The organism is Rhizobium sp. YTUHZ045, from assembly GCF_051124255.1.
GTDB lineage: Bacteria > Pseudomonadota > Alphaproteobacteria > Rhizobiales > Rhizobiaceae > Rhizobium.
The window spans coordinates 4,152,316-4,202,500 of record NZ_CP101432.1 but is presented as its reverse complement, the minus strand read 5'-3'; the positions used below and the strand labels follow the sequence as shown (position 1 = coordinate 4,202,500).

Genomic DNA, 50,185 nt, shown 5'->3' with positions numbered 1-50,185 from the left:
CGACCTCTCCGGCCTGGTGCTCGATCTCGCGCATTGGGGGGTCCAGGATCCCGCGTCCCTTGCCTTCGTCGATCAGCCGCCGGAAACGACGCTTAAGGAAGCGCGGGCGCTGCTCGGTCAGCTCGGAGCGCTCGACAAGGATGGCGCGTTGACTGCCCGTGGCAAGATGATGCGCGATCTCGCTTTGCCGCCGCGACTTGCCGCCATGGTCGTCTCATCAGGCGAATCGGGCCATGCCCGGGAGGCGGCGATGATTGCCGTGCTCCTGACCGAACAGGGGCTTGGCGGATCAAGCATCGACATTGAGGACCGGCTGCGGCGATTCAAAGCCGAGCGCGGTGACAGAGCCGACGCCTCGCGGCGGCTGGCTGGACGACTGGCCGCCGGTCTCGAGCCCGTCACAACAGCCGCACCCGTATTGGCGGGTCAGCTGCTGCTGCACGCATTCCCAGATCGGATCGCGCTTCAGCGCGGGGGGCGCGGGCGATTCGTCATGGCGAACGGGCGGGGAGCGGAACTGCCGGAGACCGAGCGGCTCGCCGGCAGCCAGATGCTCGTCATCGCCGATCTCACCGGGCGCGCGGTGCAGGGGCGGATTCTGGCGGCAGCGGAAGTGACACGTGCGGATATCGAAGCCGAACTGCCTGGCGAGATCAGAACCGATGACCAGATATTCTTCGACCGGCAAAGCCGGCAGGTGCGGGCGCGGCGGGCAACTCGGCTTGGCGGAATCGTCTTCGAAGAGACGCCCTTGCCGCGTCCTTCCGGAGCCGCCGTCACTCAGGCGCTGATGGAGGGCGTGCGCGAATTGGGGCTTGATCAGCTCGCCTTCTCGAAGGAGGCCATGCAGCTCCGCGAACGGATCGGTTTTCTTCATCGGACGATCGGTGATCCCTGGCCCGATGTCAGCGACGATGCTTTGCTTTCTCGGCTGGAGGATTGGTTCGCTCCCTTCCAGGAGGACGCCCGTAGCCTTTCCGAGGTCTCTGCGGCAGGGCTTTCGAACGGCCTGATGTCGTTGGTACCACACGAGCTGCAGCGCGATCTTAGCCGGCTTGCTCCGACGCATTTCGAGGCGCCGACCGGTCAAAAACATCCCATCCAATATGAGGGCGAGGAGCCGGTCCTGACGATCCGCGTGCAGGAGCTGTTCGGGCTCAAGCAGCATCCGGCGGTCGCCGGAGGGCGCCTGCCGCTACTCCTGGAGCTGACGTCACCGGCGCACCGGCCGATCCAGACGACACGCGACCTGCCCGGCTTCTGGGTGGGCTCATGGAAGGACGTGCGCGCCGAGATGCGTGGACGCTATCCCCGCCACCCCTGGCCGGAGCGGCCGGAAGAGGCGTTGCCGACGACACGGGCAAAACCACGTGGTACATGAGAGCCATCAAGGAGCCCCGGCATGATCGACAAGCCCGGTGTCATCGACAAGACCGAAAGCCATACGCTGGAAGACCGGCACAGCAGCCGCAGGCTGCGGCTACAGACGCTGGTGCGGCTTCGCTGGCTTGCAGTCGGCGGCCAGGCGCTGACGGTGTTCATCGTCGCTTTCTGGCTGAAATTTCCCTTGCCGCTGATCGCCAGCTCTTTGCTGATCGCCGCCCTTGCCTGGGTGAATTTCTACCTGACAATCCGCTATCCGCCGACGCATCGGCTGGAGCCGCCGGCCGCCTTCGCTTTGCTCGGCTTCGATCTTCTGCAGCTTTGTGCGCTGCTCTTCATCACGGGCGGCCTCGCCAATCCGTTCGCCGCACTCGTCTGCGTGCCCGTCATCATCTCTTTCGCCTCACAGCCAATCCGCTACAGCACGGCACTGATCGGCTTTGCCATGGTCTGCATTACAGTGCTTGCCTTTTCGCCTTTCCCGCTCCCCTGGTTCGACGGGGTCGAGATCAATGTCCATAATGTCATGCAGTTCGGCGTCTGGTGCTCGATCGCCTCGACCATGGCCTTTGCCGCCTTCTATGCCTATCGCGTCTCGATGGAAGCGAGCCAGCTTGCCGATGCGCTCGCCGCGACCGAACTGGTGCTGCAGCGGGAAAAGCATCTTTCGCAGCTGGACGGTCTGGCTGCGGCCGCCGCTCATGAACTCGGCACGCCGCTTGCCACGATCAGCGTCGTCGCCAAGGAAATGGAGCGCGAGCTCAAGGATGATGATCGCTTCCGCGAGGATGTCATGCTGCTGCGAAGCCAGAGCGAACGCTGCCGTGACATTCTGCGGCGGCTGACGACGCTCTCCTCCGAAGGCGAGGCGCATATGCGCCGGCTGCCGCTTTCCTCCATGATCGAAGAAGTCGTCGCACCGCACCGGGAATTCGGCATCACGCTCGAGCTCATCGAGAAGAGCCCGCGCAAGAGCGAGCCGGTCACCGATCGCAATGCCGGCATCATGTACGGGCTCGGAAACCTCATCGAAAATGCCGTCGATTATGCCAGGGAGAAAGTGACCGTCACCGTCGAGCACGATCAAGACAAAGTATTGATCGTCATCGAAGACGACGGCAATGGTTATTCGCCTGACATCCTGACGCGCATCGGCGAGCCCTATGTGACCAAGCGGCAGAAGGAAGATACGGCCGGCGGCCTCGGGCTCGGACTTTTCATCGCCAAGACACTGCTGGAGCGCTCGGGCGCATCGCTGGTTTTCGAGAACCGAGAGCCGGAAAGAGCCGGCGCGCGCATCCGCATCGAATGGCCGCGAATGCTGATCGACGCAAATTCGACAAAATGAGTTTGTGGGCATAAGTAGAATGAGAAACGGTTGACCAGGATCAGGCGCAACCGCCGGGACCCGAGACGATGACAGAACAGAATCATGGAAATTTCGCCACATCGGATGAAGACCATATCGGGCCCGACGCCAGCCTGCTGATCGTTGACGACGACGGGCCCTTCCTGCGCCGTCTCGCACGGGCGATGGAGACCCGCGGTTTCGACGTGGAGACGGCCGAATCAGTGGCGGAAGGCGTTGCGAAATCGAAAGGCAGGCCGCCGAAATATGCGGTGGTCGACCTTCGCCTCGGCGACGGCAACGGCCTCGACGTCATCGAAGCGATCCGGCAGCGGCGCGACGATACCCGGATCATCGTGCTGACCGGCTACGGCAATATCGCAACAGCGGTGACGGCCGTAAAACTCGGAGCCGTCGATTATCTGGCCAAGCCCGCGGACGCCGACGAGGTCTTTTCAGCGCTGACGCAACGGCCGGGCGAAAAGGCTGAGCTGCCGGAGAATCCGATGTCGGCCGATCGGGTGCGCTGGGAGCACATCCAGCGGGTCTACGAGATGTGCGAGCGCAATGTCTCGGAAACAGCACGTCGGCTCAACATGCACCGGCGAACGCTGCAGCGCATCCTTGCCAAACGCGCGCCGAAATAGACGAAACCTTCGTCAGACATCATCCGCAGTGAATGGTTTTCCGTTCGCCCATTCGGCCATCATCAGCCTTTGCGCAGCGGCGCGCGAGAAACTGAGCGTGACGGATTTGCGCGTGGCCGGTGCCATGCGGTGTTCCGGCGCCTCGCGGATCATATGGGCGCCATAGCCATCCGAGAGGAAGAGCCCGCATTCCTCGGGAAAAATGTCAAGCGGCACACCTTCATGAGTCGCAAAGAACAGGCGGTCGCAATGCAGCCTGTATTCCGGCCATTTGCGATCCACTCGGAAATCCTCGATCGATGTCTTGATTTCGATGATCCAAACTTCGCCCTTTTCCGAAAGCGTGATCAGATCGGCGCGTCGGCCGCTGGCGAGCGGCAGTTCCGGCAGCACCGCATGGCGCATTTCGTGCAGCAATATCTGCGTTCCGCGCCGCACCATCATGGCCCTGTCCGATTGCCGGCCATCGATTAACGGATTGTTATTGTAAACGCTCAAAATCGTCATGGATAACCATCGCCGAGCCGGGTGTGTTGTTGCAAAAAAACCATGCGCTTTTAATTTGCGCGGCAGACGGATTCCTCGCGCCGAAGCAGTCTTGCAAAGCGCAAGTTAATCGAAAATAAACCATAATCAACGATGGTCGAAAGACTGTTCTCCTCGCCCGAAAACTTCAAGAGTTATCTATGCGCATCCGCAACGCATTCCCTGTATTTGGCCTGCTGACGACACTCGCACTGGCCGGCTGCTCCACCAATTCCGAAAGCGCATCCGTCGACGACAAGGGCGCAGGCCCGACGGTACAGACAGCTCAAATCTTCAACGACGCCTATGGCGTGACGAAGGATGCCGGATACTCCCTGCCGGCGATCCCGATCGACAGGGTCAAGCCGCAGTTCCGCCGCCAGGTCGTCAGCTACCAGACCACCGAGCGTCCAGGCACCATCATCGTCAACACGCGCGAGCGCTTCCTCTATTACATCCTGCCGAACGGCAAGGCGATGCGCTACGGCATCGGCGTCGGCAAGCAGGGCTTCGCATGGGCCGGCACTGCCTATGTCGCCTGGAAACAGGAATGGCCGACCTGGCACCCGCCGAAGGAAATGGCTGAACGCCGCCCCGACGTCGCCAAATACGTCGAGGAGGGCATGGGCCCCGGTCTCAGCAATCCGCTCGGCGCGCGCGCCATGTATCTCTTCAACGACGACGGCAAGGACACCCTGTTCCGCCTGCACGGCACGCCGGAATGGGCTTCGATCGGCACCGCCGCTTCCTCGGGCTGCATTCGCCTGATGAACCAGGACGTCATCGACCTCTACAGCCGCGTCCGCCCCGGCAAGGGGACCTCCAAGGTCATCGTCATCCAGTAGGCTAGATATCGAATTCGGTATAAAAAAGGCCGCCGGACTATCGTCCCGGCGGCCTTTTTGTATTCTCGGTTACACCGATTGTTTCGCCTTGAGCTCGAGGCGGCGGCGGTGAAGCACCGGTTCGGTATAGCCGTTCGGTTGCTCCCTGCCCTTAAGGACGAGATCGAGCGCGGCCTGGAAGGCGATCGAATCATCGAAATTGCCGGCCATCGGCCGGTAGGCTGGATCGGATTGGTTCTGTCGGTCGACGACGGCAGCCATGCGTTTCATCGTTTCGACGATCTGAGCTTCGGTGACGACTTGGTGATGCAGCCAATTCGCCATGTGCTGGGCCGAAATGCGCAAGGTGGCGCGATCCTCCATCAGGCCGATATTGTTGATATCAGGCACTTTCGAGCAGCCGACGCCCTGATCGATCCAGCGCACGACATAACCAAGGATACCCTGGGCATTGTTGTCGAGTTCCCGCTGGATTTCCTCGGGAGTCCAGTTCGGCCGCACCGCAACCGGCACGGAGAGAATGTCGGAAAGCTTGGCGCGAGCCCGGTCCTTCAGCCCCTGCTGAACCCGAGCGACGTTGACGCGGTGATAATGGGTGGCATGCAGGGTTGCGGCCGTCGGTGACGGCACCCAGGCGGTGTTGGCGCCGGCCTTCGGATGGGCGATCTTCTGTTCCAGCATCGCCGCCATCAGATCCGGCATCGCCCACATGCCTTTGCCGATCTGGGCGTGGCCGGAAAGGCCGCATTCCAGACCGATGTCAACGTTCCAGTTCTCATAGGCCGATATCCACGCTGCCTGGCGCATATCGCCCTTGCGAATCATCGGACCGGCTTCCATCGAAGTATGGATCTCGTCGCCGGTGCGGTCGAGGAAACCGGTGTTGATGAAGACGACGCGCTCGCGGGCGGCACGAATGCACTCCTTGAGATTGACCGTCGTGCGCCGCTCCTCGTCCATGATGCCCATCTTGATGGTGTTGCGCGCCATGCCGAGCGCGTCTTCGACCCGGGAGAAAATCTCGACGGCGAAGGCGACCTCTTCTGGCCCATGCATCTTCGGCTTCACCACATACATGGAGCCGGTGCGGGAATTCTTCTTCCGGCCGGCGGGACCGATATCGTAAAGCGCGATCAGAGCAGTGATGATGGCATCCATGATGCCCTCGGGCACTTCGTTGCCGTCCTTGTCGAGGATCGCGGGATTGGTCATCAGGTGGCCAACATTGCGCACCAGCATCAACGAACGGCGATGCACCTCGAACGAAGCGCCGTCCGGGCCGGTATAGTCCAGATCCGGGTTGAGCTTGCGGATGAAGGTCGTTCCGCCCTTTGCCACCTCTTCCTGCAGATCGCCCTTCATCAAGCCGAGCCAGTTGCGATAGACGATCACCTTGTCTTCGGCGTCGACGGCTGCAATCGAATCCTCGCAGTCCATGATCGTGGTGATCGCCGATTCCAGCCAGACATCGGAAATATGGGCCGGATCGGCCTTACCGATCGCCGTCGTCGGGTCGATGACGATATCGATATGAATGCCGTTGTTCTTCAGGAGAATATGGCTCGGCGTGGTGGCATCGCCGCGATAGCCGGCAAAATGCCGGCCGTCTCTGAGCATTGTCTGCTCGCCGTCCACCGATCTGACGACGAGCATTCCGTCCTTGACGGCGAAGCTGCCGACATCCTTCCAGCTGCCGTCCTGCAGCGGCGTCGCCGTATCGAGGAAATCTCGCACCCAGGCGATGACCTTTTCGCCGCGCTTCGGATTATACCCCTTACCCTTCTCGGCGCCGTCGCTCTCGGGAATGGCGTCGGTGCCATAAAGCGCATCATAGAGCGAGCCCCAGCGAGCGTTGGCGGCGTTCAAAGCGTAGCGGGCATTCATCACGGGAACGACGAGCTGCGGACCGGCGATCGAGGCGATCTCGGGATCGACGTTTTCGGTCGAGACCTGGAAGTCCGATCCTTCCGGCAGGAGGTAGCCGATGCTGCGTAGAAAGGATTGATAGTCGTCCATATCCGACGGGGCGCCATGCTGGCGATACCAGTCATCAATCTTCGTCTGCAGCTCGTCGCGTTTGGCCAGCAGTGCGCGATTGCGCGGGGCGAGATCGTGAACGATCGCCGAAAAATCGGCAAAGAACCTGTCCACATCGATCGCCAGACCCGGCAGAACCTCCTGCGTCAGGAAATCGTGGAGGACGGTTTCGATGGCAAGACCGTTCTTATCAATGCGGCTCATGCGATATTCTCCCTGGCAGCGCCTGTGAATGCTGCCACTTTGCCCGGCTTTCATTCACAGTCAATTCCGCAATAGTTCGAAAGATTTATGCCGTTCCGGAAATTATGCGCGACGTCACGCGCATGGGAAGCCCGTTCTGCGGCTGAGTCGTCAGCTTCTGCACCGGCCAAGGATTGGTGGTTGCCGTCTGATCGAAACGGAAACGGCGCATCATCACGGCCAGTGCGATCACCGCCTCCTGCAACGCGAAGGTCGCGCCGATGCAGACGCGCGGGCCGGCGCCGAACGGCAGAAACTGAAACCGGCCGATGCTGCCGCGGTTTTCCGGCAGGAAGCGCTCCGGCATATAGGCGCGCGGCTTTTCCCAATAAAGTTCGTGGCGATGCAGCGTCCACGGCATGATCAGCACGGTAATATCCGCTGGTATTTCGACCTTTTCGCCCTTGGCATTCATCCAGACGTCATCGGCTATGGCGGCGCGATTGATCGAAGGAGCCGGCGGGTAAAGTCTGAGGGCCTCTTCGAAGGCCGCGCGCGTCACCGGCATCAGATCCAGCCATTCTACTGGTTCGGCTCCAGTCGCCAAGACGACATCGATCTCCGTCTCCATCGCTTCACGAATATGCGGGCTGTTGGCCACACAATAAAGTGTCCAGGCAAGCGCACGCGCCGTCGTCTCGTGGCCGGCTCCAATGAAAGTCAGGATATTGTCCTCGATCTCCCCCTTGGTCAGGCCATCCGGACCTGCCTGTTCCAGGAGCAGCGTCAGAAAATCCTCCGGTGCGGCGGCGCGATCGGCCTTCATCTTCGCCAGACGCACATCCATGGTATCGCGGACGATAGCCCTGAATTTTTCCAGCACCTTCTGACCGCCGATACGGGTCAGGCGTGGCACCCAGGAGGGCGCGCGCAGCAGGTCCATCGGGTCGACGCGGCCCATCCGGTGGAGAAGCTGGTTGACGTCGTCGGCGAAATGGCCGCTCGACGAGATGATTTCGCCGGAGAAGAGCGTTTCGGCAAGGATAGCAAAGGTCAAATCGGTCATGTCGGTGGCAATGTCGAAAATTTGACCAGCCGCCTCGCCGTTCTCGTATTTGCGGACGAAATCTTCCGATTGCCGCAGCATCTGCCCGGCAAAGCCCTTGGCGTGGCGCGGCGTGAAAACTGGCGCGACCGCCTTTCGAGATCGCTTCCAGACCTGGCCTTCCGCCGTCAACAACCCGTCACGCAAGATTGGCCGCAGCACCAGCTGGCGAATGTCGGACATGCGGTAATTGGCGGCATTGTCGACCAGCACGTGCTTGATCAAGCCGGGATCGTTGACGATGAGGGTGTGTTGCCCAAAGAAACTCGTCTTGATCCAGGGTAGCGTATAGGAGGGCTCGCCCCAGAGTTCGAGCGGGTTGCGCAGGATGATTCGGATGATATCCAGCCGGCTCGGCGGCACAGTGCGCGGCAGCGGTGCCGGCGGAACGAAGGGATCCGGACGCATGTCCATCGTCAAAGCCTTTCGGGGAAGAGCGACGCCTTCCCGGCAAGCTTGAAGCTAGAGCAGGCCCTTGAGTTCGTCCAGCTTGTCGTTAATCAGCCAGCCGTAATAATTCTCTTCAGGCCAAACGGTCGCACCGGAAGAGCGGTTTTTCGCCGCAAGGGCTGTGGCACGCTGGCGGGAATTGCCGACATTATACAGCGTCGCCGTCAGGCCGGGATTGCCCGAGATATCCATGCCGGCAATCTCCTTGTAGTCGTCGATCGACCGGCGGATCGAGGCCGCGACGAAGGCGAGCGAGATATCTGGATCCATGATCGCCTTATAGACGTCGCCGGCATTCTTCTCGTTCAGCTTCGGATAGCCGGAGACGCGGCTGACGAGATCGGAGAGCATCAACGCCGTCAGCGGATTGACCTGACCGAGGCCGAAGGTCTGGCCGGCATAGAAAGGCTGAAAGAAGACCGCACTGAAGCGGTTGTTGGGGAAGCTCTCGCCACCCACGGTCTTGCCGCGGAAATCGCTTTCCCAGACATCTTCCCGGCAGGACCAGAGCGTGTAGGAATCACTCTTGCCCTTGCACTGCGCAAATTGCGGCCGCGCCACGAAATCGTCGACGTTTTCGCCGTCATAGGCGAAGCGGAAACTTTCCCCGGCATAGGAAGCGGCTTTGACATAATAGGCCTGCAGCCTGTCGTAAGCGTCGACATTATAGGTATGTTCGCCAACGATCGCGCCGACGACATGGATGGGATTGATGCCGTAAGCGCTGGAGACCTTGCGGATCTTGGCCATCAGCTCGCGATCGGTCGCAAGAAGCTCATGGACCTTCTCATACTTCAGATCGAAGCTGCTCTTGGTGCCCTTGGTGCGGCGGACGGACGCGCCGGGAATATCGGGCTGCTCAGCGTGGCGATTGCCGGCCGGCACCGTCTGCATGGCGAAGGCCGGCGCCGAATTCACCAGGGCAACGGCAATCAAAAGGCTTGTCAAAAGGCGTCGCACGATCCGCTATCCCGTCCGTTCATCGTCCTGTTCGCGATGCGGCTGACTGGACCAGAATCTTGGCCGAATAAAGCCGTAGCGGAAAACAAAACGGGCCTTCACTAAAAAGGAAAAGGCCCGCTGTCGATAGTCGAAGTCAACAGAATGCGGCATTCACATCGGTAAAGCCACGAGCCGGTGCGCCGATATCACAGAATGAAGCGTGACAGGTCGGTATTCTGCGCGAGATCGCCGACATGTTCGCGCACATAGGCTGCATCGATCGTGATGGCTGCCCCTGCCCGATCCGGCGCATTGTAGGAAATATCGTCCAGAACCCGCTCCATCACCGTCTGCAGACGGCGCGCACCGATATTCTCGACCGAGGAGTTCAAATGCACGGCGACATCGGCCAGCGCGTCGATCGCGTCCTCGGTGAAATCAAGGTTCAGATTTTCGGTTTCCATCAGCGCCCGGTACTGGCGGATGAGGCTCGCTTCGGTCTCTGTCAGGATGCGGCGGAAATCCTCCTTGTTCAGCGGGCGCAGCTCGACGCGGATCGGCAGGCGGCCCTGCAGCTCCGGCAAAAGATCCGACGGTTTGGAGACATGGAAGGCGCCAGAGGCGATGAAGAGGATATGGTCCGTCTTCACAGGCCCGTATTTGGTCGAGACCGTCGTGCCTTCGACGAGCGGCAGCAGGTCGCGCTGGACACCTTCGCGTGAAACGCCGGCGCCCATGCCGCCGTCGCGGGCGGCGATCTTGTCAATCTCGTCGAGGAAGACGATGCCGTCATTTTCGGTAGAGCGGACGGCCTCGCGCTGGATCACCTCGTTGTCGATCAGCTTGTCGGATTCATCGCGAATCAGATCCGTATAGGAAGCCTTGACCGTCGTGCGCACCTTCTTAGTGCGTCCGCCCATTGCCTTGCCGAACATTTCCGACAGGTTGAGCACGCCGATATTGGCGCCCGGCATGCCGGGTATTTCGAAGCCGCCCATGCCGGAGCCGGCATCGGCCACCTCGATATCGATTTCCTTGTCGTCGAGCTCACCGTCTCTGAGCTTCTTGCGGAAACTTTCGCGGGTGGCGGGCGAAGCGGTGGTGCCGACCAGCGCATCGAGCACCCGCTCCTCGGCGCTGACATGCGCCTTGGCCTGCACCTCGGCCCGCTTCTTCTCGCGCACCAGGCCGATACCGACCTCGACCAGATCGCGGATGATCTGCTCGACATCACGGCCGACATAGCCGACTTCGGTGAACTTCGTGGCTTCGACCTTGATGAAGGGCGCGCCGGCGAGTTTTGCCAGGCGGCGGGAAATCTCCGTTTTACCGACACCGGTCGGACCGATCATCAGGATGTTTTTCGGCATGACTTCGTCGCGCAGGCTCGGGTCGAGCTGCTGGCGACGCCAGCGGTTGCGCAGCGCAATCGCGACGGCGCGTTTGGCATCATGCTGGCCGATGATGTAGCGATCGAGTTCGGAAACGATCTCGCGGGGGGAAAAGGTCGTCATTGCGTATCATTCTCCTGGCGGTCCGGAGCCATCAACGCCCGGCCGAAATTCATCGTTGTCGCGCCGCGACGGGTCAGCCGCGGCAGCAGCCGGAAGGCCGGAATTCAGCTTTCGACGTCCAGCAATTCGACCACGATATTGTGGTTGGTGTAGACGCAGATGTCGGCGGCGATATCGAGGGCGCGCCGGGCGATCTCTTCGGCCGATTTGTCGGTATCCATCAGCGCTCGGGCGGCGGCGAAGGCAAAATTGCCGCCAGAACCGATCGCCGTCGTGCCATGTTCGGGCTCCAGAACATCGCCATTGCCGGTGATTGCCAAGGTGATCGACTTGTCGGCGACGAGCATCATGGCTTCGAGATTACGCAGGTATTTGTCGGTGCGCCAGTCCTTGGCGAGCTCGACGGCGGCGCGCATCAGCTGACCGGGATATTGTTCCAGCTTCTTTTCAAGCCTTTCGAGCAGGGTGAAGGCGTCGGCCGTGGCGCCGGCGAAACCGGCGATGACCTCGCCCTTGCCGATGCGCCGGACCTTGCGGGCATTGCCCTTCATCACGGTCTGGCCGAGGCTCACCTGGCCATCGCCCGCCATCACCACCTTGCCGCCTTTTCGAACTGTAATGATTGTTGTCATAAAACACCTGTCTGCCCATGAGCCGGGCCTTTACATGAGACCGCAAACCGGTCCTTGTTGAACCCTATGTAAGCCGGCCGGAGCCGATTGCAAATGGGCGAGCTTTTCTCCTGCCCGGCTTCTGGATATTTGCCGATGCGCCTGATAAGGAACGGCCTTATTCCGATGGAGGGCCAGATGGCCGAGACCGCAGCAAGCCGTACCGGAAGCGTTGCCCGCAAGACCAACGAGACGTCGATTTCAGTTTCCGTTAATCTCGACGGCACCGGCAAATCGAAGATTTCGACCGGCGTCGGCTTCTTCGACCATATGCTCGATCAACTTTCGCGGCATTCGCTCATCGACATGGAAATCGAAGCCAAGGGTGACCTGCATATCGATGATCATCACACGGTCGAGGATACCGGTATTGCGATCGGCCAGGCGATCTCGAAGGCGCTCGGCGACCGCCGGGGCATCACACGCTACGCTTCGATCGATCTCGCTATGGACGAGACGATGACCAAGGCGGCGGTCGATCTTTCCGGCCGGCCCTTCCTCGTCTGGAATGTCGCCTTCAGCGCGCCGAAGATCGGCACCTTCGACACGGAACTCGTGCGCGAATTCTTCCAGGCGCTCGCCCAGAACGCCGGCATCACCTTGCATATTCTCAATCATTATGGCGCCAACAACCACCATATTGCCGAGACATGCTTCAAGGCGGTCGCGCGCGCATTGCGCACGGCGACAGAGATCGATGCGAGACAGGCGGGCCGTGTTCCCTCGACGAAGGGCACGCTCGTCTGAGCCCCTCAGGGAGCGGCGACAATGACCTCCAGCTATATTTTCCTGACACCGCCCGGCGCGAACCCAGCGACCGATGAGGTGCGCACTATTCGCGACGGCTTCACCTGGCTCGGCTTCCTGTTTCCATGGGTTTGGCTGCTGGTGCACCGGCTATGGCTGCATGCGGCCGCGGCGTTTCTCCTGCAGGGAATCGGCGGCGCACTGATGGACGAACCCGGTCTGGGGCCGGCGGGCGCGGCGATCATGCTGGGCGTGAATATAGTGGTCGGTCTCGAAGGCCAGAACTTTCGCATCCGCCATCTTGCCGCCAAGGGCTGGAACGAGGACGCCCTCATTGCAGCCGACAAGCTCGATATTGCCGAGCAGGTCTATTTTGCGGACAAGACAGTCCCTGCGAGCAGTGACGATACGGTCGCACCGGACTGGCAGAACAAGCCCGGTGCAAACAGCCTGCGCGGCCAAGCGACATCGCTTGATCTCTTTGGTTTTGATGGAGGACGCTGACGATGCGCGTCGCGATTATCGACTATGGCTCCGGCAACCTTCGTTCGGCCACCAAGGCTTTCGAACGTGCCGCGCGCGAGGCGGGCATCAATGCCCATATCGATCTCACCGATAAGGCGGAGGACGTTGCTGCGGCCGATCGCATCGTGCTGCCCGGCGTCGGCGCATACGCCGATTGCCGGCGCGGACTGGAAGCCGTGCCCGGCATGAACGAAGTGCTGATCGAGGCTGTCGAGAACAAGGCGCGGCCTTTCCTCGGCATCTGCGTCGGCATGCAACTGATGTCCTCGCGCGGTCTGGAGAAGACCGTGACACACGGCTTCGGCTGGATTCCAGGCGACGTCATCGAGATGACGCCTGACGATCCCGCCTTGAAGATTCCGCAGATCGGCTGGAACACGCTCGACCTGAAGCGCGAGCATCCGCTCTTCGACGGCATTCCCACCGGGCCGCAGGGGCTGCATGCCTATTTCGTCCATTCCTACCATCTTGCCGCCGAAAATGCCGAGGATGTCATTGCGACCGTCGATTATGGCAGGCCGATGACCGCCCTCGTCGGGCGCGACAACATGGTGGGGGCCCAGTTTCACCCGGAAAAGAGCCAGAAGCTTGGCCTCGCCCTGATCGCCAATTTCCTGCGCTGGAACCCGTAATACCTCCGCCTTATTTCCTCTTTATGAAAAGAGCGGAACAGGAGTGCGCTCGATGCCGGCTTCGCGGAAATCAGGCAAGGTGTTCTACATGCTGAGACCCTCCAGAGAGGGTCTGCCTCCCTTCTCGGACATCCGGCTTCCCGACGGGACGATCATTCGCCGTGTCGACGAAGCCCTCCATAGAAAAGCGCTTTCCAATGCGGCCAAGGCATTGAAAGAAAGGCCGGACCGATGATCCATGAATTTCTTGCCGGCAACGAGAATTCGCAGCTGCGCGCCAATGGGATCAATGCCGGCGATATCACCGAAGCCGTGCTGGAATTCTATATCGAAGGCGAAGACGATCTGATCGGCCTGCTTGCCTACGCCCTTTACGAGCGGCAGAAGCGCGATTTCGTCGTCAGCTATCGAAAGCGGAATGCCGGCCGTTCGCCCAATGAGGCCGAGCTTGCCGCAGTTTCCAGCAATTATCTCTCCACTGACCTGCGCAATACGCTGCGCGATCGCGCCTCGCAGATTCTTTCGAGCTATGCCGAGACCTATGTGGAAGCGATGGAGCCTGAGATCCGGCTCGCCGCCGTCAACAGCGACGCCCTGCGGCGGGTGCGGGAGATCGAGAAATCGGTGAAGAAGCGCCTCGGTTTCTGGCGCCAGGTGCGTGCGGGCTTCATCGCCATCCTTCTGCTTCTGCTGCTTTTGAGCGCGGCCGCCATTGCCGCTGTCTTTTTCCGCTCGGATATCGTAGATGCGTGGAATGCGCTGATGGCAGCGATCACTCTACGGACGTAAGACGACATGATCCTTTTTCCCGCGATCGATCTGAAGGGCGGCCAATGCGTTCGCCTGAAGCTCGGCGACATGCAACAGGCGACGGTTTACAACACCGATCCCGCCGCCCAGGCGAAGTCCTTCGAAGACCAGGGTTTCGAATGGCTGCACGTGGTCGATCTCGATGGCGCCTTCGCGGGACATTCGGCCAATGGCGACGCCATCGAGGCGATCCTGAAGGCGACAAAAAATCCGGTGCAGCTCGGCGGCGGCATCCGCACCCTCGACCACATCGAAGCCTGGCTGTCGCGCGGCTTGCGGCGGGTCATCCTCGGTACTATCGCGGTCAGAAATCCGGCTCTGGTGATCGAGGCTTGCCGCAAGTTTCCGGGCCGCGTCGCTGTCGGCATCGATGCCAAGGGCGGCAAGGTGGCCGTCGAGGGTTGGGCTGAAGCTTCCGAACTCGGCATCATCGAGCTCGCCCGGAAATTCGAGGGCGCCGGCGTTGCGGCGATCATCTACACCGATATCGACCGCGACGGCATTCTGACCGGCATCAACTGGAGCTCGACACTGGAACTCGCCGATGCCGTCTCCATTCCTGTTATCGCTTCGGGCGGCCTTGCCTCTATCGAAGATATCAAGCGCATGCTGCAGCCCGACGCGCAGAAGCTGGAAGGGGCGATTTCAGGCCGGGCGCTTTACGACGGCCGCATCGACCCCCAGGAAGCGCTGGCGCTGATCAAGGCCAACAAGGCCAAGGAGACTGCCTAATGACCCTCAAGGCTCGTGTCATTCCCTGCCTCGACGTCAAGGACGGCCGTGTCGTCAAGGGCGTCAATTTTCTCAATCTGGTCGATGCCGGCGATCCGGTCGAAGCGGCGAAGGCCTATGACGCGGCCGGCGCCGACGAGCTCTGCTTCCTCGACATCACCGCATCCTCGGACAATCGCGAGACGATTTTCGATGTCGTGGCGCGCACGGCCGAGCAATGTTTCATGCCGTTGACCGTCGGCGGCGGGGTCAGAACCATTGCCGACATCCGCAAGCTCCTGCTGTGCGGCGCCGACAAGGTGTCGATCAACTCGGCAGCTGTCAGCAATCCTGATTTCGTCGCCGAGGCGGCCGATAAGTTCGGCGACCAGTGCATCGTCGTCTCGATCGACGCCAAGCGCAGGCGCACGCAAGCGGTCGGCGGCGACAATCTCAGCGCCTGGGAAATCTATACGCATGGCGGCCGCAACGCGACCGGCATCGATGCCATCGAATTCGCGCAGAAGATGGTGGCGCGCGGGGCCGGCGAACTGCTGGTCACCTCCATGGACCGTGACGGCACCAAGGTCGGCTACGACCTGGAGCTGACGCGGACGATCGCCGATGCGGTGCGTGTGCCGGTCATCGCATCCGGCGGCGTCGGCGACCTCGACGATCTCGTCGCCGGGGTGAAGGAGGGCCATGCCAATGCCGTGCTGGCCGCATCGATCTTCCACTTCGGCACCTATACCGTTGGCGAGGCAAAACACTATATGTCGAAGTGCGGCATCGACATGCGTCTCGACTGAAGCCTGAGAACGAACAATGAGCAGATTTTCCCTTTCCGACCTCGAACGCATCGTCGAAGAGCGATCGAAAGCCTCACCGGAGCAGTCCTGGACAGCCAAACTCGTGGCCGCCGGCCAGCCTAAAGCGGCGAAGAAGCTCGGCGAAGAGGCAATCGAAGCGGTGATGGCGGCGGTGACGGGCGATCGCGACAATCTGACCTATGAGGCGGCCGATGTGCTCTATCACTTATTGGTCGTATTGAAGATTGCTGAAATACCGCTAGAGAATGTCATGGCCGAACTCGAGCGCAGAACCGCGCAGTCCGGTCTCAAGGAAAAGGCCAGCCGGCAGAGTTCATGAGTATCGCGACTGAGATTATCGGGGTGCCGGAGATATTGGATCACTTCCAGTCTGAATCCTATTCGCCCTACCATTTCTTCTCTTCCGAGCAATGGGCGAAATTCCGCGCCGACACGCCGCTGACGCTCACCGGTGACGAGGTCAAGCGGCTGCGCTCAATGGGCGACCCGATCGATCTCGACGAGGTCCGGCGCATCTACCTCTCGCTGTCGCGCCTGCTCTCGTCGCATGTCGAATCTTCGCAGATGCTGTTCGACCAACGCAACCGCTTCCTCAGCATGTCGGATGTAACGAAGACGCCTTTCGTCATTGGCATCGCCGGCTCGGTCGCTGTGGGAAAATCGACCACAGCCCGTATCCTGAAGGAGCTCCTGGGCCGCTGGCCTTCCAGCCCGAAGGTCGATCTCATCACGACAGACGGCTTCCTCCACCCGAATGCGGTGCTGCAGCGGGAAAAGCTGATGCAACGCAAGGGTTTCCCGGAAAGCTACGATACTGGCGCGATCCTGCGCTTCCTCTCGGCGATCAAGGCCGGGCGGCCCGATGTGAAGGCGCCGTGTTATTCGCATCTCGTCTATGACGTGCTGCCGGACGAATACAAGATCGTCGACCGGCCCGACATTCTGATCTTCGAAGGCATCAACGTGCTGCAATCGCGCAACCTGCCAGCCGACGGCAAGATCGTGCCGATGGTGTCCGACTTCTTCGACTTCTCGATCTATATCGATGCCGCGGAAGACCAGATCCACAACTGGTACGTGACGCGCTTCATGCGGCTGCGGGAAACCGCCTTCCGCGATCCGAACTCCTATTTCCATCGCTACGCCTCGATCACCGATGGGGAAGCGCTCGAAATCGCCGAAGATCTCTGGGCGAACATCAACCTGAAGAACCTGCGCCAGAACATCCTGCCGACGCGGCCGCGAGCCGATCTCATCCTGAAAAAGGGCAAGGATCATCTGATCGAACAGGTCGCGCTCAGAAAACTATAGCAGACGATCAAATTTCACGGACGAACGCGGCGCAGCGTCAGATTGATGCGGCCGCCGTTTCTCAACAGCGTCGATGTCGCGGGGTAGATGCGGTCGACGCCATGATAACAAAGCCTCCCCTCGCCGCCCAGCACGACCAAATCACCGCTCGCAAGCTTGAAGGACAGCGTGCGATCATTGCGGTTGAGGCCGCCGATGCGGAAGAGGCAGCTGTTGCCGAGCGAGATCGAGACGACCGGCGCCTGCAGATCCTGCTCGTCCTTGTCCTGATGCAGGCCCATGCGGGCGTCGTCGGAATAGAAATTGACGAGGCAGGCCTCCGGTGGCTTCTCACAGCCGGAAACCTCATTCCAGATATCGAGCAAAGGCGCCGGCATCTCAGGCCAGGGCCGGCCGGTTGCCGGGTGCGTCGGCTGATAGCGATAGCCGCGCTCCTTGTCCGTCACCCATCCGAGCGGCCCGCAATTGGTCATCCTGACCGACATCGGTTTGCCGGTGCCGGGCATGACGGGCACATAGAGCGGCGCTTCGGCGACGACGGCACGGATCACCTCGACCAATTCCGCCTGGCGCGCCCGGTCGAGATAGCCGGGCAGATGGCGGATGCCGTTCAGAAGCTCGGGCATGTCATTCGCCGCCGCCGGGGCGGCCCCGCATTTTCTTGACTTCCGAGCGGCCGGATTTTTCCTTCAGGCGGCGTTCGACCGAACCCTTGGTCGGCTTGGTCTTCTTGCGCGGCGGCGGCGGCGGCTTGGCCGCCTCCAGAATCAGTTCCTTCAGCCGCTCGCGCGCATCCTCGCGGTTGCGGTCCTGGCTGCGAAAGCGGCTCGCCTCGATCATCAGCACGCCCTCCTTCGACATGCGTCGGCCGGCGAGCTTGATCGCATTGGCTTTGACGCGATCATTGAGGGAAGGCGAATTCGCGATGTTGAAGAACAGCTGGACCGCGGTCGAAACCTTGTTGACGTTCTGCCCGCCGGGACCGCCCGCGAGGACGAACTGTTCAGTCAGTTCCCATCCCGCGATGGTGATCCTGTCGTCGATATAGAGTGCGTCGCTGGCCATGCGGCGTTCTATCTCATATCGGCCGCCAATTGAAAATATCGGCCGTTAAAGAGAAAACCCGGCAATCCTGCGATGCCGGGTTTCACGTGAATCAGAGATTCTGTTTAGCGCAATTCCCGGCAAAAGCGCTTCGCGCTTTGCCTGGCAAAACCGCTGCACACTTTTGCTGGAATTGCTTGCGCTTCTTATTCGGCTGCGACCTTCACGCCGGGAGCCGCATCGCGGACGCCGCCATCGACGTGGTTCTCGAACTTCGCGAAGTTGGCGATGAACATCGAGACCAGCTTTTCGGCCTGCGCGTCATAGGCCGCCTTATCGGCCCAGGTCGAGCGGGGATCGAGAATGCCGCCGTCGACGCCATCGACGGAAACCGGCACGGCAAAGCCGAAATTCGCGTCCGTGCGGAATTCGACCTTTCCGAGTTTGCCGCTGAGCGCGGCAGCGAGAAGAGCGCGCGTCGCCTTGATCGGCATGCGCTTGCCGGTGCCGTAGGCGCCGCCTGTCCAGCCGGTGTTAACGAGCCAGCACTCGACGCCGTGGCGGCTGATCAGCTCCTTGAGCAGGTTGCCGTATTCGGCCGGATGACGCGGCATGAAGGGCGCGCCGAAACAGGTGGAGAAGGTCGCTTCCGGCTCGACGACACCTTTTTCGGTGCCGGCCACCTTGGCGGTGTAGCCGGAGAGGAAGTGATACATCGCCTGATCGGGCGTCAGCCGCGCGATCGGCGGCATGACGCCGAAGGCATCGGCGGTCAGCATGATGATCGTCTTCGGATGCCCGGCCCGGCCGGTTTCCGAGGCATTCGGAATGAAATGCATCGGGTAGGCGCAACGGGTGTTTTCAGTCAGCGAACCGTCATCGAAATCGGGCTCGCGATTTTCGTTGAGGACGACGTTTTCGAGCACGGTGCCGAAACGCTGCGTCGTTGCGTAGATTTCCGGCTCGGCCTCGGCCGAGAGGCGGATGGTCTTGGCGTAGCAGCCGCCTTCGAAGTTGAAGATGCCGTTTTCGCTCCAGCCATGTTCGTCGTCACCGATCAGCGTGCGGGCCGGATCGGCCGAAAGCGTCGTTTTGCCGGTGCCGGAAAGACCGAAGAAGACCGCCGCGTCACCGTCCGGGCCGACGTTGGCCGAGCAGTGCATCGGCATGACACCCTTGGCCGGCAGCAGGTAGTTGAGCACGGTGAAGACCGACTTCTTCATTTCGCCGGCATAGGAGGTGCCGCCGATGAGAACGAGACCGTTGGTGAGATCGCAGGCGATCACCGTTTCCGAACGGCAGCCGTGGCGGGCCGGATCGGCCTTGAAGCTCGGCAGATCGATGATCGTCAGCTTGGGCACGAAGGTCGGCAGCGCCGCCGCCTCGGGGCGGATCAGCAGATTGCGGATGAACAGCGAATGCCAGGCGAATTCGGTGATGACACGGGTCGGCAGGGCATGGCCTTCCTCGGCACCGCCAACAAGATCCTGAGCGAACAGCTCCTTGCCGGCTGCATGCGCCAGCATGTCGTCGCGCAGCAGGGCAAAATGCTCCGGCGAGAGCGGCTTGTTGTTGTCCCACCAGATTTGACCATCGGTATTGGCGTCGCAAACGATGAATTTGTCGCGCGGCGAACGGCCCGTATGCTGACCGGTGAGGGCCCGAAGCGCGCCCTGAGCGGTCAGTTCGGCTTCACCCCGGCGGATCGCTTCTTCATAGAGCGCTGCGGCGGAAAAGTTATAGCGGACGCTGGCTGCGCCGCCCAATCCAACCGTTGCAAGCTCCGTTGCCGGGTTATGAACTCCGAACTTTTCCATGGCTAGTTCCCTTTGCTCAGGCTCGTTGCCGTTAAAACTAACCGGGAAAATACGGGGAGACATTTTAAAAGACAAGAGACAAAAATCAAGAAAATATAGTAATATCAATTAATTAATCGATTTAAATTTGTTTCAGTCTTTTTAAATCGTTTGAAGAGACAACGTTGAAAGATTTCCGGCCACAACTTACGAGTGCCGCCGATTTTAGCGACAATCTTCCCCTTTATCTTTGCCACAATTTGTTCCACCTTTATCCTCCATAAGCGCATCCGGTCATTGAGACCGCCTGGGGACGACCAAAATCCGGGAGATTGCGCACTGATGACGGAGACCAACACCATGCCGACAATCGCGCTCGTTGACGACGACCGCAACATCCTCACCTCGGTGTCGATCGCACTGGAGGCCGAAGGATATAAGGTCGAGACCTATACGGACGGTGCTTCGGCGCTCGACGGCCTTCTGGCGCGACCGCCGCAGCTGGCGATCTTCGACATCAAGATGCCGCGAATGGACGGCATGGAGCTGCTGCGCCGCCTGCGGCAGAAATCGGATATTCCGGTCATCTTCCTCACCTCCAAGGATGAGGAGATCGACGAGTTGTTCGGCCTGAAGATGGGCGCGGACGATTTCATCACCAAGCCGTTTTCGCAGCGCCTGCTGGTGGAGCGCGTCCGCGCCGTCCTGCGTCGCGCCTCCAGCCGCGAAGCCGCGGCCGCCGGCGGCACAAGCCCCGGCGCTGCGCCGAAAGCCGGAGCGGTGCAGCAGGCCCGCTCGCTCGAGCGCGGACAGCTGGTCATGGACCAGGAGCGCCATACCTGCACCTGGAAGGGCGAGGCCGTGACACTGACGGTGACGGAGTTCCTGATCCTGCATTCGCTGGCGCAGCGCCCCGGTGTCGTGAAAAGCCGCGACGCGCTGATGGATGCGGCCTATGATGAACAGGTCTATGTCGACGACCGGACGATCGACAGCCACATCAAGCGGCTGCGCAAGAAATTCAAGATGGTCGACACCGACTTTGATATGATTGAAACGCTCTACGGAGTGGGATACCGCTTCCGCGAAGCAGCTTGAGCCCGAGCGGCACAGCTGGAAATATTGAAGGTTGCCGGCCAGTTTATCGGGCCCAACCTTTCGAAAGGGCCTATCATTGGCACAGTTGGTGCAGGAAAGGGATTTGGACGACGCGGAGGGCGTGAGCACCCGTCGCGTCCGAGGCCGCCGTTGGTCGCATCCCTTTACGCTGATCCGCCGCATCTTCGGCAATGCGGTGTTTTCGAGCCTGACGCGGCGCATCCTGTTCTTCAATCTCGTCGCGCTGGTGGTGCTCGTCGGCGGCATTCTCTATCTCAACCAGTTTCGCGAAGGCTTGATCGACGCCCGCGCCGAAAGCCTGTTGACGCAGGGTGAAATCATCGCCGGCGCCGTTTCGGCTTCCGCGTCGGTCGATACGAACTCGATCACCATCGATCCGCAAAAGCTGCTCGAACTACAGGCCGGCCAGAGCATCACCCCAGTGCCGAACGACGAGGACCTGGAATTTCCGATCGACCCCGAGAAGGTCGCTCCCGTCTTGCGTCGGCTGATCTCGCCTACGCGCACACGCGCGCGCATCTTCGATGCCGACGCCAATCTGCTGCTCGATTCGCGTCACCTCTATTCGCGCGGTCAGGTGCTGCGCTTCGACCTGCCGCCGGTCGAGGAAGAGAAGCAGACCTGGAGCGATTGGTTCGCGACGCTGTTCAACAAGGCGCTGCAGCCGGGCAATCTGCCGCTCTACAAAGAAGCCCCGGGCGGCGACGGCTCGATCTATCCGGAGGTCATGAACGCGCTGACCGGTGTGCGCGGCGCGGTCGTGCGCACCACCGAGAAAGGCGAACTCATCGTTTCCGTCGCCGTTCCGATCCAGCGCTTCCGCGCCGTGCTCGGCGTGCTGCTGTTGTCGACGCAGGCCGGTGACATCGACAATATCGTCCATGCCGAACGACTGGCCATCATGCGCGTCTTCGGCGTGGCCACGCTCGTCAACGTACTGCTGTCGCTGGTGCTCTCATCGACGATCGCCAATCCGCTGCGTCGTCTTTCGGCAGCCGCCATCCGCGTTCGCCGCGGCGCCAAGACACGTGAGCAAATTCCCGACTTTTCCGCTCGCCAGGACGAAATCGGCAACCTCTCCATCGCATTACGCGAGATGACGACAGCGCTTTATGACCGCATCGACGCCATCGAGAGCTTTGCCGCCGATGTCAGCCACGAGCTCAAGAACCCGCTGACCTCGCTGCGCAGCGCCGTCGAAACGCTGCCGCTCGCCAAGTCGGAGGATTCCAAGAAACGGCTGCTTGACGTCATTCAGCACGATGTCCGCCGCCTCGATCGCCTGATCAGCGACATTTCCGACGCCTCGCGGCTCGATGCCGAACTCGCACGCGTCGACGCCGCCTCCATCGACATGGAGGTGCTGCTGCGCGACCTGATCGACGTGTCGCGCCAGATCAGGGGCAGCAAAAAGCAAGTGCAGATCGACTATGTCGTCGAGCGCAAGCCGAACATCAAGACGCGCTTCGTCGTCAACGGTCACGACCTGCGCATCGGCCAGATCGTCACCAATCTGATCGAGAACGCCCGCTCCTTCGTCCCTGAAAAAGACGGGAAGATCATCGTGCGGCTGATGCGGACACGGTCGCGCTGTGTCACCACGATCGAAGACAACGGTCCCGGCATCCAGGCGGAAAATATCGATCGCATCTTCGAGCGCTTCTATACCGACCGACCGGAATCCGAAGGCTTCGGACAGAATTCGGGGCTCGGCCTGTCGATCAGCCGCCAGATCGCCGAGGCGCATGGCGGGTCGCTCAGAGCAGAGAACATTACCGACGCCGAAACCGGGCAGGTGCTCGGCGCGCGCTTTATCCTCGCCCTGCCCCTCGATCCAGCCGCATGACGGCGGCCGCCAACATCCATGCCACGGCGATCGTCGTCGGCAGAACGGGGCTGCTGTTCAGCGGTCCCTCGGGCTGGGGGAAATCGATGCTGGCTTTCACCTGCATGACCGAGGCGCGCCGCCTTGGGCTGTTCACGGCGCTGGTCGCCGATGATCAGGTGCTTCTGTCGGGAGAGACCGGCACGGTGATTGCCACCTGTCCGCCGTCGATCGCCGGGTTGATCGAAATTCGCGGCACTGGCATCGTCCGGCAGGATCACGTGTCCCCGGCAACCATGCACTATGCCGTGCTTCCCGGCAGCGCTTCCGGTGAAAACCGCGTCCCTGCGGAGGGCGAAATCGTCAGTCTCGCCCCGGGTTTTTCGCTTCCCGCATTGCGGCTGCTCACAAATGTTGCCTCGCCGCTGGCGATCCTGATGGCGAAAGCGCCTGACATCGGATGCTGAAGGCTTCCGGATTGATCAATCCGCCTTATATATTTGCATTTTTATCTTGCACTTCGGCTTTTCATAGCCAAGATGTGCCGCCACCGGTGGACGAAATTGCTGCATTGCGATATCTCAGCCACCGTTTGCGTATATGGGAGCAGTAATATCATGATCGGACTTGTGCTTGTCACTCATGGCAAGCTGGCTGAAGAGTTTCGTCATGCTGTCGAGCACGTCGTCGGTCCTCAGAAATTTATCGAGACGGTCTGTATTGGCCCCGAAGACGATATGGACCAGAGACGGCAGGACATTCTGCAAGCCGTTTCCGGCGCTGATGACGGTCATGGCGTCGTTATCCTGACCGACATGTTCGGCGGCACGCCTTCCAATCTCGCCATCTCGGTCATGAGCAGCGGCCATACCGAAGTCATTGCCGGCATGAACCTGCCGATGCTGATCAAGCTCGCCGGCGTACGCGGCGAGAACAATATGGAGAAGGCGCTGGTGGAGGCTTCCGAAGCCGGGCGGAAATATATCAATGTCGCGAGCCGCGTGCTCAGCGGAAAATAACGGCGCTTCATGACATCGCTTTCCCGGGAACTCCTTATCATCAACAAGCGCGGCCTTCACGCTCGCGCTTCCGCTAAATTCGTGCAGATGGTCGAGAATTTCGATGCAGCCATCACCGTTTCCAAGGATGGAATGACGGTCGGCGGCACCTCGATCATGGGTCTCATGATGCTTGCGGCAAGCCCCGGCTCCAGCGTCGTCGTCTCGGCAAGCGGCAGCCAGGCTCAGGAAGCCCTGGAGGCCCTGGATCAGCTGATCCAGAACAAGTTCGGCGAAGAAATGTGAGTTCGCCCGAGCTCATATAAACATATAAAGACTTCTTTATATCCTTATTGCCATCCCAGGCGAAGCCTGCTAAACGGCGGATATGCCGTGCGCTTGCTTGCGCCTGCGCCAATTTTTGAGACGTTTTTCAGCCTGGAGACCTCTATGAGCACTGAAAAAGATTATGTCGTCGCCGATATCGGGCTTGCGGATTTCGGCCGCAAGGAAATTACGATCGCCGAAACCGAAATGCCGGGGCTGATGTCCTGCCGCGCCGAGTTCGGTGAGGCAAAGCCGCTCAAGGGCGCGCGCATCACCGGTTCGCTGCACATGACCATTCAGACAGCCGTGTTGATCGAAACCCTGGTTGCGCTCGGCGCCGAAGTCCGCTGGGCTTCCTGCAACATCTTCTCGACCCAGGACCATGCTGCAGCCGCGATCGCCGCCGCCGGCGTTCCGGTCTTCGCTATCAAGGGCGAGTCGCTCGAGGACTATTGGGTCTATACCGACAAGATCTTCCAGTGGGCCGATGGTGGCCTTTCCAACATGATCCTCGATGACGGTGGCGACGCCACCATGTACATCCTGCTCGGCGCCCGCGCCGAAGCCGGCGAGGACGTGCTCTCAAACCCGCATTCGGAAGAAGAAGAAATCCTCTTCGCCCAGATCAAGAAGCGCCTCGCCGCTTCTCCGGGCTGGTTCACCAAGCAGCGTGACGCGATCAAGGGCGTCACCGAGGAAACGACGACCGGCGTCAACCGCCTTTACCAGCTCAGCCAGAAGGGCCTGCTGCCCTTCCCGGCGATCAACGTCAACGACTCCGTCACCAAGTCGAAGTTCGACAACAAGTACGGCTGCAAGGAATCGCTGGTTGACGGCATCCGCCGCGGCACCGACGTTATGATGGCCGGCAAGGTCGCCGTCGTCTGCGGTTACGGCGACGTCGGCAAGGGTTCCGCTGCCTCGCTCTCCGGCGCCGGCGCCCGTGTAAAGGTGACCGAAGCCGATCCGATCTGCGCTCTGCAGGCCGCCATGGACGGTTACGAAGTCGTACTTCTGGAAGACGTCGTTTCCTCTGCCGACATCTTCATCACCACGACGGGCAACAAGGACGTCATCCGCATCGATCACATGCGGCAGATGAAGGATATGGCGATCGTCGGCAATATCGGCCATTTCGACAACGAAATCGAAGTCGCCGCGCTGCGTAACCTCAAGTGGACCAACGTCAAGCCGCAGGTCGACCTGATCGAGTTCCCCAAGGGCAACCGCATCATCCTTCTCTCCGAAGGGCGTCTGCTCAACCTCGGCAATGCGACCGGCCATCCGTCCTTCGTGATGTCGGCTTCCTTCACCAACCAGACGCTGGCGCAGATCGAACTCTTCACCAAGCCCGGCCAGTACGAGAACAAGGTCTACATCCTGCCGAAGCATCTCGACGAAAAGGTCGCACGCCTTCATCTCAACAAGCTCGGCGTGAAGCTGACCCAACTCAGCGAAGAGCAGGCTGCCTATATCGGCGTGAAGCCGCAGGGCCCGTTCAAGTCCGACCACTACAGATATTGATAGGGTCGTCGATATCCACAAGATGTAGAAGCCGCGGCATTGACAAATGCCGCGGCTTATTTTTTGGCCGCTCCCTTCCCGCCGATTCCCTTCCGAAGTATTGTTTTAAGACTTGATTCGGGACGCCGGACTCCGTCCGACCGCTCCGAAAATGGGATGTCTTGTCGTAATGCGGCACATTGAAGGACGGAGACATACCGCGGATGTCGGAAGTGAAAAACAGCCTGCCCGGTCAGGCGGATGATGATGCTTGTAAGCATCGCCGTCCGTTCATGGCAGGCCAGGGATATAAATCTGCAACGGCACACGAGGCCGCAAAGCAAAAGCATGGATCATTGGCGCGCTTCTTGAAAACTTGCGCGGCCGGCACGGCGCTTGCCGCGCTGGCGCGGCCGGTTCTCGCACAAAGCGAGCAGCAGGCGGCGGCCTCGGCTCACCTTTTCACCTCCTCGCAGGTCGTTGGCGTTTCCGTCGTCATCGGCGTCATATCGGCGGCCCTGCTTTCCACTCTCTGGCTCGTGCGCCAGCGCGGCAATCTGGAAAACGAGAGCCGGGACATCCGCTCGGCGCTCTCGGATGCCCAGCAACGCATTTCGCAATATCAGGCGCTGATCGCCGACAAGAACCGGCGCATCGTCATCTGGGACGGCAATGCGCGCCCGGAACTGCTTGGGCAGCTTCCGCCCGAGACTGGCGCACCGCAGGATGGCGAATTCCTGGCCTTCGGCCTCTGGCTGAAGTCACACTCCGCCTCGGAGCTGGAAAAGGCGATCGACCGGCTGCGCGACGGAGCGCAGAGTTTCGACATGGTGGTCGAGACCATCCGCGATGAAATCCTCGAGGCGCAGGGCCGGGTTTCCGGCGGACGCGCCTTCGTCCGCTTCGTGGCACTCAACAATCTGCGCGCCGAGCTTGCCGAACTCAGGATCGAGCGCGACCGGTTGATGACCTCGATCTCGGCCTTCCAGACCATGCTCGACGCGATCGACATGCCGGCCTGGCAGCGCGACCCGGCGGGCCGCCTGACCTGGGTCAATCAGGCTTATGGCGATGCGGTCGAGGCGCGCTCGCCGCAGCAGGCGATCAACGAAGGCCGCGAGATGCTGACGACCGTGGCACGCGAACGCATTCGCGCGACGGCGACGCCGGAATCACCTTTCCATGACACGATCTCGACGGTCGTGCGCGGCAACCGAACCTTCTTCGACGTCGTCGACGTCAAGGTTCCCGGCGGCTCGGCCGGCATTGCTGTCGACGTATCCGACATCGAAGCGGTCCGCGCCGAGCTGGAGCGGACCCTGAAGAGCCACGCCGAAACGCTCGATCATCTCGCGACACCCGTCGCCATCTTCGACGGCGAGCGGAGGCTGCAGTTCTACAACCAGGCCTTCGTCGCCCTCTGGGAACTGGATATCGCCTTCCTTGAAAGCCGGCCCGACAATAGCGAGCTGCTCGAGCGGCTGCGGGCGGCCAAGAAACTGCCGGACCAGCTCAACTGGAAAAGCTGGAAGGAAGCGGCCCTTTCGGTCTATCGCACGCTCGATACGCAATCGGATCTCTGGCACCTGCCGAACGGCCAGACGCTGCGCGTCTTTGCGACCGCCCATCCCCAGGGCGGCGCCACCTGGGTTTTCGAAAATCTGACCGAACAGGTCGATCTCGAAACCCGCTACAACACGCTGGTCAAGGTACAGGGTGAAACGATCGATCACCTTTCCGAAGGTGTCGCGGTATTCGGGCCCGATGGACGTATCCGCCTGTCGAATCCGGCCTTCCGGGCGCTCTGGGGAATTACCGAAACCGAAGCCAAGCCCGGAACCCATATCCGCGCGCTGGGCGAGGCGTGCGCACCGTCCTATGACCGGCCGGACGGCTGGAAGACCTTTGCGGAACTGATCACCAGCTTCGATGACGAACGTCGCTCGAGCCAGGGGACGCTGGAACTCTTCTCCGGCCTCGTGCTCGATTACGCCGTCATCCCGCTGCCGAACGCGCAGACCATGCTGACCTTCGTCAACATGACGGACAGCGTGCGGGCCGAGCGGGCATTGACCGAGAAGAACGAGGCGCTGCGCAAAGCCGACGAATTGAAAAACGACTTCGTCCAGCATGTTTCCTATGAACTTCGCTCACCGCTGACCAATATCATCGGCTTTACCGATCTGCTGCGCACGCAGGGCGTTGGGCCGCTGAATGAACGGCAGGCCGAATATATCGACCACATCTCGACTTCGTCCTCGGTTCTGCTGACCCTCGTCAACGACATTCTCGATCTTGCGACGGTCGATGCCGGCATCATGCGTCTGAACTATGCCGAGATCGATCTCAACGACCTGCTGGACGACGTCTCGATGCAGATCGCCGACCGGCTGCACGAAAGCGGCGTCGCGCTCGAAATCACCGCGCCTGCGTATCTCGGCTCGATCATCGCCGATCCGCAGCGGCTGAAGCAGATCCTTCTGAAGCTTCTTGCCAATGCGGCGAATTTCTCGCCGGAGGGTACCTCGATCTCGCTGGAATGCCATCGCGAAGGCACGGATTTCGTGTTCTCCGTCCGCGATCGCGGCCCCGGTATTTCGCCCGACATGATCGCGACGGTCTTCGACCGGTTCGCGACCGGGGCTAAAAGCGGCAAACGCGGCGGCGCCGGCCTCGGCCTGTCGATCGTCGACAGCTTCGTCAGCCTGCATCATGGCGACGTGACGATCGACAGCGAGCCGGGCAAGGGCACGACGGTCGTCTGCCGTATCCCCTCGGTCAACATACCGCATTCCGCCGCCGCCGAATGACGACTGACGATACGATCTCGCTGTTCCTGAAGGACGAAGCGGCCACGGTTCGCCTCGGCGAAGACCTGGCATTGGCCTTGAAGGCCGGCGATTGTCTTGCCCTGTCGGGCGATCTCGGCGCCGGCAAATCCTCGCTTGCCCGTGCGATCCTGCGTGCCATTGCCGATGACGATGGGCTCGAAGTCCCGAGCCCGACCTTCACACTGGTGCAATCCTACGACCTGCGTATCCCGGTTTCGCACTTCGATCTCTACCGGCTCGGCGATCCCGGTGAATTGACGGAGCTCGGATTCGACGAGGCCCTGCAGAACGGCATATGCCTCGTCGAATGGCCGGAGATGGCAGCGAGCGAGTTGCCTGAGGAATGCATCACGTTGACGCTGACCCATGAAGGCAACGGCCGCCGGGCGACGATCAGCGCCGCCGGCGCACAGGCTTTGCGCATCCGGCGCGTCCTGGCGATCCGCAATTTCCTCGAAGACGCAGGCTGTTCCGATGCCAAACGTCGCTTCCTGACTGGCGATGCATCGCTGCGTGCCTACGAGGCGATCTATTGTGAGAGCATCAAGGGCCGTCTCATCCTGATGGACTGGCAGCCGCATCCCGAGGGACCGCCGGTCCACGACGGCAAGCCCTATCCCAAGGTCGCACATCTGGCACAGAACGCCTATCCCTTCGTTGCGATTGCCGATGCGCTGCGCGAACGGGGATTTGCGGCGCCGGAGATTTATAAGGTCGATTATGACAAGGGCATCCTCTTGATCGAGGATCTCGGCACCGAAGGCGTGCTCGATGACGAGGGGCGGCCGATCGTCGAGCGTTACCGGCAAAGCGTCGCCTGTCTTGCCCATCTTCATTCCATGCAATTTCCGCAGGATATACCGGTTTCCGCCACCCATAGGCATCACATACCGGACTTCGATCGCACGGCGATGAAAATGGAAGTGCAGCTTCTGCTCGACTGGCACATTGCCTGGAAGCGCGGCGCCGCCCCCTCGGAGGCAGAGCGCAAGGAATATCTGGCGATCTGGGACGCTCTGATCGATGAACTTGCCACGGCCGAAAAGAACCTGCTGCTGCGCGATTTCCACTCGCCGAACATCATTTGGCGGCCGCAGGAGCCGGGCATCAAAAAAATCGGTCTCATCGATTTTCAGGACGCCATGATCGGGCCCACAGCCTATGATCTTGCCTCGATCGTCCAGGATGCGCGCGTGACGATCGAACCGCCGCTTTTCCGGCAGCTGATGGACGATTATCTGGCGCTTCGCCACGCGCAGGGCGGCTTCGACGAAGCCGGATTCCTGAAAGCGTGGGCAATCATGTCGGCGCAGCGCAACTGCAAGCTCGCCGGTCTCTGGGTGCGGCTGCTGCAGCGGGACGGCAAGCCCGGTTACCTCAAACATATGCCGCGCACGCTCACCTATCTCAACGTCGCGCTCGAGCATGAGGCGCTTGCCCCCTTGCGCGATTGGTGCGCAAGGGCTGGAATAGGCCAGAGCGAATCATAAGTTCCGGATCAAGATGACCATCAGACAAGCCATGGTACTGGCCGCGGGTCTCGGGACCCGCATGCGCCCGATCACCGATACGATTCCGAAGCCGCTGGTGAAGATCGACGGCAAGCCGATGATCGACTATGCGCTGGACGCGCTGGTTTCGGCCGGTGTCGAGCGAGCCGTCGTCAACGTTCATCATCATGCCGAGCAGATGCTCGAACATCTCGGCAAGTATCGCGGCCTCGACATCGTCATATCGGACGAGCGGGACGGACTGATGAATTCCGGTGGCGGGCTGGCGAAGGGCCTGACGCTGCTGGACCGTGACGATCTTTTCGTCATGAATGCCGATCTCTTCTGGATCGGCGAACAGCCGGGACGGCCGACGAACCTGCAGCGCTTAGCCGGATTCTTCGATGCCGAACACATGGACATGGCGCTGCTTTGCGTTGGGATCGAGGATACGACGGGTCACAACGGCAAGAACGATTTCAGCCTCGCTGCAGATGGCCGGCTGACGCGGTATCGCGACGATCCGTCCAATCCGGTCGTCTACGCCGGGGCGATCGCCATGAATCCGGCGCTATTTGACGATGCGCCGAAGGATGCCTTCAACCTCAACATCTATTTCGACAAGGCGATCGCGCGCCGCCGGCTGTTCGGCATTATGCTCGAAGGCCATTGGCTGACAGTGGGAACGCCAGAGGCGATGGGCGAAGCGGAGGAAACGATCCGCCGACTGCGGGCGTTCGCGTGAGCTCATGGCGGACCGGCACCAGCCACGCATCCTGACGATCCCGGCGGGCCTCCCCTTCCTGAAAACGCTGGCAACGACGCTTTGCGACGGACGCCTGACGCCGCTCTTTCGGCATGAGCCCGGCGATCCGCTGTCGCTCGCCAGGGTGACGATCTACCTGCCGACCCGGCGCGCCGTGCGTGTGCTCCGTTCGGAATTCGTCGATCTGCTCGGCGGCCGCTCGGCGATCCTGCCGGTCATTCGCCCGCTCGGCGAAACCGATGACGACAGCGGATATTTCGAAGAGGCGCTGCCGGCAACGATCGATCTCGCCCAGCCGCTGTCGAATACCGCCCGGCTGCTGGAACTGGCGCGCCTGATCCTTGCCTGGCGAAACAAACTGCCGGAGATCGTCCGTCATATCCATTCGGACTCGCCTTTGGTTGCGCCGGCCAGCCCGGCGGATGCTATCTGGCTCGCCCGCAACCTTGCGGAGCTGATCGATTCCATCGAAACCGAGGATCTTGACTGGTCGGAACTGTCGAAACTCGACACCGGTGACTACGCCGCCTGGTGGCAGCTGACGGCGGAGTTCCTGCAGATCGCCAGCGCCTTCTGGCCGGAGCGGCTTTCCGAGCTCGACAGGTCCTCGCCGGCGCGGCACAGGAACGCCATTCTGCGGGCCGAGGCAGCCAGGATTTCTGCGGCGAAGCCGGCCGGGCCGATTGTCATCGCCGGTTCGACGGGTTCGGTCCCTGCCACGGCCGATCTCATCGCCGCCGTTGCCAATCTGCCCGAAGGCGTGATCGTCCTTCCCGGCCTCGATCTCTCCATGCCCGATAGGCATTGGCAAATGGTCGCGCCGGAACCGGCACCGGGCCAGCATGCCAATCCGGCCAGCCGGAGCCATCCGCAATATGGCCTGTCCTCGCTGCTGAAGAGGCTGAGGCTGACACGAGCCGACATCAGCCTGCTTGAGAGGCCGGAGATCGATCTCGATCGGCGCGCCGAAATCCTATCGCGCGCGCTCTCGCCGGCAGAGGCGACCAGCGACTGGGGGGCCTGGAAGAGCGCGTTGCCCGAGGGAGCGCTGACTTCGGCCTTCGCCGATGTTTCGCTGATCGAAGCCGCCACTGAACGCGAGGAAGCAACCGCAATTGCCATCGCGCTCAGGCTTGCACTGGAAAGGCCGGGCCAGGACGGCGAAAGCCGGGCAGCGCTGATTACGCCCGACCGCAATCTCGCCCGTCGGGTGATGGCCGAACTTTCCCGCTTCGGCATCCTCGCCGACGATTCGGCCGGCACGCCGCTTTCGGCCACGCCGCAGGGCACCCTGCTGCAATTACTGCTGGAAGCGGCGCTGCGCCCGGGCGATCCGGTGGCGATCGTCTCGCTGCTCAAACATCCGCTGGCCCGCTTCGGCCTCGAACGTGGGGCCCTGATTTCTGCGACCGAGGCGCTTGAGCTGCTGGCACTGCGCGGCGGCGTGGCGGAGGTGGATATCAGTGCGCTCGAGTCGCTCCTGGCACATCAGCTCGGCGAGCAGGCTCTGGACCGACACACGCCGCAATGGCGAAAAACGCTGCCAGCCGAGGCGGCCAATGCCGCATCCGAGCTTGCCCGCCGGGTTGCCCGCGCAACCGAGCCTCTGGCTTCCGCGCTGGTCCGGCACCGGCCGGAAGAACGCGGCAAGACGGCGCGTTTCACGCTGTCCGAATGGGCGGAGCGGACCGGCCGTTCGCTCGAAGCGGTCGCGGCAGATCCGCACGGCAATCTTGCCGATCTCTGGTCGCACGAGGCAGGAGACGCCCTTGCCTCGCTTCTCAGCGAAGTGATCGACACGGATGGCCAGATGGAGGCCGACGGGCCGCAATGGATCGACATCATGGCCGCACTTGCCGCCGGCCATGCGGTGAAACCCCGGGCACTCAGCCATCCCCGCCTCTTCATCTTCGGCACGCTCGAAGCCCGCCTACAGAGCGTCGACACGCTGATCCTCGGCGGCTTGAACGAAGGCTCCTGGCCAGGGCAGAGCGCAAACAATCCCTTCATTCCGCGCATGATGAAGACGGAGATCGGGCTCGAACCGCCGGAGCGGCGCATCGGCCAGCTGGCGCATGATTTCGAGATGGCGAACGGCACTCGCCACCTGATCTATTCGAGAGCGCTGCGCCAAGGTTCGACGCCGACCGTCGCCTCGCGCTGGCTGCAGCGGCTGCTGGCGCTCGGCGGAGAGACATTCGAAGCGGCATTGAGAGGGCGCGGTAACCGCTATCTGCAATGGGCCGGCCTCATCGATCGGGGAGAGGTTCAGGCACCGGCGCAGCGACCCTCGCCGAAACCGCCTCTGGCGCTGCAGCCGAAGTCCTATTCCTTCAGCGAGGTCGGCCGGCTGCGCCGCGATCCCTATGCGATCTATGCCCGCCGCATCCTGCGGCTCGATCCGGTCGACGCGTTCAACCGGGATCCGGGAGCGGCCGAACGCGGAACGCTCTACCACAAGATCATCGACCGGTTCATCCGCGAAGCCCATGTCGCCGGCACGCCGGAGGCGGCAGCGGCGATGGAGCAGATTCTCACCGAGCTTTTCGACATGGAGAAGCTGCCGCCACATATCGATGCCGTGTGGCGGCCGCGCTTTCGCGACGTGGCCAGCGCCTTCCTCGAATGGGAGGCCGGACGACGTCCCGCCATCCGCAGGACACTGACGGAAGTGCGCGGCGGCGTGGAGCTGGAGGCGATCGATGTCCGGCTGAACGGCGTTGCCGACCGGATCGATATTACGGGACCGGGGGCGGCCGATATCATCGACTACAAGACCGGCTACAACCCCTCACCGGCACAGGCACGCGCGCTTCTCGATCCGCAGCTCGCGCTCGAAGCGGCCGCGTTGAGCGCCGGCGCCTTCCGCGATGCCGGCAGTCTCATCCCGCAGGATCTGCTCTATGTCCGTCTGCGTCCGGGACGCCGGTTCCAGGTCGATACGGTGAACAACGAAAACGCGGCCCGCAGCGACAAGGCAAAATCCGCGATGGACCTTGCCGCGGACTCGGTCGACCAGCTGATCAAGTTCGTCAGTTTGCTGCAGTCCGGCGAAAAAGGCTTTACCTCGCGGCTCATTCCGGCGCAGCAGTTTGATTTCGGCGGCGACTATGATCATCTCGCCCGCGTCTCAGAATGGTCGACGGCCGAGACCGAGGAAGGCGGCGGCGATGAGTGATCAGACTGCACTTCCAATTGACGACGATCCCGGCGCCTGGATCGGCTGGACCACGATTCAACAGGCAATCGCCTCCGATCCCGAGCGCTCGGCCTGGGTCTCGGCCAATGCCGGTTCCGGCAAGACGCATGTCCTGACCCAGCGTGTCATTCGTCTCCTGCTCGCCGGCGCACGGCCTTCCGCCATTCTCTGCCTGACTTATACCAAGGCCGCGGCCTCCGAAATGTCGAACCGCGTCTTCGAACGGCTGGCAGACTGGGTGGTGCTTGACCACGAAAATCTCAGCCGGCGCATCACGCAGATCGAGGGTACGGCGCCGGATGCCTTAAAGCTTGCCGAGGCGCGCCGGCTGTTTGCGAAGGCGCTGGAAACGCCGGGCGGATTGAAGATCCAGACGATCCATGCCTTTTGCGAAGCGCTGCTGCACCAATTCCCGCTGGAGGCCAATGTTGCCGGGCATTTCTCGGTCCTCGACGATCGCGCGGCGGCGGCACTGCTTTCCGATGTACGCCGGGCGCTGCTGACGGCAACGGCGCCGGAGGAAGGCAGCGCTCTTGCCGAGGCTTTCGCCTATGTGCTCAATCTCGGCGATGAATCCGGGCTGGAGAACCTGCTCGCCGACATCATCGCCAACCGCAATGCCATTCGCCGCTTCACGGCGGCTGCCGAGCGACAGGGCGGCGTGGAGACGGTTCTGCGCGACAGGCTCGGCCTTGCCGTGGGCGATACTGAAAGCCGGATCGCGGCGCAATATTGGCCGTTGCCGGAGCTTTCGGGCATGCTGGAGCTTTATTTGGCGCTTGCCGACCAGAAGGGCGGCGCCAAGGCGCAGGAGGTTGCTTATGGCCTCAGGCTCGCCGGCCGGGAGCGCGATGATGCCAAGCGCGCCGAGATGCTGGAGAAGATCTTTTTGACGGCAAAAGGCGAGCCGAAAACGGACTCGCAGTTCCTGGTCAAAGCCATGCTTGCGGAAGCGCCGGAATTGACGAGCGCCATAGCCGCCGCCCGCGCGCATGTCGCCGCAAGCCGTGACCGGTTGAAGCTGATGCGGATGTTCGGCGCCACGAGGGCGGCGCTGGTGCTCGCCGGTCGGCTGAACCACGATTACGAGGAACTGAAGAAGCAGCGCAGCCAACTCGATTTCGAAGACCTGATCACACGCACCGCCGACCTGCTGACGAAGAGTGGCGTCGGTCCCTGGGTCCATTACAAGCTGGACCGGGGTATCGATCATATCCTCGTCGACGAGGCCCAGGATACCAGCCCGATCCAATGGAGCGTCATCCAGTCGCTCGCCGAGGATTTCTTTTCCGGCGAGAGCGCCCGGCCGGTCGTGCGCACGCTCTTTGCCGTCGGCGACGAGAAACAGTCGATCTACTCCTTCCAAGGAGCGCGACCCGAGCGTTTTTCCGAAGAGAGCGACCGGACACGGCGGCGGGTCGCCGACAGCGGGCAGAGATTTTCCTCCGTGCGGCTGCCGCTCTCCTTCCGCTCGACCGCCGACGTGCTCGAAGCCGTCGACCAGATCTTCCGGACGGCGGACAATGCGCGGGGTCTCAGCGCTGTCGGCGAACCGGTCGTACATCGATCCAGCCGCATCGGACATCCCGGCGCCGTCGACCTCTGGGAGATGGTGGCGCCGGAAGTGGTGGTGAAGGAAGAGGATTGGACGGCGCCCTTCGATGCGACGCCGGAAAGCGCGCCGGCCGCAATCCTCGCGCGGCGGATCGCCCATGCGATCGGCACGCTCGTCGGCCGTGAAACGATCGTCGACAAAGGCACGGAGCGGCTGATCGAAGCCGGCGATATCCTCGTTCTGGTGCGCAAGCGCGACGCCTTCGTCAATGCCTTGACCCGCGCCTTGAAGCGCCGTGGCGACATTCCCGTCGCCGGCGCCGACCGACTGACGCTGACCAGCCATATCGCGGTGCAGGATCTGCTGGCGCTCGGCCGTTTCCTGCTTCTGCCGGAAGACGATCTTTCGCTTGCCGCCGTACTCAAGAGCCCGCTTTTCGATTTCTCCGAGGACGATATCTTTGCAATCGCCGGCCTTCGGGGAGACAACGAGAGCCTCTGGAGCCATCTCAAGAGGTTTGCGGCCGATGGTACTGAACGTTTCCGTGCTGCCGTCGAAAGGCTGGAGCTGTTTCTGCAGCAGTCGCGGCATCTGTCGGTCCATGATTTCTATGCGCGCGTGCTGGGCAGCGATGGCGGTCGGCGGCAATTCCTTGCCCGTCTCGGCACCGAGGTCAGCGATATTCTCGACGAGTTCCTGACCTTTACGCTCGACCACGAGAGTTCCGGCCTTCCCGGGCTGCAATCCTTCATCTCAACGCTGGAGCTCGAAGCGCCGGAGGTGAAGCGTGAGCAGGACAAGGGGCGCAACGAGGTCAGGATCATGACCGTGCATGCCTCCAAGGGTCTTGAAGCACCGATCGTCTTCCTCGTCGACGGCGGCTCCAAGCCGTTCACGCATACACATCTGCCGAAGCTTCGCCTGATCGAAACGGACGCCGACGAGCCGCCGCTGCCGGCCTGGGTTCCCGTCTCCGACCTCGCCAATTCGCTGACGCAAAACGATGCAGCACGGATCCAGATGCTGGCGGAAGAGGAGTATCGCCGGCTGCTTTACGTCGCCATGACACGGGCTGCCGACCGGCTTGTTGTTTGCGGCTACCGTGGCGTTCGTGTCAATAACGATACCTGGCACATGATGATCTCAGCCGCGCTCAGCGAAGGCCATCCGCACGTGGAGGCGGCCACCTTCTCCGGCCCAGACGGGGAATGGCCGGGCATCCGATGGCGGGTGCCGCGGGTGGAGCGGCGCTTCGAGCGTATCGACCGCCATGAGGCGCGCGACAGCCAGGAGGCGTTGCCGGAAGGCCTATTGCGGCCACTGCCGCCGCAGGCTGAGCTGCCCCGGCCTCTCAGCCCATCCGGCGCCGGGACGATCGTCGACGAAGACGAGGGCAGCTTGTTTGTCGCTTCGCCGCTGTTCGGCGAGAAGGAGCGCAGCGATCGTTCCCTGGAAAAGGGCAGGTTGATCCATCGCATGCTGCAGGCGCTTCCCGACATTCCCCCGGTCAAACGGCCGGATGCCGCAAGCCGCTATGCCGAGCGGGCGGCGCGGTTCTGGCCTGAAGCGGAACGCCGCCGGCTCGTCGATTCGGTTCTGAGACTAATGGACGAAGAAGGTCTGCAGCCGGTTCTCGGAGTAGAGGCCCAGCCGGAAGTTTCGATCATGGGAACATTGACGCTTGCAGACAGGCGCTATGCGGTATCCGGCCGTATCGATCGGCTCGCCGTGCTTGCCGATCGTGTCGTCATTCTTGACTACAAGACCAATCGGGTGCCACCTTCGACCGAGGAGGCGATCCCTTTCGCACATAAGGCTCAGCTCGCGATTTATCGTGAGATCCTGGCACCGCTCTATCCCGGCAAACGCATCGACTGCATGCTCGTCTACACCGAGAATGCGTCGCTCTACACTTTGAGCGAAGAGGCACTCGGTTTGGCGCTTGCAGGACTCAAGACAAAGTGAAATACCGGACATTGAAAATTTGGCGCCGCACCATCACATGTGGTTCAACATCTTCTTCGATCAAAGGAGCAGCCTATGGCTACCGTGAAAGTCGATATCAATAACTTCCAGTCGGAAGTTCTGGAATCCGCAGAACCCGTCGTCGTCGATTTCTGGGCTGAATGGTGCGGTCCGTGCAAGATGATTGCTCCGAGCCTCGAGGAAATCTCCGTCGAGATGGAAGGCAAGGTCAAGGTCGCCAAGCTCAATATCGATGAAAACCCGGAACTCGCCGCCCAGTTCGGCGTGCGCTCCATTCCGACGCTCGCGATCTTCAAGGGCGGCGAAGTCGCTGATATCTCCGTCGGCGCCAAGCCGAAGACAGCGCTTTCGAACTGGATTTCGAACGCCGCCTAATCGATATCGTCTTCATATATCGCATGGAAAAGCCCGGCTTCGGCCGGGCTTTTTTCGTCTGCTTATTTCGGGGGCGTGCCGTTGTCGGCAAGCACATCCCCGACGAGATAGAGAGAGCCGCCGATGAGGATGCGGGGCGGCAGTGCCGCTGGGTCGAGGGCCGATTTTATCGCTTCCAGCGCCTCGCCGACCGTCGACATCGGTTCGGCGATCAAACCCGCATCATAGGCGGCGTTCGACAATATCACAGGGTCGATCATCGCGTCGCTGCCGCGGATCGGCACGCAGAACACCTTCTCGACCAGGCCTGTGAAAGCCTTGAAATAACCGATCGGGTCCTTGGTGTTGATCATGCCGATGATCAGGAAAAGCGGCCGCGGCTGGCGCTCCTCGAAATTGGCCATGGCTTCGGCGATCACTTCGCCGGCGCCGGGATTATGCCCGCCATCGACCCAGATCTCGGCACCGGCCGGCGCATATTGCATCAGCCGGCCTTCGCTGAGGCGCTGCAGCCGGCCCGGCCACTCCACGAAATTCATCGCCTTTTCCATCATCGTCTCGGTGACAATGAAACCCGCGGCCTTGACGGCGCGGATGGCCGCGGCGGCGTTGGCATACTGATGGCGCCCGGGAAGGCGCGGCAGCGGCAGGTCGGCAAGGCCGAACTCGTCCTGATAGACGAGCCGCCCATATTCCTCATGCGCCATGAAATCCTGCCCAAAGACGGCGCTCGGGCAATGCAGCCGCTCAGCCGTCGACATCAGCACGTCGAGCGCCGCATCATATTCCTGATGGCCGATGACGACGGGCAAGCCCGGCTTCATGATTCCGGCTTTTTCGGCAGCGATCAGCTCAACCCTGTCGCCGAGATAGGGCTGGTGATCCAGCGAGATTGGCATAATGACCGAAACGGCCGGATCGGAAATCACATTGGTGGCGTCGAAACGGCCGCCGAGACCGACCTCGATGATCGCGGCGTCGGCCGGGTGCTCGGAAAACAGAATGAAGGTGACCGCCGTCAAAATTTCGAAGACGGTGATATGCTGCCCGGCATTGGCATCGGCCACACGCCGTACGGCATCGGCGAAGACGGCGTCATCGACGAGCTGCCCGCGCCCGCCCTTGACACCAATGCGATAGCGCTCGTGCCAATTGACGAGATGCGGCGAGGTATGGACATGGGCGCTGTAGCCGCCGGCCTCGAGCAAGGCGCGGCAGAAGGCGGTGACCGAGCCCTTGCCGTTGGTGCCGGCGACATGGATCACAGGTGGCAGTTTCCGGTGCGGGTTGCCGAGTTGATCGAGAAGACGGGTGATGCGATCGAGAGACAGATCGAACCCCTTGGGATGCAATCCCATGAGTTTTTCTATCTCTTGCGCTGCCTCACTCACCGCGGTTTGGCCTCTTGGTATCAATTCGGCACCCCGCCTGTGTGTCGGTTATCAGGCGCTCGCCGCCAGAGCGATCGCGCCGCCATTCATGTCGTTGGCCGCCGAAACGGGCTTCTTCGTCAGGATCTTCAGCAGACGCGCCAGTGTCTCCGGAATATCGTGACGTTTGACGACCATATCGACCATACCATGTTCCAGTAGATATTCGGAGGTCTGGAAACCCTCAGGCAGCTTCTCGCGCAGCGTCTGCTCGATCACGCGCTTGCCGGCAAAGCCTATTTCGGCGCCGGGCTCTGCTAGATGAATATCGCCGAGCATGGCGTAGGAGGCCGTCACACCGCCTGTGGTCGGGTTGGTCAGCACAACGATATAGGGCTGGCCGGATTCCTTCAGCAGGTCGACGGCAACGGTTGTGCGCGGCAGCTGCATCAGCGACAGAATGCCTTCCTGCATGCGCGCGCCGCCGGAGGCGGGAAACATCACCAGCGGGCACTTCTCGGACGTCGCGCGTTCGAAAGCCTTGACGATCGCCTCGCCGGCGGCAATGCCGAGCGAACCGCCAATGAAGTTGAATTCATGCACAACGGCAACGAGTTTCAGACCGTGCACCTTTCCGAGGCCGGCAAGGATGGTATCCTCCTGTTCGGTCTTCACCCGGCTGTCGCGGAGCCGATCGATATATTTTTTGGAATCGCGGAACTTCAACGGATCCTGGGCGACCTTCGGCTGCGGCAGCGATTCATATTCGCCATTGTCGAAAAGGTCGGCAAGGCGCGCCTTGGCCGGCATCTTCATGTGATAACCGGATGCGGGAATGACCCATTTGTTGGATTCCAGATCCTTGTGGAAGACCATTTCGCCCGTTTCCGGGCACTTGATCCACAGGTTCTCGGGAACTTCGCGGCGGCCCAGCATGGAATTGATCCGCGGGCGAACGTAGTTGGTGATCCAGTTCAACTCGAAATCTCCTAACTGATTGGTGCCAATGTGGGAAAACTATTCGGCAGCAACAAGGCGCGCCGAACGTGTTCCCGAGGAAAGGCCGCGCACCAGCGTTGCGACCGCCTGAACGGTGTCGGCCGTCGCCTTTCCGTCTTTCGTCAAACTGGTTGCGACCTGATTGACAATGGCAGTGCCCACGACAACGCCGTCGGCAGAGCCGCCGATGACCTTGGCATGTTCCGCCGTCTTGACGCCGAAGCCGACGCAGACGGGCAGCTCCGTATGCTGCTTGATGCGCTGGACGGCGCCAGAAACCAGCGACGGATCGGGCAGCGCCGAGCCGGTGATGCCGTTCATCGAGACGTAATAGACGAAGCCGGAGGTGTTTTTCAGCACCGCGGGCAGGCGCTTCTCGTCCGTGGTCGGCGTCGCCAGGCGGATGAAGTTGATGCCCTTGCGGATCGCCGGAATGCAGAGTTCGTCATCCATCTCGGGCGGCAGGTCGACGACGATCAGGCCGTCGATACCGGCGGCAAGCGCATCATCCAGGAACGTCTCGACGCCGTAGATGTAGATCGGATTGTAATAGCCCATCATGACGATCGGCGTCGCATCGTTGGTCTTGCGGAAGTCGGCCGCCAGCTGCAGCGTCTTCTTCAGCGTCTGGCCGCCTTTCAGCGCCCGCTGACCGGCCAGCTGGATCGCCGGGCCGTCGGCCATCGGATCGGAGAAAGGCATGCCGAGCTCGATAATGTCGGACCCCGCTTCCGGCAGTGCCTTCATGATACCGAGAGAGGTGTCGTAGTCAGGATCGCCGCCCATGAAATAGGTCACAAGCGCCGGACGGCCCTCGGCCTTCAGCGCGGCAAAGCGTTTGTCCATGCGTGCGGTCATGTCTTACAGTCCCATTCCCAGAATCTTGCCGACGGTGAAGATATCCTTGTCGCCGCGGCCGGAGAGATTCATCAGGATGATCTCATCCTTGCCCATCTTCGGCGCGCGCTTGATGACTTCGGCAATCGCATGCGCGGCCTCGAGCGCCGGGATGATGCCTTCGAGGCGGGTCAGGGTCTGGAAGGCCTCGAGCGCTTCGTGGTCCATGATCGGCACATAGTCGACGCGGCCGATATCGCTCAACCAGGAATGTTCGGGACCGATGCCGGGATAGTCGAGACCGGCCGAAATCGAATGACCTTCCTTGATCTGGCCATCGCCATCCTGCAGCAGGTAGGTGCGGTTGCCGTGCAGCACGCCGGGCGTTCCGGCGGTGATCGAGGCGCAATGTTCGTCGCCCTGCAGGCCCTTGCCGCCGGCTTCGACGCCGACGATCTTCACGGAGGAATCATCCAGGAAGGGATGGAAGATGCCGATGGCGTTCGAGCCGCCGCCGACGGCAGCAATGACGAGATCCGGCAGACGGCCTTCGGCTGCCAGCATCTGCTCTTTCGCTTCGGCGCCGATCACCGACTGGAAGTCGCGGACCATCTCCGGATAAGGATGCGGGCCGGCCGCCGTGCCGATCAGGTAATAGGTATCCTCGACATTGGTGACCCAGTCGCGCAGCGCCTCGTTCATCGCATCCTTCAGGGTGCCGCTGCCTGCCGTAACCGGCTTCACTTCGGCGCCGAGCAGCTTCATGCGGAAAACGTTCGGCGCCTGGCGCTCGACGTCGGTGGCGCCCATGTAGACGACGCAGGGAAGGCCGAAGCGGGCGGCAACGGTTGCCGAAGCGACGCCATGCTGGCCGGCGCCGGTTTCGGCGATGATCCGCGTCTTGCCCATGCGCTTGGCGAGCAGGATCTGGCCGATGCAGTTGTTGATCTTGTGCGAACCGGTGTGGTTCAGCTCCTCGCGCTTGAAATAGATCTTCGCGCCGCCGAGTTCGGCCGTCAGCCGTTCAGCGAAATAAAGCGGGCTCGGGCGGCCGATATAATGGGCGCCAAGATGCTTCAGTTCCGCCTGAAAGGCCGGATCGTTCTTCGCCTTGTTCCATTCATCCTGCAGATCGAGGATCAAAGGCATCAGCGTTTCGGCAACGAAACGGCCGCCATAGATGCCGAAGCGGCCATCTTCATCGGGCCCGGAACGGAAGGAATTCGGTTTAGGCGTTTCGTTCACTCTCAACTCCCTGAGGCCACGACGGACTTAACCGCCTCTTCGACCACATCGAAAAATTCATCGATCAACGCGACGCTCTTGACGCCGGGCTCGGTTTCGACACCCGAGGAAACGTCGATACCACGTGCCTTTGTCTTCACAAGCGCATCCGCGACATTGTCCTTGTTCAGCCCGCCGGACAGCATGTAGTCGATGCTGCCGTCGAGCCAGCCGAGAAGGCTCCAGTCGAAGGAAATCCCATTGCCGCCAGGCAGTTCCGAACCCTTCGGCGCTTTCGCATCGAAGAGGAAACGGTCGGCGATGCCGATATAGGCTTCGACGCGCTTGAGATCGTCGGCCGTACGCACGGAAAAGACTTTCATCACAGGCAGACCATAGAGCGCCTTGATGGTCAGCACATGTTCGGGACTCTCGTTGCCATGGAGCTGCAGCATGTCAGGCTTCAGCAGCGACACGATTTCGTCCAGATCGTCATTTGTGGGATCGACGACGACGGCGACGATCTTCGCCTTGCCACGCGCCGGTTCGGCAAGCTTTGCCGCCACATCCGGCTCGACGTAACGCGGGCTCTTTTCGAAGAAGATAAAACCAATATGGGTCGCGCCGCGTTTCAACGCGCGATCGATCGCTTCGGGCGTCTTCAAGCCACAGATCTTGATATCGGGTTTCATGGCAGCGAAGTGACACGAAATGCTGCAAGAGTCGAGCCAATTTGCATGGAAAGCTGTATTTAGCGGGGCGTGGGTCTAATCGAAATCGATGGCGTGCAGCTGGCTGCCGTGCCGCTTCAGCCACAATTTCGCTTCCTCCATGCCGGGGCAAAGCTTCTTGCAAAGTGCCCAGAAGCGGGGGCCGTGGTTCATCTCCTTGAGATGGGCGACTTCGTGAGCGGCCAGATAATCGATCACCGAGGGCGGCGCCATGACGATACGCCAGGAGAAACTCAAATTTCCCTCCGACGAGCAAGAGCCCCAGCGGCTGCGGGTATCTTTCATCGAGATCGAGCGGATCGGTGCCCGGATCGTTGCCGCATGCATCGTCGCCAGCCTCTCGAGATCGGCGCGCGCCTCCTTCTTGAGGAAGGCCGAAATGCGCCGTCCGACATGCTCGGGCAGGCCGCTGACGCGCAGCACAGGGCTGCCATCCACAGCGACCGCCTCCGTCAAGCCGCGCAGACTGCCTGTGTGCTCGATGCGATGGGAAACGCCGCGCAGGAGGATCTTCCCGCCGTCGCTTAAGCCGGTATCGATCGAAAACTTGGCGAGCTTGGTGAGCAGCCATCCCTGGTGCCGATCGAGGAAAGCGTTGACCTCACGCGCCGCAAGGCCTCTTGGCACCGTCATCCTCAGAGCCCGCCCACCTGGCTCGATGCGAAGCGTGATACGGGTTGCCTGATCGTGCTGCTTGATGGTCAGCGGCATGAGCCGGCCGGCGACGTCGAGCGTCCGCGTTTCGGGCGGAGCCGGCTTTCGCGCCTTTGGCCGTGTCTTCAGAAGCGGAAACATGGTGATTTTCTATACGATTCGCCGGCAAATCTAAACGATTTGCGGGCAGGCAGACATGGAAAAACCGGCATCGTGAGATGCCGGTCATCATTCATCGCCTAAAGCGTGTCGCGATCGTTCAGACTCGCTCGTTGCGCTTTAGGTCTTCGTATACGCATGTCGTTGCCGCAAAACCGCTGCACACTTTTTGCGAAACATGCTTCGGCCTTCACGGCGTCTGGAACTCCGCGACCGGGCCGTTGTCGTCGCGCTTGGCGTTTTTGCGGTCACGCATGAAGCGGTCGAACTCTTCCTGGTCCTTAGCGCGGCGGAGTTCACGCAGATACTCGTCGAATTCCTCGCGCATTTCGTCGAGCTTGCGGCGCTCTTCCTCGATCCGGTCGAGCTCGGCCTTACGCCAGTCGTCGAATGCGACGTTGCCGGTCGAAAAATGCGGGCGGTGCCGGCCATGCGAACGGCGGCAGGAGGCAAACAAGCCGTCGGTCGCCTGATTGACGTCGCGCTTGAAGCCGCGCAGACGATCGCCGAAAATGATGTAGGCTAGCATGGCCAGACCCAGAGGCCAGAAAACCATGAAGCCGAGAATCATCAGGGCAATGGTAGCCGGAGTCCAATCCGGTCGAAGCAATGCTGACTGGTTCATCGTGCGGTATCCTCGCTTTCCGCGGCCGGCAAGATGCCGAACGCTGGAAATCGATGTGGTTACCGCAAGAACCGCCTTCAAGACGATTGCCTGCGAAATCGAACAAGGCCTTGAATCCACTTCCCTAATTCAGCTGTCGCTAAATCAGGCGGTGCGACCGCCCTTGATGACGCGCGGCACCCGCGGCTTGACGGCGGTGCGGGAATGCTGGCGGACAAAATTGACGATGCGCGGCGCGATCTCGCGACGGAATCGCGAGCCGTTGAAAACGCCGTAGTGGCCGACATCCGGCTGGAGATAATGCATGCGCATGTCTTCGGGGATGTTGACGCAGATGGTCTGCGCCGCCCTGGTCTGGCCGACGCCTGAAATGTCGTCATTCTCGCCCTCGACGGTCAGGAGCGCGACCTTGCGGATCGCCGCCGGATCGACCCGCTTGCCTCGGTGCATCAATTCGCCCTTGGGCAGCGAATGCTTCATGAAGACCTGTTCGACCGTCTGCAGGTAGAACTCGGCGGTCAGATCCATGACGGCGAGATATTCGTCATAGAAATCGCGATGTTTTTCCGGTTCGCCGTCGTTCTTCACGAGATGCATGAAGAACTCCTTGTGGGCGACGAGGTGCCGGTCGAGGTTCATCGACATGAAGCCCGACAACTGCAGGAAACCGGGATAGACAGGCCGCATGAAGCCCGGCTGAGGCCAGGGCACGTTCATGATGACATTGTCGGAAAACCACTGCAGCGACCGCTCCTGGGCGAGCTTGTTGACCGCCGTCGGATTGATGCGCGTGTCGATCGGGCCGCCCATCAGCGTCATCGATGACGGCGACAGCGGATCCTGGGCTTCCTCCATCACCGCGGCTGCGACCAGCACCGGCACCGACGGCTGACAGACGGCGATCACATGCGTGTCGTGACCGAGGAAATGCAGCATCTCGATGACGTAGTCGACGTAATCGTCGAAATCGAAGCTGCCTTCCGTCATCGGCACCATGCGGGCGTCGATCCAGTCGGTGATGTAGACATCGGCGCTCGGCAGCAATGCCTCGACGGTACCGCGCAGCAGCGTCGCATAGTGGCCGGACATCGGCGCAACGATCAGGATGCGCGGATCGCTGGCGCGGCCAGGCGGGACGTTGCGCGAGAAATGAAGGAGGTTGCAGAAGGACCGCGACCAGACGATCTCTTCACGAACGGAAACCGTCTGATCGCCGATCACCGTCTGCTTCAGTCCGAACTCCGGTTTCCCGTAGCGGCGCGTCGTGCGCTCGAACATTTCGAGGCTTGCCGCCATCGTGCGGCCGAACGGCGTCTGGGCGAACGGGTTCAGCGGATTGGCATAGGCAAACCGCATGATGTCAGCCGCGGCGCGAAACGGCGCCATGGCGGCATGATTCAATTCATAAAGCTGATAGAACATAGAAGGCGCTGCCTTTCTCTATCGAAAAGATGACGTCGGGTGATAGACGTCGAGCTCTTTCCGCACGCTGGCACGTAACGCAGACTAACAGGTTTTTGTTGCACAGCAACATGGACGTCCCAGACCTGCACAGGAAATGCCAGAGAGTTGATCTCTGGCATCACCATAGAACCGAAAGTTTAAGGTTCAGCTGAGGTAGCGTCGTTAACGATCCGCAACAAAGCTCTGCTTCTGGCTGCCGAGCCCTTCGATGCCGAGCTCGACGACATCGCCATTCCTGAGGAAGCGCGGCGGCTTCATGCCCATTCCGACGCCGGGCGGCGTCCCCGTCGAGATGACGTCGCCAGGATGCAGCGACATGAATTGGCTGAGATAGGAAACGATGTGCGCGACGCCATAGACCATGGTCTTGGAGGAACCATTCTGCATCGTCTGGCCGTTGACCTTTAGCCACATACCGAGATTCTGCGGATCGGCGATTTCATCCTTGGTGACCAGCCAAGGGCCGATCGGGCCGAAGGTGTCGCAGGACTTGCCTTTGGTCCATTGGCCGGCGCGCTCGGTCTGGAAGGCGCGTTCGGAAACATCGTGCGACACACAATAACCGGCGACATAGTCGAGCGCCTCGGCTTCGCTGACATATTTCGCCGTCTTGCCGATGACGACGCCGAGCTCGACTTCCCAGTCGGTCTTTTCGGAACCGCGCGGGATGAGGACGGTGTCGTTCGGGCCAACGATCGCCGAGGTCGCCTTCATGAAGATCACCGGCTCGGGCGGTACGGTGGCGCCGGTTTCGGCGGCATGGTCGGAGAAATTGAGGCCGATGCAGATGAATTTGCCCGTGCCGGCGACGCAGGCGCCGATACGGCCGGGGGCAAGTTCCGGAAGGCTCTTCGGATCGAGCGCCGCGATCCTTGCAAGGCCGGCCGGCGAGATTGCCTCGCCGCCGATGTCGGCGACATGCGCCGAGAGATCGCGAATCTTGCCATCGGCATCGAGAAGCGCCGGTTTTTCCCGACCTGCTTCGCCAACACGCATCAGCTTCATGGAATGCCTCCTCATCGTAAACGGATTTGCAGCCACCTATGAACGAATTATTCATCGGTGTCATTACGGCTTTGCCCGGAAGCGGTACGGTGTTTCTAGAAAATTTCGGAGAGATCCGGACCGGCAGGAACGATTTTCGTCGGGTTCAGAATTTCGACCGAGTGGTAGCCGCGCTTGATATGGTCGAGATTCACCGTGCGATGCCCGGCCAATCCAGGATGCGCCGGCAGAAGGTGCGCAGATTGGCATAGTCCGAAAGCCGGTATTCCGCGAAGAGGTAAGACCAGTTTTCGAATTGCGGCTCGATCCAATCGAAGAAATCGGCGAAGGCTTTCTCATCGGCGATCTGCTTGCTGGCAAAACCGGCGCGATAGGGCCGCGGGATAGACGCGGTCGTTGAAAGCATCGATTTTCAACCCGTCTGTCGACGGGACAGAGATCGATTGGTTTTTTCGGTTTGGCGCGCGCTCAAGGCCGATCCTCATGGAGACTGTCCGTTCACCCAGCTGCGACGACGCTGCGCTTGCCAAGACGGCGAAGCAGGAAATATGACTTTGGCCTCAGTCCAACATGAGATGGAGTTCGACATGCATCTCTCCAAGGCCGTCGTGCGCACCGGACATGCGAGCCGCTACCTGCAGCAGCTCTGCAAACATTGGAGCCACAAGTTCAGCGTCGATTTCGATCCGCATAAGGGCCGGGTGCCGTTCAGCGAAAGCGCCGAGGTGATATTCGCCGCCGACGATGCGGCGCTCACCATGACGCTTTCCGTTGCCGATCCCGACCAGCAGGCAAGGATGCAGGGGGTGATCGACGACCATCTGAAGCGTTTCGCCTTCCGCGAGGAACTCGACATCGTCTGGACCGATTGACCTCAACGATTTTTATGCCCCAACCCTGGAACAAGCATGACGCAGAGCAATAACCGCGAATCCCAATATCCGATCGATCCGATGTTTCTCGACCGCTGGTCGCCCCGCGCCTTTACCGGCGAAGTCATCGATGAGGCACAGCTGCTCAGCCTGCTCGAAGCCGCCCATTGGGCGCCCTCCTCTTCCAACCAGCAGCCCTGGCGCTTCATCTATGCCCTCAAGGGCTCGGAGCACTGGGAGAAATTCGTCACACTGCTCGTCCACGCCAATCAGGAATGGGCGAAGAACGCATCGGCATTGATCTTCGTTGTCTCACGCAGCTTCACCGGCGTTGCCGGATCCGGCGAGGAAAAGCCGAGCTACACCCATTCCTTCGACGCCGGTGCAGCCTGGGGATACCTGGCCCTGCAAGCGCGCCTTTCCGGCTTCTATGCCCATGGCATGGGCGGCATCAAACATGAGGAAATCAGAAAAACATTCGATATCCCCGAGGGTTACCGGATCGAAGCGGGCGTTGCCGTCGGCCGTCTGGCCGACAAGAGCGTTCTTTCCGAACGCAATCAGGCGCGCGAATTCCCGAGCCAGCGCAAGCCGCTCTCCGACCTTGCCTTCAACGGCCATTTCCTAGAGCCTGCTGCTTTCATACGGAAGCATATCCTGAGTTTGTGAGGTAGTTTGCGCATTCTGCTGGCGAGAAGCAGTCGAGCATTTCACCAGCCTTGCGCCATGTCGCTTCGACTGTGCGAGGCTGTTCTCTCCTAATTAGGTGCTTGAGCTTGGCAAAGACTTGCTCGATGGGATTGAGGTCCGGGCTGTAAGGCGGCAGGAAGAAGAGGTGCGCGCCTGCGGCCCGGATGGCACGACGGACAGCTTGGCCCTTATGGCTGCCGAGATTGTCGAGGATGACGATGTCGCCCTTGGCGAGCGTGGGCACGAGGATCCTCTGGATATAGAGGGTAAAGAGTTCGCCGTTGATCGGCCCATCGATGACCCAAGGGGCGTCGATGCGGTCGCAGCGCAAGGCGGCAATGAATGTCAGGGTTTTCCAGTGCCCATGCGGAACCGCGGCACATAGGCGTTGACCACGCGGTGCCCACCCCCTGAGGGGCGCCATGTTGGTCTTGATCCAGGTCTCATCGAGAAAGACCAGCCGCTGCGCTTCGATCCGCCGTTGATGGGTCTTCCAACGCAACCGTTTCCTGGCGATATCCATCCGCGTCTGCTCGGCCGGCAGAACCGTTTTTTTTGAAACTCAGGCCCTCGGCCCGGACGAACACCCAAACGGCGCGTCGCTCGGTCTTGATGCCGCGTTCGGCCAGTTCCGCCACAAGGCCTCGCGTCGTGAACGGGCCGGATCGACAGCGCTGGCGCAGCCAGTCGGCCCGTTCGCCGGACAAAGTCCGCTGCTTGCGACCGCCGACGCGGCCGGGCGTCAGAGCGCCGGTCTCCGCAAGGCGCTTCTTCCACTTCGAAACACAGGAGGGAGCAATCGCAAGTGCTGCTGCGATCGATCGTATCGTTTCTCCGGTGTTCAGGCGCGCCATCGCCCGTTCGCGAAGATCCTCAGAATATGGGTGCGTCATCCTTGCCGGCCGTCCTTTTCCGGTAGGACAGAGAATCATATTTCAGCTGATTTGCGAATCTGCGATTCTGAAAAATCGAAGCGTGCTCTAGCCAACTGAGCGACAGAACAAGCAAAAGCCCCGCCGACTTGCGACGGCGGGGCTTTTATTGAAGACATATCGATCAGATGTCGAGATTGGCGACGCTGAGCGCGTTGTCCTGGATGAATTCACGCCGGGGCTCGACTTCATCCCCCATCAGGCGAGCGAAGAGGCCGTCGGCATCGGTGGCATCGGCAACCTTGACCTGCAGCAGCGAACGGACATTCGGATCGAGCGTCGTTTCCCAGAGCTGTTCGGCATTCATCTCACCGAGACCCTTGTAGCGCTGCATGGTCAGACCCTTGCGGCCGCTGGCAAAGATCGCATCGAGCAGGGCGCGCGGCCCTGAAATCTCAATGTCGCCTTCGCGCCGGTGCAGCGACGGCGGCGTCTGATAGATTTCCTTGAGACGCGCGGTCAGCTGGTCGATGTGGCGGGCATCGGAGGAGCCGATCAGCGCCATGTCGAGCACCACCACTTCCTTGACGCCGCGAACCATACGCTCGAGGCGCAGGCCGCCATCGCTCGCCAGGTCACCCTGCCAGCCGCGT

Annotated in this window: 47 protein-coding genes and 1 pseudogene (2 of these 48 running past the window's edge); 27 read left to right on the top strand and 21 right to left on the bottom strand. The window is 61.2% G+C overall.

What is annotated here, in order from left to right:
* From hrpB to NMA58_RS20560, 3 genes are all read left to right on the top strand, one after another.
* Positions 1-1,381, top strand: the 3' portion of a protein-coding gene (hrpB, locus tag NMA58_RS20570; RefSeq protein WP_434711745.1) for an ATP-dependent helicase HrpB. It extends 1,085 nt beyond the left edge of the window; 1,381 of the gene's 2,466 nt are visible here — the last part of the coding sequence; its start codon lies off the left edge, out of view; it ends in the stop codon at positions 1,379-1,381.
* A gap of 21 nt (positions 1,382-1,402) precedes the next feature.
* Positions 1,403-2,731 (top strand): ActS/PrrB/RegB family redox-sensitive histidine kinase, encoded by a 1,329-nt coding sequence (locus NMA58_RS20565; protein WP_085776464.1) that lies wholly within the window; start codon positions 1,403-1,405, stop codon positions 2,729-2,731.
* A 68-nt stretch (positions 2,732-2,799) separates the two neighbouring features.
* A complete protein-coding gene (locus tag NMA58_RS20560) occupies positions 2,800-3,378 on the top strand; it encodes an ActR/PrrA/RegA family redox response regulator transcription factor (RefSeq protein ID WP_097601342.1) in 579 nt (192 codons plus the stop codon).
* 12 nt (positions 3,379-3,390) lie between these two features.
* Here NMA58_RS20560 and NMA58_RS20555 read toward each other — a convergent pair whose 3' ends face one another.
* Complete coding sequence (locus tag NMA58_RS20555) at positions 3,391-3,885, bottom strand: MmcB family DNA repair protein (RefSeq protein ID WP_085776462.1); 495 nt, start codon at positions 3,883-3,885, stop codon at positions 3,391-3,393.
* A gap of 179 nt (positions 3,886-4,064) precedes the next feature.
* Between NMA58_RS20555 and NMA58_RS20550 the strand changes: the two genes are divergently transcribed.
* Complete coding sequence (locus NMA58_RS20550) at positions 4,065-4,748, top strand: L,D-transpeptidase (RefSeq protein WP_011423457.1); 684 nt, start codon at positions 4,065-4,067, stop codon at positions 4,746-4,748.
* Positions 4,749-4,817: 69 nt separating this feature from the next.
* Here NMA58_RS20550 and NMA58_RS20545 read toward each other — a convergent pair whose 3' ends face one another.
* The 5 genes from NMA58_RS20545 to hslV form a co-directional block, all read right to left on the bottom strand.
* Positions 4,818-6,989, bottom strand: a complete 2,172-nt coding sequence (locus NMA58_RS20545) for a malate synthase G (protein WP_434711743.1) — start codon at positions 6,987-6,989, stop codon at positions 4,818-4,820.
* A gap of 85 nt (positions 6,990-7,074) precedes the next feature.
* Positions 7,075-8,487 (bottom strand): cytochrome P450, encoded by a 1,413-nt coding sequence (locus NMA58_RS20540; RefSeq protein ID WP_434711741.1) that lies wholly within the window; start codon positions 8,485-8,487, stop codon positions 7,075-7,077.
* Positions 8,488-8,535: 48 nt separating this feature from the next.
* On the bottom strand, positions 8,536-9,483 hold the full coding sequence (locus NMA58_RS20535) for a DUF1402 family protein (RefSeq protein ID WP_097601339.1): 948 nt from the start codon (positions 9,481-9,483) through the stop codon (positions 8,536-8,538).
* Positions 9,484-9,671: 188 nt separating this feature from the next.
* Positions 9,672-10,979, bottom strand: a complete 1,308-nt coding sequence (hslU, locus tag NMA58_RS20530; protein WP_064708200.1) for an ATP-dependent protease ATPase subunit HslU — start codon at positions 10,977-10,979, stop codon at positions 9,672-9,674.
* A gap of 104 nt (positions 10,980-11,083) precedes the next feature.
* The gene (gene hslV / locus NMA58_RS20525; RefSeq protein ID WP_064800163.1) at positions 11,084-11,611 is read right to left on the bottom strand and encodes an ATP-dependent protease subunit HslV; all 528 of its coding nucleotides are present in this window, start codon (positions 11,609-11,611) and stop codon (positions 11,084-11,086) included.
* Between the two features lie 177 nt (positions 11,612-11,788).
* On the opposite strand from hslV, the gene hisB reads away from it, so the two are divergent.
* Genes hisB through coaA form a run of 9 tightly spaced genes read left to right on the top strand, consistent with a single transcriptional unit; the run spans position 11,789 to position 17,216 of the window.
* A complete protein-coding gene (gene hisB, locus NMA58_RS20520) occupies positions 11,789-12,397 on the top strand; it encodes an imidazoleglycerol-phosphate dehydratase HisB (protein ID WP_183705854.1) in 609 nt (202 codons plus the stop codon).
* Positions 12,398-12,418: 21 nt separating this feature from the next.
* A complete protein-coding gene (locus tag NMA58_RS20515) occupies positions 12,419-12,901 on the top strand; it encodes a DUF2628 domain-containing protein (RefSeq protein WP_434711739.1) in 483 nt (160 codons plus the stop codon).
* Between the two features lie 2 nt (positions 12,902-12,903).
* On the top strand, positions 12,904-13,554 hold the full coding sequence (gene hisH, locus NMA58_RS20510; RefSeq protein WP_434711738.1) for an imidazole glycerol phosphate synthase subunit HisH: 651 nt from the start codon (positions 12,904-12,906) through the stop codon (positions 13,552-13,554).
* 52 nt (positions 13,555-13,606) lie between these two features.
* Positions 13,607-13,789 (top strand): hypothetical protein, encoded by a 183-nt coding sequence (locus tag NMA58_RS20505; protein ID WP_183705795.1) that lies wholly within the window; start codon positions 13,607-13,609, stop codon positions 13,787-13,789.
* Positions 13,786-14,343, top strand: coding sequence for a hypothetical protein (locus NMA58_RS20500; protein WP_085776455.1), 558 nt, complete (start codon positions 13,786-13,788; stop codon positions 14,341-14,343). The genes NMA58_RS20505 and NMA58_RS20500 overlap by 4 nt, the downstream gene beginning before the upstream one ends.
* 6 nt (positions 14,344-14,349) lie before the next feature.
* Positions 14,350-15,096: a 1-(5-phosphoribosyl)-5-[(5-phosphoribosylamino)methylideneamino]imidazole-4-carboxamide isomerase gene (gene hisA, locus NMA58_RS20495; RefSeq protein WP_434711737.1), complete on the top strand. Its 747-nt coding sequence runs from the start codon at positions 14,350-14,352 to the stop codon at positions 15,094-15,096.
* Entirely contained in the window at positions 15,096-15,884 is a 789-nt protein-coding gene (hisF, locus tag NMA58_RS20490) for an imidazole glycerol phosphate synthase subunit HisF (protein ID WP_020920029.1), read from the top strand. The genes hisA and hisF overlap by 1 nt, the downstream gene beginning before the upstream one ends.
* 16 nt (positions 15,885-15,900) lie before the next feature.
* Positions 15,901-16,224: a phosphoribosyl-ATP diphosphatase gene (locus NMA58_RS20485; RefSeq protein ID WP_434711735.1), complete on the top strand. Its 324-nt coding sequence runs from the start codon at positions 15,901-15,903 to the stop codon at positions 16,222-16,224.
* Entirely contained in the window at positions 16,221-17,216 is a 996-nt protein-coding gene (gene coaA, locus NMA58_RS20480) for a type I pantothenate kinase (RefSeq protein ID WP_085776451.1), read from the top strand. Before NMA58_RS20485 ends, coaA begins: the two co-directional genes overlap by 4 nt.
* A 14-nt stretch (positions 17,217-17,230) precedes the next feature.
* Here coaA and NMA58_RS20475 read toward each other — a convergent pair whose 3' ends face one another.
* From NMA58_RS20475 to NMA58_RS20465, 3 genes are all read right to left on the bottom strand, one after another.
* Positions 17,231-17,842, bottom strand: coding sequence for an alpha-ketoglutarate-dependent dioxygenase AlkB family protein (locus NMA58_RS20475; RefSeq protein ID WP_434711733.1), 612 nt, complete (start codon positions 17,840-17,842; stop codon positions 17,231-17,233).
* A 1-nt stretch (position 17,843) separates the two neighbouring features.
* On the bottom strand, positions 17,844-18,281 hold the full coding sequence (arfB, locus tag NMA58_RS20470) for an alternative ribosome rescue aminoacyl-tRNA hydrolase ArfB (protein ID WP_183705804.1): 438 nt from the start codon (positions 18,279-18,281) through the stop codon (positions 17,844-17,846).
* 185 nt (positions 18,282-18,466) lie between these two features.
* Positions 18,467-20,077, bottom strand: coding sequence for a phosphoenolpyruvate carboxykinase (locus NMA58_RS20465; RefSeq protein ID WP_434711732.1), 1,611 nt, complete (start codon positions 20,075-20,077; stop codon positions 18,467-18,469).
* Positions 20,078-20,416: 339 nt separating this feature from the next.
* Between NMA58_RS20465 and NMA58_RS20460 the strand changes: the two genes are divergently transcribed.
* The 12 genes from NMA58_RS20460 to trxA all read left to right on the top strand — a co-directional run bounded on the left by NMA58_RS20460 (position 20,417) and on the right by trxA (position 38,030).
* Positions 20,417-21,154 (top strand): response regulator transcription factor, encoded by a 738-nt coding sequence (locus NMA58_RS20460; protein WP_210282952.1) that lies wholly within the window; start codon positions 20,417-20,419, stop codon positions 21,152-21,154.
* A gap of 76 nt (positions 21,155-21,230) precedes the next feature.
* The gene (locus NMA58_RS20455) at positions 21,231-23,021 is read left to right on the top strand and encodes a stimulus-sensing domain-containing protein (protein WP_434711731.1); all 1,791 of its coding nucleotides are present in this window, start codon (positions 21,231-21,233) and stop codon (positions 23,019-23,021) included.
* Complete coding sequence (locus NMA58_RS20450; RefSeq protein ID WP_434711730.1) at positions 23,018-23,467, top strand: HPr kinase/phosphorylase; 450 nt, start codon at positions 23,018-23,020, stop codon at positions 23,465-23,467. Before NMA58_RS20455 ends, NMA58_RS20450 begins: the two co-directional genes overlap by 4 nt.
* 150 nt (positions 23,468-23,617) lie before the next feature.
* Positions 23,618-24,019, top strand: coding sequence for a PTS sugar transporter subunit IIA (locus tag NMA58_RS20445; protein WP_011423437.1), 402 nt, complete (start codon positions 23,618-23,620; stop codon positions 24,017-24,019).
* Positions 24,020-24,028: 9 nt separating this feature from the next.
* A complete protein-coding gene (locus tag NMA58_RS20440; RefSeq protein WP_011423436.1) occupies positions 24,029-24,304 on the top strand; it encodes an HPr family phosphocarrier protein in 276 nt (91 codons plus the stop codon).
* Positions 24,305-24,448: 144 nt separating this feature from the next.
* Positions 24,449-25,849: an adenosylhomocysteinase gene (gene ahcY, locus NMA58_RS20435; protein ID WP_434711729.1), complete on the top strand. Its 1,401-nt coding sequence runs from the start codon at positions 24,449-24,451 to the stop codon at positions 25,847-25,849.
* Between the two features lie 203 nt (positions 25,850-26,052).
* Positions 26,053-28,638 (top strand): PAS domain-containing sensor histidine kinase, encoded by a 2,586-nt coding sequence (locus NMA58_RS20430; RefSeq protein ID WP_097601327.1) that lies wholly within the window; start codon positions 26,053-26,055, stop codon positions 28,636-28,638.
* Positions 28,635-30,149, top strand: coding sequence for a tRNA (adenosine(37)-N6)-threonylcarbamoyltransferase complex ATPase subunit type 1 TsaE (gene tsaE, locus NMA58_RS20425; protein ID WP_434711728.1), 1,515 nt, complete (start codon positions 28,635-28,637; stop codon positions 30,147-30,149). Before NMA58_RS20430 ends, tsaE begins: the two co-directional genes overlap by 4 nt.
* A gap of 13 nt (positions 30,150-30,162) precedes the next feature.
* On the top strand, positions 30,163-30,894 hold the full coding sequence (locus tag NMA58_RS20420; RefSeq protein ID WP_434711727.1) for a nucleotidyltransferase family protein: 732 nt from the start codon (positions 30,163-30,165) through the stop codon (positions 30,892-30,894).
* A gap of 4 nt (positions 30,895-30,898) precedes the next feature.
* A complete protein-coding gene (gene addB, locus NMA58_RS20415; protein ID WP_434711726.1) occupies positions 30,899-34,093 on the top strand; it encodes a double-strand break repair protein AddB in 3,195 nt (1,064 codons plus the stop codon).
* Positions 34,086-37,634: a double-strand break repair helicase AddA gene (addA, locus tag NMA58_RS20410; protein WP_434711725.1), complete on the top strand. Its 3,549-nt coding sequence runs from the start codon at positions 34,086-34,088 to the stop codon at positions 37,632-37,634. Before addB ends, addA begins: the two co-directional genes overlap by 8 nt.
* Positions 37,635-37,709: 75 nt before the next feature.
* Positions 37,710-38,030 (top strand): thioredoxin, encoded by a 321-nt coding sequence (gene trxA, locus NMA58_RS20405; RefSeq protein ID WP_004672616.1) that lies wholly within the window; start codon positions 37,710-37,712, stop codon positions 38,028-38,030.
* 62 nt (positions 38,031-38,092) lie between these two features.
* Here the strand turns inward: trxA and NMA58_RS20400 are convergent, their stop codons facing one another.
* The 10 genes and pseudogenes from NMA58_RS20400 to NMA58_RS20355 form a co-directional block, all read right to left on the bottom strand.
* Positions 38,093-39,388, bottom strand: a complete 1,296-nt coding sequence (locus NMA58_RS20400) for a bifunctional folylpolyglutamate synthase/dihydrofolate synthase (RefSeq protein ID WP_097601322.1) — start codon at positions 39,386-39,388, stop codon at positions 38,093-38,095.
* Positions 39,389-39,472: 84 nt separating this feature from the next.
* Positions 39,473-40,378: an acetyl-CoA carboxylase, carboxyltransferase subunit beta gene (gene accD / locus NMA58_RS20395; protein WP_183705815.1), complete on the bottom strand. Its 906-nt coding sequence runs from the start codon at positions 40,376-40,378 to the stop codon at positions 39,473-39,475.
* A 39-nt stretch (positions 40,379-40,417) separates the two neighbouring features.
* Positions 40,418-41,257 (bottom strand): tryptophan synthase subunit alpha, encoded by an 840-nt coding sequence (trpA, locus tag NMA58_RS20390; RefSeq protein ID WP_085776437.1) that lies wholly within the window; start codon positions 41,255-41,257, stop codon positions 40,418-40,420.
* A gap of 3 nt (positions 41,258-41,260) precedes the next feature.
* Positions 41,261-42,481, bottom strand: coding sequence for a tryptophan synthase subunit beta (gene trpB, locus NMA58_RS20385; RefSeq protein WP_097601320.1), 1,221 nt, complete (start codon positions 42,479-42,481; stop codon positions 41,261-41,263).
* 2 nt (positions 42,482-42,483) lie between these two features.
* On the bottom strand, positions 42,484-43,152 hold the full coding sequence (locus tag NMA58_RS20380) for a phosphoribosylanthranilate isomerase (RefSeq protein ID WP_434711724.1): 669 nt from the start codon (positions 43,150-43,152) through the stop codon (positions 42,484-42,486).
* A 75-nt stretch (positions 43,153-43,227) separates the two neighbouring features.
* Positions 43,228-43,986, bottom strand: coding sequence for a M48 family metallopeptidase (locus NMA58_RS20375; RefSeq protein WP_085776434.1), 759 nt, complete (start codon positions 43,984-43,986; stop codon positions 43,228-43,230).
* Between the two features lie 208 nt (positions 43,987-44,194).
* On the bottom strand, positions 44,195-44,629 hold the full coding sequence (locus NMA58_RS20370) for a DUF2852 domain-containing protein (RefSeq protein ID WP_434711723.1): 435 nt from the start codon (positions 44,627-44,629) through the stop codon (positions 44,195-44,197).
* Between the two features lie 144 nt (positions 44,630-44,773).
* Positions 44,774-46,051, bottom strand: a complete 1,278-nt coding sequence (locus NMA58_RS20365) for a polyhydroxyalkanoate depolymerase (protein WP_085776433.1) — start codon at positions 46,049-46,051, stop codon at positions 44,774-44,776.
* Positions 46,052-46,255: 204 nt separating this feature from the next.
* Entirely contained in the window at positions 46,256-47,098 is an 843-nt protein-coding gene (locus NMA58_RS20360; protein ID WP_221114431.1) for a fumarylacetoacetate hydrolase family protein, read from the bottom strand.
* A 95-nt stretch (positions 47,099-47,193) separates the two neighbouring features.
* Positions 47,194-47,551 (bottom strand): annotated as a pseudogene (locus tag NMA58_RS20355) (glutathione S-transferase family protein); the annotation flags it as partial.
* A 134-nt stretch (positions 47,552-47,685) separates the two neighbouring features.
* On the opposite strand from NMA58_RS20355, the gene NMA58_RS20350 reads away from it, so the two are divergent.
* Both NMA58_RS20350 and NMA58_RS20345 read left to right on the top strand, forming a co-directional pair.
* Entirely contained in the window at positions 47,686-47,970 is a 285-nt protein-coding gene (locus NMA58_RS20350) for a DUF2218 domain-containing protein (protein WP_430959748.1), read from the top strand.
* 36 nt (positions 47,971-48,006) lie between these two features.
* Positions 48,007-48,639 carry a nitroreductase family protein gene (locus NMA58_RS20345; RefSeq protein WP_434711722.1) on the top strand — a complete coding sequence of 211 codons (633 nt, stop codon included), beginning with the start codon at positions 48,007-48,009 and terminating at the stop codon, positions 48,637-48,639.
* Here NMA58_RS20345 and NMA58_RS20340 read toward each other — a convergent pair.
* A protein-coding gene (locus NMA58_RS20340) for an IS630 family transposase (protein ID WP_176536422.1) occupies positions 48,611-49,553 on the bottom strand; the annotation gives its coding sequence in 2 pieces (ribosomal slippage) (positions 48,611-49,216 and positions 49,218-49,553; 942 coding nt in all). The genes NMA58_RS20345 and NMA58_RS20340 overlap by 29 nt on opposite strands.
* Before the next feature lie 163 nt (positions 49,554-49,716).
* Positions 49,717-50,185, bottom strand: the end of a protein-coding gene (gene gyrB / locus NMA58_RS20335; RefSeq protein ID WP_221114433.1) for a DNA topoisomerase (ATP-hydrolyzing) subunit B. The gene runs 1,967 nt beyond the window's last position; only the last 469 of its 2,436 coding nucleotides appear in the window; the start codon falls outside the window, past its right edge — the gene reads right to left on this strand; the stop codon is at positions 49,717-49,719.

Excerpts from the sequence above, each read along its gene's own strand:
- NMA58_RS20460 (WP_210282952.1), top strand. The coding sequence starts at position 20,417 with ATGCCGACAATCGCGCTCGTTGACGACGACCGCAACATCCTCACCTCG.
- NMA58_RS20560 (WP_097601342.1), top strand. The coding sequence starts at position 2,800 with ATGACAGAACAGAATCATGGAAATTTCGCCACATCGGATGAAGACCAT.
- hisH (WP_434711738.1), top strand. The coding sequence starts at position 12,904 with ATGCGCGTCGCGATTATCGACTATGGCTCCGGCAACCTTCGTTCGGCC.
- trxA (WP_004672616.1), top strand. The coding sequence starts at position 37,710 with ATGGCTACCGTGAAAGTCGATATCAATAACTTCCAGTCGGAAGTTCTG.
- NMA58_RS20345 (WP_434711722.1), top strand. The coding sequence starts at position 48,007 with ATGACGCAGAGCAATAACCGCGAATCCCAATATCCGATCGATCCGATG.
- addB (WP_434711726.1), top strand. The coding sequence starts at position 30,899 with ATGGCGGACCGGCACCAGCCACGCATCCTGACGATCCCGGCGGGCCTC.
- NMA58_RS20465 (WP_434711732.1), bottom strand. The coding sequence starts at position 20,077 with ATGGAAAAGTTCGGAGTTCATAACCCGGCAACGGAGCTTGCAACGGTT.
- NMA58_RS20430 (WP_097601327.1), top strand. The coding sequence starts at position 26,053 with ATGTCGGAAGTGAAAAACAGCCTGCCCGGTCAGGCGGATGATGATGCT.
- NMA58_RS20350 (WP_430959748.1), top strand. The coding sequence starts at position 47,686 with ATGCATCTCTCCAAGGCCGTCGTGCGCACCGGACATGCGAGCCGCTAC.
- NMA58_RS20375 (WP_085776434.1), bottom strand. The coding sequence starts at position 43,986 with ATGTTTCCGCTTCTGAAGACACGGCCAAAGGCGCGAAAGCCGGCTCCG.
- NMA58_RS20380 (WP_434711724.1), bottom strand. The coding sequence starts at position 43,152 with ATGAAACCCGATATCAAGATCTGTGGCTTGAAGACGCCCGAAGCGATC.
- NMA58_RS20400 (WP_097601322.1), bottom strand. The coding sequence starts at position 39,388 with ATGGGATTGCATCCCAAGGGGTTCGATCTGTCTCTCGATCGCATCACC.
- NMA58_RS20565 (WP_085776464.1), top strand. The coding sequence starts at position 1,403 with ATGATCGACAAGCCCGGTGTCATCGACAAGACCGAAAGCCATACGCTG.
- NMA58_RS20475 (WP_434711733.1), bottom strand. The coding sequence starts at position 17,842 with ATGCCCGAGCTTCTGAACGGCATCCGCCATCTGCCCGGCTATCTCGAC.
- hslU (WP_064708200.1), bottom strand. The coding sequence starts at position 10,979 with ATGACGACCTTTTCCCCCCGCGAGATCGTTTCCGAACTCGATCGCTAC.
- NMA58_RS20555 (WP_085776462.1), bottom strand. The coding sequence starts at position 3,885 with ATGACGATTTTGAGCGTTTACAATAACAATCCGTTAATCGATGGCCGG.
- addA (WP_434711725.1), top strand. The coding sequence starts at position 34,086 with ATGAGTGATCAGACTGCACTTCCAATTGACGACGATCCCGGCGCCTGG.
- NMA58_RS20440 (WP_011423436.1), top strand. The coding sequence starts at position 24,029 with ATGACATCGCTTTCCCGGGAACTCCTTATCATCAACAAGCGCGGCCTT.
- hisB (WP_183705854.1), top strand. The coding sequence starts at position 11,789 with ATGGCCGAGACCGCAGCAAGCCGTACCGGAAGCGTTGCCCGCAAGACC.
- ahcY (WP_434711729.1), top strand. The coding sequence starts at position 24,449 with ATGAGCACTGAAAAAGATTATGTCGTCGCCGATATCGGGCTTGCGGAT.
- NMA58_RS20360 (WP_221114431.1), bottom strand. The coding sequence starts at position 47,098 with ATGAAGCTGATGCGTGTTGGCGAAGCAGGTCGGGAAAAACCGGCGCTT.
- NMA58_RS20550 (WP_011423457.1), top strand. The coding sequence starts at position 4,065 with ATGCGCATCCGCAACGCATTCCCTGTATTTGGCCTGCTGACGACACTC.
- NMA58_RS20515 (WP_434711739.1), top strand. The coding sequence starts at position 12,419 with ATGACCTCCAGCTATATTTTCCTGACACCGCCCGGCGCGAACCCAGCG.
- NMA58_RS20545 (WP_434711743.1), bottom strand. The coding sequence starts at position 6,989 with ATGAGCCGCATTGATAAGAACGGTCTTGCCATCGAAACCGTCCTCCAC.
- arfB (WP_183705804.1), bottom strand. The coding sequence starts at position 18,281 with ATGGCCAGCGACGCACTCTATATCGACGACAGGATCACCATCGCGGGA.
- NMA58_RS20485 (WP_434711735.1), top strand. The coding sequence starts at position 15,901 with ATGAGCAGATTTTCCCTTTCCGACCTCGAACGCATCGTCGAAGAGCGA.
- NMA58_RS20500 (WP_085776455.1), top strand. The coding sequence starts at position 13,786 with ATGATCCATGAATTTCTTGCCGGCAACGAGAATTCGCAGCTGCGCGCC.
- NMA58_RS20540 (WP_434711741.1), bottom strand. The coding sequence starts at position 8,487 with ATGGACATGCGTCCGGATCCCTTCGTTCCGCCGGCACCGCTGCCGCGC.
- NMA58_RS20505 (WP_183705795.1), top strand. The coding sequence starts at position 13,607 with ATGCCGGCTTCGCGGAAATCAGGCAAGGTGTTCTACATGCTGAGACCC.
- trpA (WP_085776437.1), bottom strand. The coding sequence starts at position 41,257 with ATGACCGCACGCATGGACAAACGCTTTGCCGCGCTGAAGGCCGAGGGC.
- NMA58_RS20365 (WP_085776433.1), bottom strand. The coding sequence starts at position 46,051 with ATGTTCTATCAGCTTTATGAATTGAATCATGCCGCCATGGCGCCGTTT.
- NMA58_RS20445 (WP_011423437.1), top strand. The coding sequence starts at position 23,618 with ATGATCGGACTTGTGCTTGTCACTCATGGCAAGCTGGCTGAAGAGTTT.
- NMA58_RS20370 (WP_434711723.1), bottom strand. The coding sequence starts at position 44,629 with ATGAACCAGTCAGCATTGCTTCGACCGGATTGGACTCCGGCTACCATT.
- hslV (WP_064800163.1), bottom strand. The coding sequence starts at position 11,611 with ATGACAACAATCATTACAGTTCGAAAAGGCGGCAAGGTGGTGATGGCG.
- NMA58_RS20450 (WP_434711730.1), top strand. The coding sequence starts at position 23,018 with ATGACGGCGGCCGCCAACATCCATGCCACGGCGATCGTCGTCGGCAGA.
- tsaE (WP_434711728.1), top strand. The coding sequence starts at position 28,635 with ATGACGACTGACGATACGATCTCGCTGTTCCTGAAGGACGAAGCGGCC.
- coaA (WP_085776451.1), top strand. The coding sequence starts at position 16,221 with ATGAGTATCGCGACTGAGATTATCGGGGTGCCGGAGATATTGGATCAC.
- NMA58_RS20420 (WP_434711727.1), top strand. The coding sequence starts at position 30,163 with ATGACCATCAGACAAGCCATGGTACTGGCCGCGGGTCTCGGGACCCGC.
- hisF (WP_020920029.1), top strand. The coding sequence starts at position 15,096 with ATGACCCTCAAGGCTCGTGTCATTCCCTGCCTCGACGTCAAGGACGGC.
- hisA (WP_434711737.1), top strand. The coding sequence starts at position 14,350 with ATGATCCTTTTTCCCGCGATCGATCTGAAGGGCGGCCAATGCGTTCGC.